At 68.8% G+C, this 57,671-nt stretch carries 50 protein-coding genes (2 of these 50 running past the window's edge); 25 read left to right on the top strand and 25 right to left on the bottom strand.

Annotated features, from left to right (window positions below; translation table 11 throughout):
* A protein-coding gene (locus AB0J95_RS30590; RefSeq protein WP_364765350.1) for an acyl-CoA synthetase crosses the window boundary here: on the bottom strand, positions 1-381 show its 5' end (the start). The gene continues 1,131 nt to the left of window position 1, outside the view; only the first 381 of its 1,512 coding nucleotides appear in the window; its start codon is at positions 379-381; its stop codon lies off the left edge, out of view.
* 64 nt (positions 382-445) lie between these two features.
* On the opposite strand from AB0J95_RS30590, the gene AB0J95_RS30585 reads away from it, so the two are divergent.
* Genes AB0J95_RS30585 through AB0J95_RS30575 form a run of 3 tightly spaced genes read left to right on the top strand, consistent with a single transcriptional unit; the run spans position 446 to position 3,640 of the window.
* Entirely contained in the window at positions 446-1,423 is a 978-nt protein-coding gene (locus AB0J95_RS30585; protein ID WP_364765347.1) for an OB-fold domain-containing protein, read from the top strand.
* Positions 1,424-1,433: 10 nt separating this feature from the next.
* The gene (locus AB0J95_RS30580; RefSeq protein WP_364765344.1) at positions 1,434-2,486 is read left to right on the top strand and encodes a thiolase domain-containing protein; all 1,053 of its coding nucleotides are present in this window, start codon (positions 1,434-1,436) and stop codon (positions 2,484-2,486) included.
* On the top strand, positions 2,486-3,640 hold the full coding sequence (locus tag AB0J95_RS30575; protein ID WP_364765341.1) for a thiolase domain-containing protein: 1,155 nt from the start codon (positions 2,486-2,488) through the stop codon (positions 3,638-3,640). Before AB0J95_RS30580 ends, AB0J95_RS30575 begins: the two co-directional genes overlap by 1 nt.
* Before the next feature lie 56 nt (positions 3,641-3,696).
* Here AB0J95_RS30575 and AB0J95_RS30570 read toward each other — a convergent pair whose 3' ends face one another.
* Positions 3,697-4,920 carry a cytochrome P450 gene (locus tag AB0J95_RS30570; protein WP_364765338.1) on the bottom strand — a complete coding sequence of 408 codons (1,224 nt, stop codon included), beginning with the start codon at positions 4,918-4,920 and terminating at the stop codon, positions 3,697-3,699.
* Positions 4,921-5,082: 162 nt separating this feature from the next.
* On the opposite strand from AB0J95_RS30570, the gene AB0J95_RS30565 reads away from it, so the two are divergent.
* Positions 5,083-6,201, top strand: a complete 1,119-nt coding sequence (locus AB0J95_RS30565) for a steroid 3-ketoacyl-CoA thiolase (protein ID WP_364765335.1) — start codon at positions 5,083-5,085, stop codon at positions 6,199-6,201.
* A 53-nt stretch (positions 6,202-6,254) separates the two neighbouring features.
* Here the strand turns inward: AB0J95_RS30565 and AB0J95_RS30560 are convergent, their stop codons facing one another.
* A complete protein-coding gene (locus tag AB0J95_RS30560) occupies positions 6,255-7,160 on the bottom strand; it encodes an SDR family oxidoreductase (RefSeq protein WP_364765332.1) in 906 nt (301 codons plus the stop codon).
* Positions 7,153-7,899: an SDR family oxidoreductase gene (locus AB0J95_RS30555; protein ID WP_364765329.1), complete on the bottom strand. Its 747-nt coding sequence runs from the start codon at positions 7,897-7,899 to the stop codon at positions 7,153-7,155. The genes AB0J95_RS30560 and AB0J95_RS30555 overlap by 8 nt, the downstream gene beginning before the upstream one ends.
* A gap of 71 nt (positions 7,900-7,970) precedes the next feature.
* Between AB0J95_RS30555 and AB0J95_RS30550 the strand changes: the two genes are divergently transcribed.
* From AB0J95_RS30550 to AB0J95_RS30535, 4 genes are read left to right on the top strand one after another with little or no spacing between them, the layout of a single operon-like run.
* Positions 7,971-8,723, top strand: coding sequence for an enoyl-CoA hydratase family protein (locus tag AB0J95_RS30550; RefSeq protein ID WP_364765326.1), 753 nt, complete (start codon positions 7,971-7,973; stop codon positions 8,721-8,723).
* Positions 8,716-9,543 (top strand): CoA-transferase, encoded by an 828-nt coding sequence (locus AB0J95_RS30545; protein WP_364765323.1) that lies wholly within the window; start codon positions 8,716-8,718, stop codon positions 9,541-9,543. The genes AB0J95_RS30550 and AB0J95_RS30545 overlap by 8 nt, the downstream gene beginning before the upstream one ends.
* Positions 9,540-10,250 carry a CoA-transferase gene (locus AB0J95_RS30540; RefSeq protein ID WP_364765320.1) on the top strand — a complete coding sequence of 237 codons (711 nt, stop codon included), beginning with the start codon at positions 9,540-9,542 and terminating at the stop codon, positions 10,248-10,250. Before AB0J95_RS30545 ends, AB0J95_RS30540 begins: the two co-directional genes overlap by 4 nt.
* Positions 10,247-11,317: a nitronate monooxygenase gene (locus tag AB0J95_RS30535; protein ID WP_364765317.1), complete on the top strand. Its 1,071-nt coding sequence runs from the start codon at positions 10,247-10,249 to the stop codon at positions 11,315-11,317. Before AB0J95_RS30540 ends, AB0J95_RS30535 begins: the two co-directional genes overlap by 4 nt.
* On the opposite strand, the gene AB0J95_RS30530 is transcribed toward AB0J95_RS30535, so the two are convergent.
* Positions 11,262-12,563, bottom strand: coding sequence for a M1 family metallopeptidase (locus AB0J95_RS30530; protein ID WP_364765314.1), 1,302 nt, complete (start codon positions 12,561-12,563; stop codon positions 11,262-11,264). The genes AB0J95_RS30535 and AB0J95_RS30530 overlap by 56 nt on opposite strands.
* A gap of 9 nt (positions 12,564-12,572) precedes the next feature.
* The gene (locus AB0J95_RS30525; protein ID WP_364765501.1) at positions 12,573-16,403 is read right to left on the bottom strand and encodes a Pls/PosA family non-ribosomal peptide synthetase; all 3,831 of its coding nucleotides are present in this window, start codon (positions 16,401-16,403) and stop codon (positions 12,573-12,575) included.
* A 281-nt stretch (positions 16,404-16,684) separates the two neighbouring features.
* Here AB0J95_RS30525 and AB0J95_RS30520 point away from each other — a divergent pair, with 281 nt between their 5' ends.
* The 5 genes from AB0J95_RS30520 (at position 16,685) to AB0J95_RS30500 (ending at position 23,021) form a co-directional block, all read left to right on the top strand.
* Entirely contained in the window at positions 16,685-18,679 is a 1,995-nt protein-coding gene (locus AB0J95_RS30520; RefSeq protein ID WP_364765311.1) for an NPCBM/NEW2 domain-containing protein, read from the top strand.
* Positions 18,680-18,802: 123 nt separating this feature from the next.
* The gene (locus tag AB0J95_RS30515) at positions 18,803-19,804 is read left to right on the top strand and encodes a glycosyltransferase family 2 protein (RefSeq protein ID WP_364765308.1); all 1,002 of its coding nucleotides are present in this window, start codon (positions 18,803-18,805) and stop codon (positions 19,802-19,804) included.
* A complete protein-coding gene (locus tag AB0J95_RS30510; RefSeq protein ID WP_364765305.1) occupies positions 19,801-20,235 on the top strand; it encodes a GtrA family protein in 435 nt (144 codons plus the stop codon). The genes AB0J95_RS30515 and AB0J95_RS30510 overlap by 4 nt, the downstream gene beginning before the upstream one ends.
* Positions 20,228-21,457, top strand: coding sequence for a mannosyltransferase family protein (locus AB0J95_RS30505; RefSeq protein WP_364765302.1), 1,230 nt, complete (start codon positions 20,228-20,230; stop codon positions 21,455-21,457). The genes AB0J95_RS30510 and AB0J95_RS30505 overlap by 8 nt, the downstream gene beginning before the upstream one ends.
* Positions 21,458-21,755: 298 nt before the next feature.
* Positions 21,756-23,021: a mannosyltransferase family protein gene (locus AB0J95_RS30500; protein ID WP_364765299.1), complete on the top strand. Its 1,266-nt coding sequence runs from the start codon at positions 21,756-21,758 to the stop codon at positions 23,019-23,021.
* A 46-nt stretch (positions 23,022-23,067) separates the two neighbouring features.
* Here the strand turns inward: AB0J95_RS30500 and AB0J95_RS30495 are convergent, their stop codons facing one another.
* Positions 23,068-25,563 (bottom strand): M14 family zinc carboxypeptidase, encoded by a 2,496-nt coding sequence (locus AB0J95_RS30495; RefSeq protein ID WP_364765296.1) that lies wholly within the window; start codon positions 25,561-25,563, stop codon positions 23,068-23,070.
* Positions 25,564-25,646: 83 nt separating this feature from the next.
* The gene (locus AB0J95_RS30490) at positions 25,647-26,657 is read right to left on the bottom strand and encodes a DUF5937 family protein (RefSeq protein WP_364765293.1); all 1,011 of its coding nucleotides are present in this window, start codon (positions 26,655-26,657) and stop codon (positions 25,647-25,649) included.
* Between the two features lie 76 nt (positions 26,658-26,733).
* On the opposite strand from AB0J95_RS30490, the gene AB0J95_RS30485 reads away from it, so the two are divergent.
* On the top strand, positions 26,734-27,780 hold the full coding sequence (locus AB0J95_RS30485; protein ID WP_364765290.1) for a questin oxidase family protein: 1,047 nt from the start codon (positions 26,734-26,736) through the stop codon (positions 27,778-27,780).
* On the opposite strand, the gene AB0J95_RS30480 is transcribed toward AB0J95_RS30485, so the two are convergent.
* From AB0J95_RS30480 to AB0J95_RS30465, 4 genes are read right to left on the bottom strand one after another with little or no spacing between them, the layout of a single operon-like run.
* Positions 27,777-28,931 (bottom strand): acetyl-CoA C-acetyltransferase, encoded by a 1,155-nt coding sequence (locus AB0J95_RS30480; protein WP_364765287.1) that lies wholly within the window; start codon positions 28,929-28,931, stop codon positions 27,777-27,779. The genes AB0J95_RS30485 and AB0J95_RS30480 overlap by 4 nt on opposite strands.
* Positions 28,932-28,946: 15 nt before the next feature.
* Positions 28,947-29,579 (bottom strand): TetR/AcrR family transcriptional regulator, encoded by a 633-nt coding sequence (locus tag AB0J95_RS30475; RefSeq protein ID WP_364765284.1) that lies wholly within the window; start codon positions 29,577-29,579, stop codon positions 28,947-28,949.
* Positions 29,576-30,352 carry an SDR family oxidoreductase gene (locus AB0J95_RS30470; protein ID WP_364765281.1) on the bottom strand — a complete coding sequence of 259 codons (777 nt, stop codon included), beginning with the start codon at positions 30,350-30,352 and terminating at the stop codon, positions 29,576-29,578. The genes AB0J95_RS30475 and AB0J95_RS30470 overlap by 4 nt, the downstream gene beginning before the upstream one ends.
* Positions 30,349-31,491 (bottom strand): acyl-CoA dehydrogenase family protein, encoded by a 1,143-nt coding sequence (locus tag AB0J95_RS30465; RefSeq protein WP_364765278.1) that lies wholly within the window; start codon positions 31,489-31,491, stop codon positions 30,349-30,351. Before AB0J95_RS30465 ends, AB0J95_RS30470 begins: the two co-directional genes overlap by 4 nt.
* Before the next feature lie 39 nt (positions 31,492-31,530).
* Here AB0J95_RS30465 and AB0J95_RS30460 point away from each other — a divergent pair, with 39 nt between their 5' ends.
* From AB0J95_RS30460 to AB0J95_RS30445, 4 genes are read left to right on the top strand one after another with little or no spacing between them, the layout of a single operon-like run.
* Positions 31,531-32,991 carry a FadD3 family acyl-CoA ligase gene (locus tag AB0J95_RS30460; protein ID WP_364765275.1) on the top strand — a complete coding sequence of 487 codons (1,461 nt, stop codon included), beginning with the start codon at positions 31,531-31,533 and terminating at the stop codon, positions 32,989-32,991.
* On the top strand, positions 32,988-33,836 hold the full coding sequence (locus AB0J95_RS30455; RefSeq protein WP_364765272.1) for an enoyl-CoA hydratase: 849 nt from the start codon (positions 32,988-32,990) through the stop codon (positions 33,834-33,836). The genes AB0J95_RS30460 and AB0J95_RS30455 overlap by 4 nt, the downstream gene beginning before the upstream one ends.
* Positions 33,833-34,945 (top strand): acyl-CoA dehydrogenase family protein, encoded by a 1,113-nt coding sequence (locus AB0J95_RS30450; protein WP_364765269.1) that lies wholly within the window; start codon positions 33,833-33,835, stop codon positions 34,943-34,945. The genes AB0J95_RS30455 and AB0J95_RS30450 overlap by 4 nt, the downstream gene beginning before the upstream one ends.
* Before the next feature lie 20 nt (positions 34,946-34,965).
* Positions 34,966-35,832 (top strand): acyl-CoA dehydrogenase family protein, encoded by an 867-nt coding sequence (locus AB0J95_RS30445; RefSeq protein WP_364765266.1) that lies wholly within the window; start codon positions 34,966-34,968, stop codon positions 35,830-35,832.
* Here the strand turns inward: AB0J95_RS30445 and AB0J95_RS30440 are convergent.
* From AB0J95_RS30440 to AB0J95_RS30425, 4 genes are all read right to left on the bottom strand, one after another.
* The gene (locus tag AB0J95_RS30440; RefSeq protein ID WP_364765263.1) at positions 35,825-36,763 is read right to left on the bottom strand and encodes an alpha/beta hydrolase family protein; all 939 of its coding nucleotides are present in this window, start codon (positions 36,761-36,763) and stop codon (positions 35,825-35,827) included. The genes AB0J95_RS30445 and AB0J95_RS30440 overlap by 8 nt on opposite strands.
* Positions 36,764-36,846: 83 nt before the next feature.
* On the bottom strand, positions 36,847-37,227 hold the full coding sequence (locus AB0J95_RS30435; protein ID WP_364765260.1) for a hypothetical protein: 381 nt from the start codon (positions 37,225-37,227) through the stop codon (positions 36,847-36,849).
* Positions 37,228-37,269: 42 nt separating this feature from the next.
* Entirely contained in the window at positions 37,270-37,728 is a 459-nt protein-coding gene (locus AB0J95_RS30430) for a hypothetical protein (RefSeq protein WP_364765498.1), read from the bottom strand.
* Positions 37,729-37,744: 16 nt separating this feature from the next.
* On the bottom strand, positions 37,745-39,331 hold the full coding sequence (locus AB0J95_RS30425) for a serine/threonine-protein kinase (protein ID WP_364765257.1): 1,587 nt from the start codon (positions 39,329-39,331) through the stop codon (positions 37,745-37,747).
* An 85-nt stretch (positions 39,332-39,416) separates the two neighbouring features.
* On the opposite strand from AB0J95_RS30425, the gene AB0J95_RS30420 reads away from it, so the two are divergent.
* Complete coding sequence (locus AB0J95_RS30420) at positions 39,417-40,358, top strand: acyl-CoA dehydrogenase family protein (protein WP_364765254.1); 942 nt, start codon at positions 39,417-39,419, stop codon at positions 40,356-40,358.
* Here the strand turns inward: AB0J95_RS30420 and hsaB are convergent.
* The 4 genes from hsaB to hsaA are packed head-to-tail and all read right to left on the bottom strand — an operon-like array spanning position 40,327 to position 43,779.
* Positions 40,327-40,872 carry a 3-hydroxy-9,10-secoandrosta-1,3,5(10)-triene-9,17-dione monooxygenase reductase subunit gene (gene hsaB, locus AB0J95_RS30415; protein ID WP_364765251.1) on the bottom strand — a complete coding sequence of 182 codons (546 nt, stop codon included), beginning with the start codon at positions 40,870-40,872 and terminating at the stop codon, positions 40,327-40,329. The genes AB0J95_RS30420 and hsaB overlap by 32 nt on opposite strands.
* Positions 40,869-41,771, bottom strand: a complete 903-nt coding sequence (gene hsaC / locus AB0J95_RS30410) for an iron-dependent extradiol dioxygenase HsaC (RefSeq protein WP_364765249.1) — start codon at positions 41,769-41,771, stop codon at positions 40,869-40,871. The genes hsaB and hsaC overlap by 4 nt, the downstream gene beginning before the upstream one ends.
* Before the next feature lie 11 nt (positions 41,772-41,782).
* Positions 41,783-42,631, bottom strand: coding sequence for a 4,5:9,10-diseco-3-hydroxy-5,9,17-trioxoandrosta-1(10),2-diene-4-oate hydrolase (gene hsaD / locus AB0J95_RS30405; RefSeq protein ID WP_364765246.1), 849 nt, complete (start codon positions 42,629-42,631; stop codon positions 41,783-41,785).
* Complete coding sequence (gene hsaA, locus AB0J95_RS30400; protein WP_364765243.1) at positions 42,622-43,779, bottom strand: 3-hydroxy-9,10-secoandrosta-1,3,5(10)-triene-9,17-dione monooxygenase oxygenase subunit; 1,158 nt, start codon at positions 43,777-43,779, stop codon at positions 42,622-42,624. The genes hsaD and hsaA overlap by 10 nt, the downstream gene beginning before the upstream one ends.
* 587 nt (positions 43,780-44,366) lie before the next feature.
* On the opposite strand from hsaA, the gene AB0J95_RS30395 reads away from it, so the two are divergent.
* A complete protein-coding gene (locus AB0J95_RS30395) occupies positions 44,367-46,559 on the top strand; it encodes a (Fe-S)-binding protein (protein ID WP_364765240.1) in 2,193 nt (730 codons plus the stop codon).
* 72 nt (positions 46,560-46,631) lie between these two features.
* The gene (locus tag AB0J95_RS30390) at positions 46,632-47,414 is read left to right on the top strand and encodes a GNAT family N-acetyltransferase (RefSeq protein WP_364765237.1); all 783 of its coding nucleotides are present in this window, start codon (positions 46,632-46,634) and stop codon (positions 47,412-47,414) included.
* On the opposite strand, the gene AB0J95_RS30385 is transcribed toward AB0J95_RS30390, so the two are convergent.
* Positions 47,371-48,066, bottom strand: a complete 696-nt coding sequence (locus tag AB0J95_RS30385) for a TetR/AcrR family transcriptional regulator (protein ID WP_364765234.1) — start codon at positions 48,064-48,066, stop codon at positions 47,371-47,373. The genes AB0J95_RS30390 and AB0J95_RS30385 overlap by 44 nt on opposite strands.
* Before the next feature lie 84 nt (positions 48,067-48,150).
* Between AB0J95_RS30385 and AB0J95_RS30380 the strand changes: the two genes are divergently transcribed.
* Complete coding sequence (locus AB0J95_RS30380; RefSeq protein ID WP_364765231.1) at positions 48,151-50,220, top strand: MMPL family transporter; 2,070 nt, start codon at positions 48,151-48,153, stop codon at positions 50,218-50,220.
* A 77-nt stretch (positions 50,221-50,297) separates the two neighbouring features.
* On the opposite strand, the gene dmpG is transcribed toward AB0J95_RS30380, so the two are convergent.
* From dmpG to AB0J95_RS30360, 4 genes are read right to left on the bottom strand one after another with little or no spacing between them, the layout of a single operon-like run.
* A complete protein-coding gene (gene dmpG, locus AB0J95_RS30375) occupies positions 50,298-51,302 on the bottom strand; it encodes a 4-hydroxy-2-oxovalerate aldolase (RefSeq protein WP_364765228.1) in 1,005 nt (334 codons plus the stop codon).
* Complete coding sequence (locus AB0J95_RS30370; protein WP_364765225.1) at positions 51,292-52,176, bottom strand: acetaldehyde dehydrogenase (acetylating); 885 nt, start codon at positions 52,174-52,176, stop codon at positions 51,292-51,294. Before AB0J95_RS30370 ends, dmpG begins: the two co-directional genes overlap by 11 nt.
* Entirely contained in the window at positions 52,173-52,961 is a 789-nt protein-coding gene (locus AB0J95_RS30365) for a 2-keto-4-pentenoate hydratase (protein ID WP_364765222.1), read from the bottom strand. The genes AB0J95_RS30370 and AB0J95_RS30365 overlap by 4 nt, the downstream gene beginning before the upstream one ends.
* Positions 52,948-54,501 (bottom strand): FAD-binding protein, encoded by a 1,554-nt coding sequence (locus AB0J95_RS30360; protein WP_364765219.1) that lies wholly within the window; start codon positions 54,499-54,501, stop codon positions 52,948-52,950. Before AB0J95_RS30360 ends, AB0J95_RS30365 begins: the two co-directional genes overlap by 14 nt.
* A 142-nt stretch (positions 54,502-54,643) precedes the next feature.
* Here AB0J95_RS30360 and kstD point away from each other — a divergent pair, with 142 nt between their 5' ends.
* The 3 genes in view from kstD to AB0J95_RS30345 are tightly spaced (each overlapping or abutting the next) and all read left to right on the top strand, a layout consistent with a single transcriptional unit that may run on beyond the window.
* Entirely contained in the window at positions 54,644-56,305 is a 1,662-nt protein-coding gene (gene kstD / locus AB0J95_RS30355) for a 3-oxosteroid 1-dehydrogenase (RefSeq protein WP_364765216.1), read from the top strand.
* Complete coding sequence (locus AB0J95_RS30350) at positions 56,302-57,435, top strand: Rieske 2Fe-2S domain-containing protein (protein WP_364765213.1); 1,134 nt, start codon at positions 56,302-56,304, stop codon at positions 57,433-57,435. The genes kstD and AB0J95_RS30350 overlap by 4 nt, the downstream gene beginning before the upstream one ends.
* Positions 57,435-57,671: the 5' portion of a hypothetical protein gene (locus AB0J95_RS30345; RefSeq protein WP_364765210.1), read on the top strand. The gene runs 63 nt beyond the window's last position; only the first 237 of its 300 coding nucleotides appear in the window; it begins with the start codon at positions 57,435-57,437; its stop codon lies beyond the right edge, outside the window. The genes AB0J95_RS30350 and AB0J95_RS30345 overlap by 1 nt, the downstream gene beginning before the upstream one ends.

The raw sequence follows: 57,671 nt of genomic DNA, 5'->3' as shown, positions 1-57,671 counted from the left end.
GTCACCGATCGCGAACCTGGCGGTGACGGATTTCCCAGCCTCGCCAGCCGCCGTCGCGAACCGTTCGTGCGCGATGAAGGCCTTGGCGCCGCTGTCCTCGATGATGTAGGCGATCTCGGGCCCGACCAGGTGCCAGTTCACCGGCACCACGTACAGCCCGGTCTGCAGCACGGCGAAGTAGAGCGCGACCAGGTCCGCCGAGTTGGGCAGCAGCATGACGACCGTGTCGCCCGTCTGGAGCCCCAGCTCCTGCAAGCCGCGGCCGTACCGGTTCGCCCGATCGGCCAGCTCCCGGTAGGTCACCACCCCGCCGTCCGGGTCGATCACTGCCGGATGGTCGGGCAGCTCGTCGGCGATGCCCCACAGCCCTATCGCGGTCATACCCTCAAACTAGAACGTGTTACCGGTCGAAGACAACACCTGAGCACGCCCAGTTGCCGGTCAGATGAGAACATGTTTCACTCACCTTGTGACGTCGCTCAGCGCACCCCTCAACCTCGCGTTCGACTACACCCGCTCGCTCGGCCCGGTCCTGGGCAGGTTCATGACCGGCCTGCGCGAGCGCCGGATCGAGGGCATCCGCGGCACGGACGGCCGCGTGCACGTCCCGCCGGTCGAGTTCGACCCGGTCACCGCGCGACGCCTGACCGAGTGGGTTCCGGTGTCCACCGCGGGCACGGTCACGACGTGGTCGTGGGTGTCCGAGCCGGACGAGGGCCAGCCGCTGAACCGGCCGTTCGCGTGGGCGTTGATCAAGCTCGACGGCGCCGACACCGCGCTGCTGCACGCCGTTGACGTGGCTTCGCCGGACGACATGTCGACCGGGATGCGCGTACGGGTCAGGTGGGCCGCGGAACCGGTCGGCAGCATCCACGACATCGCGTGCTTCGAGCCCGGTGAGGCCGGGGAAGACCCCGCGGCGCAAGGCGAACCAGTCGCTGAGCCGATCAGCATGGCCATCACGCCAGTGCGGCTGAACTACATGCACTCGGCGTCGCCGGAGGAGAGCAAGTACCTGCGCGGCCTGGCCGAGGGCCGGCTGCTCGGCCAGCGTTGCCCGGCCTGCCAGAAGGTCTACATCCCGCCGCGCGGCTCGTGCCCGACCGACGGTGTGCCCACAGTGGACGAGATCGAACTGCCGGACCGGGGCACGGTAACGACTTTCTGCATCGTGAACGTCCCGTTCTTCGGCCAGCGGCTCACTCCGCCCTACGTGGCCGCGTACATCCTGCTCGACGGCGCCGACATCGCGTTCCAGCACCTGGTCCTCGGCTGCGACGCCAGCGAGGTGCGGATGGGCATGCGGGTGAAGGCGCACTGGCGGCCGCGCGACCAGTGGACCACGTCCCTGGAGAACATCGACCATTTCGAGCCTTCCGGCGAGCCGGACGCGGCATTCGAGACCTACTCCCAGCACCTGTGAGGACACCCCGGTGAGAGACGTAGCGGTCGTAGGATTCGCCCAGGCCCCAGCGGTCCGGCAGACACACGGCACCACCAACGGTGTCGAGATGCTGGTGCCGGTGTTCCGCGAGGTGTTCGACAGCGTGGGACTGTCGAAGGGTGACATCGGGTTCTGGTGCTCGGGCTCGTCGGACTACGTTGCCGGGCGGGCGTTCTCGTTCATCGCGGCGGTCGACGCGATCGGCGCGTTCCCGCCGATCAACGAGTCACACGTGGAGTCGGACGCGGCCTGGGCGCTGTACGAGGCATGGGTCAAGATCCAGACCGGCGAGGTGGACACCGCGCTGGTGTACGGCTTCGGCAAGTCCTCGGCGGGCAAGCTGCGCCGGGTGATGACCATGCAGCTGGACCCGTACACCGTCGGTCCACTGTGGCCGGACTCGTTGGGCATCGCGGGTTTGCAGGCCCGCGCCGGGCTGGACCAGGGGGCCTGGACCGAGGAGGAGATGGCCGCGGTCGCCGTCCGGAGCCGGACCGATGCTCTGGACAACCCCCTGGCACAGCTCAAAGGCTCGGACTCGGCGGAGTCCTTGCTGCAACAGCCCTACATCGCCAACCCGTTGCGGAAACACGACTGTGCGCCGATCACCGATGGCGCCGCGGCGATCATCCTCGCGGCCGGAGATCGGGCGCGGGAGCTGCGGTCCCGGCCGGCGTGGATCACCGGGATCGCGCACCGGATCGACTCCGCCAACCTCGGCGGGCGCGACCTGACCAAGTCACCGTCCACAGTGGCCGCCGCGCGTGACGCGGGGTTCTCCCATGTGGATGTTGCCGAGCTGCACGCTCCCTTCACGCACCAGGAACTTCTGTTGCGCAAGGAGCTTTCGCTGAACGGAACCCGGATCAACCCGTCCGGCGGGCCGCTGTGCGGGAACCCGATGTTCGCGGCGGGACTGATCCGGATCGGTGAGGCCGCCCGGCAGGTCTGGGACGGCAACGCCGATAGCGCGCTGGCGCACGCTACGAGCGGGCCCGCGCTGCAACAGAACCTGGTGTGCGTGATGGAGGGACGCGACTGATGGCCGGACAGCTGGCCGCGGTGATCGGCACCGGGCAGACGGACCACACCGCCAAACGACTCGACGTGTCCATGGCCGGGCTCTGCCGCGAGGCGGTGGACCGGGCCCTGGCGGACGCCAATGTGGACTGGCCGGACATCGACGCGGTGGTGGTCGGCAAGGCGCCGGACATGTTCGAAGGCGTGATGATGCCCGAACTGTTCCTCGCCGACGCCTTGGGCGCCAACGGAAAGCCGCTGCTGCGCGTGCACACCGCCGGTTCCGTCGGTGGGTCAACCGCGAACGTCGCCGCCAGCCTGGTCCAGGGTGGCGTGCACAAACGCGTACTGGCCATAGCTTTCGAGAAGCAGTCCGAGTCGAACGCCATGTGGGCCCTGTCGATCCCCACCCCGTTCGTCATGCCTGTCCACGCGGGTGCGGGCGGCTACTTCGCGCCGCACGTCCGTTCCTACATCCGGCGCTCCGGCGCGCCCACGCACGTCGGCGCCATGGTGGCCGCGAAGGACCGCCGCAACGGCGCACTCAACCCCCACGCGCACCTGAAACAGCCTGATATCACGGTGGAATCGGTGCAGGCATCCAAGATGCTGTGGGACCCGATCCGCTACGACGAGACGTGTCCCTCCTCCGACGGCGCCTGCGCGGTCGTCATCGCGGACAGCTCGACCGCGGGCGAGGGCGCCGCCTGGATCACCGCTACCGCGATGCGGACGGAGCCAACGACCTTCGCCGGCCGCGACCAGGTGAACCCCCAGGCGGGCCGTGACGCGGCGGCGGCTTTGTGGCGCCGCGCAGGCATTTCCGACCCGCTCGCCGAGGTCGACGTGGCGGAGATCTACGTCCCCTTCAGCTGGTTCGAACCAATGTGGCTGGAGAACCTGGGCTTCATGCCGCTGGGCGAAGGCTGGAAGCTCACCGAGTCGGGCGAAACCGAGATCGGCGGCACCCTCCCGGTCAACCCCAGCGGCGGCGTGCTGTCCTCCAACCCCATCGGCGCCTCCGGCATGATCCGCTTCGCCGAGGCCGCCATGCAGGTCATGCACCGCGCCGGCGCCCACCAGGTCCCCGACGCCCGCACCGCGATGGGCCACGCCTACGGCGGCGGCAGCCAGTACTTCGCGATGTGGACGGTCAGCTCCATCAAACCCTCATAGCCCCAACGAAGAGAACCCCGGCAGCGCGGCGCTGCCGGGGTTCTCTTCTGGCCGGGCTACGAGTACGTGACCTGGTATGACTTGATCCCGTTCAGCCAGCCCGAGCGGAGTCGTTGCGGGCTCACGGCTTCGGCGATGTTGGGCATGTGGTCGGCGATGGCGTTGAAGATCAGGTCGATCTCCAGGCGGGCGAGGTTGGCGCCGATGCAGTAGTGCGCGCCGGTACCGCCGAAACCCAGGTGGGGGTTGGGATCCCGGCCGATGTCGAACTGCTCCGGCCGGTCGAAGACGGTCGGGTCGAAGTTCGCCGAGCTGTAGTACATCCCGACTCGTTGGCCCTGCTTGATCTCCACGCCCGCCAGTTCGGTGTCCTTGAGCGCGGTCCGCTGGAACACCATGACCGGTGTCGACCACCGGACGATCTCGTCGGCCGCGGTCTGCGGGCGTTCGGCCTTGAACCGTTCCCACTGCTCGGGGTGCTGCAGGAACGCGTGCATGCCATGGGTGATCGCGTTGCGCGTGGTCTCGTTGCCCGCCACCGCGAGCAGGAGCACGAAGAAGCCGAACTCCTCGGAGGTCAGGTCCTCGCCGTCGATGTTCGCGTTCACCAGCGTGGTCACGATGTCGTGCGCCGGGCAGCGTTTGCGGTCCTCGGCCATGTGCCAGGCGTAGCCGAGCAGCTCGGCGGACGCCAGCTCCGGTTGGGACGCCTCGGGATCGTCGTACGAGATCATCCGGTTCGACCAGTCGAACAGCTTGTGCCGGTCGTCCTGCGGCACGCCCAGCAGTTCGGCGATCGCCTGCAGGGGCAGTTCACAGGCGACATCCGTGACGAAGTCGCCGGTCCCCTCGGTCGCCGCGGTCTTCACGATCCGTTCGGCGCGGTCGGCCAGCGCGTCGCGGAGACTGTTGATGGCACGCGGGGTGAAGCCCCGCGCGATGATGGCGCGCACCTTGGTGTGCTGCGGCGGATCCATGTTGAGCATGATCAGCCGCTGTGCCTCGATCTTCTCCCGGGTGATGTCCGGGCCGAACCGGATGATCGCCGTGTTCTCCCGGCTGGAGAACACCTCCGAGTTCCGGGAGACCTCCTTGACGTCCTGGTGCCGCGTGACCACCCAGTAGCCGTCGTCGTCGAACCCACAGTCCCGTTTCGGCGTCGCGTTCCACCACACGGGCGCGGAACGGCGCAGTTCGGCGAACTCCTCGAGCGGCAGTCTGGTGGCGTACACGTCCGGGTCGGTGAAGTCGAAGCCTTCGGGGATCCTGGGCTGGGCCACAGTTGCCTCCTACGTTGCCCCCACGACCTTGTGGAACACGTTCTACAGGCGATTCAAGCATACAGTGTTAACTGAACGGAAGACCTGGCGCGACTTTAAGCTTGCCCGATACAAGAACATGTTCTATTTTTTGATCATCGTCTTGCGCGGGAGGAGCATCGTGTGCCCAGACCGGTGATTGTGGAAGCGGTACGGACCCCGATCGGCAAGCGTGGCGGCTGGCTGTCCGGTCTACATGCGGCGGAACTGCTCGGCGCGGCCCAGCGTGCCGTGGTGGAGCGGTCCGGCATAGACCCCCATCTGGTCGAACAGGTCGCCGGCGGCTGCGTCACCCAAGCGGGTGAGCAGTCGAACAACATCACCCGCACGGGTTGGTTGCACGCGGGGCTGCCAGAGAGCACCGGGTGCATGACGGTGGACTGCCAGTGCGGCTCGGCGCAACAGTCGATCCACCTCATCGCGGGACTGATCAGCGCCGGTGCGATCGACGTCGGGATCGGCTGCGGCGTCGAGGCGATGAGCCGCGTTCCCTTGGGCGCCAACAGAGGCACGGACGCGGGCAGCCCGCGACCCGCATCGTGGGACATCGACCTGCCGAACCAGTACATGGCCGCCGAACGCATCGCGACCCGCCGCGGCCTGACCCGCACGATGGTCGACGAGTTCGGCGTCCTGTCCCAGGCCAAAGCCAAACACGCCTGGGAAAACGGCCACTTCGACACCCAAGTGGTGTCGGTGGCGGGCGTCACCCGCGACCAGGGCCTCCGCGACACCACGCTGGAAGGCCTGTCCGCGCTCAAACCCGTTATGGAAGAAGGAGTTCACACCGCGGGTACGTCCTCGCAGATCTCCGACGGCGCCGCCGCGGTGATGTTGATGGACGAGGACCGCGCCCACGTACTGGGCTTGCGAGCACGTGCTCGCATAGTCGCCCAATGCCTGGTAGGCGCGGAGCCGTACTACCACCTCGACGGCCCGGTGCAGGCAACCCAACGCGTCCTCGACCGCAGCGGCATGAAGATCGGCGACCTCGACCTGTTCGAGGTCAACGAGGCGTTCGCCTCCGTCGTCCTGTCCTGGATCAGCGTGCACAACCCCGAAATCGACCGCGTCAACGTCAACGGCGGCGCCATCGCCCTCGGCCACCCCGTCGGCAGCACCGGCGCCCGCCTGATCACCACCGCCCTGCACGAACTCGAACGCCGCGACGCCACCTTCGCCCTCATCACCATGTGCGCAGGCGGAGCCCTAGCCACGGCCACAATCATCGAGCGCCTATAACACCGACTCGCGCTCAACTGACCCCGCGCAACCCACAGACTCGGACCGCTCAGTTAAGCGCCGTAGACGGGCATCGGCTCCGCCGCCTGCGACAGCAGGTCCTTCACGACGGGACCCAGCTCAGCCGGTTCCCACCGGGACCCCTTGTCCCGCACGGGCCCCGGCCGCCACCCGTCCGAAACGCAAACCCGCCCACCGTCCACTTCGAACATCCGCCCGGTGACCTCCCGCGACTCAACGCTCCCCAGCCACACCACAAGCGGCGAAACGTTCTCGGGCGCCATGGTGTCAAACCCGTCGGCCGGCGCCGCCATGGTCTCCGCGAACGCCCCTTCGGTCATGCGGGTTCGGGCCGCTGGTGCGATGGCGTTGACGGTCACGCCGTAGCGCGCGAACTCGGCGGCTGCCACGAGGGTCAGGCCGGCGATGCCTGCCTTCGCCGCGGAGTAGTTGCCCTGCCCCACACTTCCCTGCAGCCCGGCGCCCGAACTGGTGTTGATCACCCTCGCGTCCACCGTGCCGCCGGACTTCGTTACGCCCCGCCAGTACGCGGCGGCGTGGCGCATGGGGGCGAAGTGCCCCTTGAGGTGCACGCGGATCACGGCGTCCCACTCGTCCTCGCTGAGGTTCACCAACATCCGGTCGCGCAGGAACCCGGCGTTGTTGACCAACACGTCGAGGCGCCCAAATGCCTCCACCGCGGTGGACACCAAATCGGCGGCGCCCTCCCATGAAGCCACGTCGGAGAAGCAGGCCACGGCAGACCCGCCGAACGACTCGATCTCGGCGACAACCTCGGCGGCAGGCCCGGAAGAAGCACCCGTCCCGTCGAGCGAAACGCCGTAGTCGTTCACCACGACCGAAGCGCCCTCGCGGGCAAAAGCCAGCGCGTGCGCACGGCCGAGGCCACGCGCCGCGCCGGTGACGATGACGACGCGCCCGGCGCAGAGGTCACCCATCTTCCCTCCCTGCATTGAGGTAGGCGGGCACTTCACCCCCGCCGTGCACGATCAAGGTGGATCCGCTGACGTACGAGGCCATCGGCGAGGCCAGGAACACCGCGCACGAGCCGATCTCCTCCGGTTGCGCCAACCGTCCCAAGGGGACAGTCTTGGCCACCTCGTCGAGGTGGGGATTGTGGATTCCCACTCGGTCGGTCAGCACCATGCCCACGCCGAGCGAGTTCACCCGCACCTTCGGCGCCCACTCCACCGCCAGCGAACCGGCGAGGTTGTTCAGGCCCGCCTTGGCCGCCGCGTAGGCCGCTGTGGTGGGCGATGGGCGGGAGCCGCAGATGCTGCTGATCATGATGATCGAGCCGCCGCTCTCCTGCTTCTGCATCACCGCGTTCGCCCGTTGGGAGACAAGCAAAGGCGCCAGCAGGTTCAGCCCGACGATGCCCGCGTGAAACCTCGGCGACACCGTGGCGGCGTCGACCGGCGGCGAACCGCCCGCGTTGTTCACCACGACGTCCAGCCGGCCGTGCCGGGCGGCGATCTCGTCGATCAGCGCGTCCACCTGCTCGGTGTCCCGCACGTCACACTGGATGAACTCGGCGCCGATGTCCGTTTCCGGTTCGTGCCGCGCACAGATGACGACCTTCGCACCCTCGGCCTGAAACGCCTTGGTGATGCCCAGGCCGACGCCCCGCCCACCACCGGTGACCAGTACGACCGAGTCCCGCAGCCCCAGGTCCAACCTTTCCTCCTGGTGATGTCCACCGAGCCCTGATAACGTACCAAGCAATCGCTAGGTTAGGAAGAACGCCCATGGGGATCAGCACCGGCCGGGCGAGACCCGGCGTCACCCAGGTAACCCTGGACTTCCCGCCGGTCAACGCACCCCCGGTGCAAGGGTGGTTCGACCTGGCCTCGACGATAACGCAGGCGGGCGAGGACCCGGACACCCATGTGGTGATCCTTCGCGCCGAGGGCAGGGGTTTCTGCGCGGGCGTGGACATCAAGGAGATGCAGCGCACGACCGGGCACACCGCGCTGATCGGCGCGAACCGCGGCTGCGCGGCCGCGTTCGCCGCGGTGTACGACTGCGCGGTGCCGGTAATCGCAGCGGTACAAGGGTTCTGCCTCGGCGGTGGCGTGGGACTCGTCGGCAACAGCGATATCGTGATCGCGGCCGAGGATGCCTACTTTGGACTGCCCGAAGTGGACAGAGGCGCGCTCGGCGCGGCCACCCACCTCGCGCGGCTGGTCCCCCAGCACCTGATGCGCACCTTGTACTACACCGCCCGCAACATCGAGGCCCAGCAACTGCTGCAGCACGGCTCGGTCTACCAGGTGGTGCCCCGCGACGAGCTCGACGCCGCCGCGCTGGCGCTGGCCGAGGAGATCGCGGCCAAGGACACCCGGGTCATCCGCCGCGCCAAGGAGGCGATCAACGGCATCGACCCGCAGCACGTGCACCGCAGTTACCGGTACGAACAGGGCTTCACGTTCGAGCTCAACCTCACCGGGGCGTCCGACGAGGCCAGGGACGCGTTCGTCAACGGGAGCAGGAATGCGTGACAAGCGGATGACCGCCGACGAGGTGGTGGCCGAGCTGTCCGACGGGATGACCCTCGGCATCGGCGGCTGGGGCTCGCGGCGCAAACCGATGGCCCTGGTCCGGGCCATCCTCGACTCGCCGCTCACCGACTTGACGGTCGTGTCCTACGGCGGCCCCGATGTCGGGCTGCTGGCCGCGGCGGGCAAGATCCGCAGGCTGGTCTTCGGCTTCGTCTCGCTCGACACCGTCGCATACGACCCGCATTTCCAACGTATCCGACAGGTGTACAAGCTGGATACAACCGAGCTGGACGAGGGCATGCTGCAGACCGGCCTGCGGGCCGCGGGCCACCGGCTGCCGTTCCTGCCCACCCGCGCGGGCCTGGGCAGCGCCGTCCTCACGCTCAACCCGGAGATCAAGACCATCCGCGACCCCTACCAGGACGAGGAACTGGTCGCGATGCCCGCGATCCACCTCGACGCGGCGATCGTGCACATGAACCGCGCGGACAAACACGGCAACGCCCAGTACCTCGGCCCCGACCCGTACTTCGACGATTTGTTCTGTACGGCGGCACAACGGCGGTATGTCAGCACCGAGAAGATCGTCGACGACCTGGACGGGCCGGTCCAGACCCTGCTGCTCAACCGGATGATGGTCGACGGCGTCGTGGAGACCCCGAACGGCGCGCACTTCACCAGCTGCGTCCCGGACTACCCGCGCGACGAGAACTTCCAGCGCCTGTACGCCGCCACCGAGTGGGACGCCTTCCGGGACCGGTTCCTCAGCCGCGGCGAGCGGGGCTACCACCGGGCGGTCGACGAATGGAGGGCCGAATGAGCGCGACCCGCGCCGAGATCTGCGTCGCCGCGTGCGCCGACCTGTTCGCCGGCGACGGCGAGATCCTGGCCAGCCCGATGGGCCTGATCCCGCAGCTCGGCGCCCGTCTGGCCCGGCTCACCAGGGAACCCGACCTGCTGTTGTCCGACGGCGAGGCCTACCTGCAGGACCCGGACGGCAAGATCGAGGGCTGGCTGCCATACCGCAAGGTCTTCGACGTGGTGGCCAACGGGAAGCGCCACGTTGTGATGGGCGCCAACCAGATCGACCGTTACGGCAACCAGAACATCTCGGCCATCGGCGACCACGCCCAACCCACCCGCCAGCTCCTCGGCGTGCGCGGCGCCCCTGGCAACACCGCTAACCACAAGACGAGCTACTGGGTTCCCCGGCACAGCAAGCGGGTCTTCGTCGACGCGGTCGACGTGGTCTCCGGAGTGGGCTACAACAACGCGAAAGGCCCGTTCCACAACGTGCATCGCGTGGTGAGCAACCTCGGCGTGTTCGACTTCGGCGGCCCGGACCGTTGTATGCGCGTTGTATACATCCATCCGGATGTCGGTATACAAGATGTATACGAGCAGACCGGGTTCGAGCTGCACAGCGACGAGCCGGAGATCACCCGGGAACCGGACGAGCGCGAGCTGGAGCTGATCAGGACCGTCCTGGACCCGGGCGGCCGGCGCGATCGCGAGGTCAAGGCGTGAGGACCGCGCTCACCGAGCTGGTCGGCGTCGAACATCCGGTGGTGCAGACCGGAATGGGCTGGGTCGCCGGACCGAGGCTGGTCGCGGGCACCGCCGAAGCGGGCGGCCTGGGCATCCTCGCCTCCGCGACGATGACCTTCGAGCAGCTGGAAAAGGCCATCGCCGAGACGAAAAGCCGTACCAGCAAACCGTTCGGCGTCAACCTGCGGGCCGACGCGATGGATGCCGAACAGCGGATCGACCTGCTGATCGCCGAGCAGATCCGGGTGGCCTCGTTCGCGAGAGCCCCCAAGAGCGACCTGATCGCCAAGCTCAAGAACGCCGGAATCGTTGTCATGCCGTCGATCGGCGCGGTCCGGCACGCGGAGAAGGTCGCCGCGTGGGGCGCGGACGTGGTGATCGCCCAAGGCGCGGAAGCGGGCGGCCACACCGGATCCGTCGCCTCGACGCTGCTCATCCCGTCCGTTGTGGACGCTGTCGGCATCCCGGTCATCGCCGCGGGTGGGTTCTTCGACGGCCGAGGCCTCGCGGCCGCCCTGTCCTACGGCGCCGCGGGCATCGCGATGGGCACGAGGTTCTTGCTCACCAAGGAAAGCACCGTCCCGGACGAGGTCAAGAAGCTCTACCTGGACCGCGGCCTGGACGGCACGGTCGTCACCAAACGCGTGGATGGCGTGCCACACAGGGTGTTGCGCACCGAGCTGGTCGAGAAGCTCGAACGGTCCGGCATCAAGAGCCTGCTGGCGGCCGTCGCCAACGCGGCCCGGTTCAAGAAGCTCAGCGGCCTGTCCTGGACGACGATGCTGCGCGAAGGCCGGTCGATGGGCAAGGAGATGTCGCTGTCCCAGGTGGTCATGGCGGCCAACACGCCGATGTTGTTGCGCGCCGGGCTGGTCGAGGGCCGCACGGACGCCGGTGTGCTGGCGGCCGGTCAGGTGGTCGGGATGCTCGACGACCTGCCCACCTGCGCGGAGCTGATCCACGGGATCGTCGGCCAGGCCACCGAGATCCTCACGCGCCTGCCGAAGGAAGTTCAGGCAGACGCGTCTGGTACAGCCACGCCGTGAACAGGTCGGCCAGCGGCCGCGGGGAATGCTTCTGCGCCAACGTGGTGAACGCCTCGGTGGTCACCGTCGCGTACTTGTTGACCGAGGTCCACTCGCGCAGCATCGCGAAGAACTCGGCCTCGCCGATGTGCGACCGTAAGGCGTGCACGGCAAGCGCGCCCCGCTGGTACACGCGGTCGTCGAACATCCGTTGCACACCAGGGTCGGCGAGCACGAGGTCCTGCGGCAGCTTCGCCAGCTTGAGCCACGCTATCCGGGCCAGCGCGTCCGCCGTCCGGCCGCCGGAAGCCTGTGACCACAACCATTCCGAGTAGGTCGCCAGGCCTTCGTTGAGCCAGATGTGCCGCCAGTCGGCGACTGTCAGGCTGTTGCCGAACCATTGGTGCGCCAGCTCGTGCGCCACCAGGTTCTCCGAGCCGCGCCTGCCGTCGACGTGGTTGGCGCCGAAGATGGACAGGCTCTGCGCCTCGATCGGGATGTCCAGCTCGTCATCGGTGACCACGACGGTGTACGAGCCGAACGGGTACGGCCCGAACATCCGCTCGAACGCCACGATCATCTCGGTCTGCCGGCCGAAGTCGTAAGCGAACCGGTCAGCCAGCCGGGCAGGGCGCACGGCCCGCACCGGCACGACCTCGTCCGCCCGCTCCACGGACTCGTACCGTCCGATTTGGACGGTCGCGAGGTAGGGCGCCATCGGCTCGGGCTGCGAGTACACCCACGTCGTCGTGCTCGCGCCGACCCGGCCGTCGACCAGGTTGCCGTTCGCGACCACCTGGTACGGCGAGGCGGTGGTGACCGAGATCCGGTAGGTCGCCTTGTCGCTCGGGTGGTCGTTGCACGGGAACCAGGACGGCGCGCCGACCGGCTGGCTGGCCACCAGCACGCCGTCGGTCAGGTGGTCCCAGCCCAGCTCGCCCCAGTGCGGGCTGCGGATCGGCTCCGGGTTGCCGACGTACCGCACCTCCACGGTGAACCTGCGGCCCGCGGCGATCTTGACCGGCGGCTGCACGGTGAGCTTGTGCCCGCGGTGGGCGAACCGGGTGGCCTTGCCGTTCACCAGGACCCGGCCGACCCGGAAGGTGCCCAGGTCCAGGGTGAACCTGGCCAGCGTCTCGCGGGCCACCGCGGTGATCTTGGCGCGCCCGTCCAGCCGTCCCGCGCCGACCCGGTAGTCCAGCTCCAGGTCGTAGTGTTCGGCGTGGTAGCGGGGGTCACCGTGGTCCGGCAGGTACGGATCGATCACTGCCTCACGCTAGCGTCTCGTCCACGCGCTGATCGGGTTGCCCAGCCACCTGGTGTCAGCTGGGACACCTTCGCCGCGCATGACCAGCGACGCCGGGCCGATCGTGGTGCGCGCGCCGATCTTGGCGCCCGGCAGCACGATGCCGTGCGGGCCCAGGGTCGAGCCGTCGTCCATGATCACCTCGGACATGCTCATGATCCGGTCGTGGAACAGGTGCGTCTGCAGCACACAGCCCCGGTTCACGCTCACGCCGTCGCCCAGCGAGACCAGGTCGGCCTCGGGCAGCCAGTAGGTGTCGAGGTAGACGCCCTTGCCGATGCGCGCGCCCATCGTGCGCAGCCAGGTGGTCAGCACCGGCGTGCCGAGCGACGGGCTGACCAGCCACGGCCCGGCGAGCACCTCGACGAACGTGTCGGCCAGTTCGTTGCGCCAGACGAACGAGCTCCACAGGGGATGCTCCACCGCCTTGAACCTGCCTACCAGTACCCACTTCGCGACAGTAGTGACAGCAGACGCGATTAGTCCCGCGCCGAACAACACAGCGCCGGAGAGCAACGCGGCGACCGCGAACCCGAACCGGGACGCGAGCGCCTCGAACCCACCGAGCACCAGCACGGCCAGCGCGACCGACGCCATCACCGGGATGACCCGGCAGATCTCCACCAGCGCCCGCGCCCACACGAGGTGCTTCGGCGGTTCGAAGGTGCGGCTCGAGTCGGCGTCGTTGGCGGTCCGGCGCAGCTTCATCGGCGGCATGCCCAGGTAGGACGACCCGGCCTTGGCCCGCTTCGGCGCCTCGGACAGCACGCCGACCAGGCCACCGTTGGGCACCGCGCGGCCGGGCGCGGTCATCCCGGAGTTGCCCAGGAACGCACGCTTGCCGACCCGGGCCTCGCCGACCCGGACCCATCCGCCGGACAGCTCGTAAGTCGCCACCATCGTGTCATCGGCCAGGAAGGCGCCGTCACCGATGGTGGTCATCTTCGGGATCGCCAGCACAGTCGAAGCCTCGACGCGACGGCCGACCTTGGCACCCAGCAGCCGCAGCCACACCGCGGTGAACAGGCTGGAGTACATCGGGAACAGCAGGATCCGGGACAGATCCATCAGCCGCTCGGTCGCCCACGCCTGCCAGCCGATCCGGCTGTGCACGGGGTGGTGTCCGGCGCGTAGGCCGATCCCGAGCAACCGCACGGACAGCAGGATCAACAGCGCGAAGCCGGCCATAGCAGTCACCGTCGCCAACGGCACTGCCCACAGCACACTCGTGAACCCACGGGGCACGGCGTCGGCCAGGATCAACAGGCCGGGGACCGCGCCGAGGATTGGGAACAGGCCCATGACCAGCGAGGTCAGCCCGTAGGTGAGCGCCCAGCGCAGCTTGCGCGGCGCCTTGGCCGAGGGCCACGAGCGGTGCGGCTTGCCGGAGCGCACCGCGGGAGCACCGGCCCACCGCTGACCTGGGCGAACAGCGCCCATGACGGCCGAACCGGGAGCGACCTCGGCGCGCTTGCCGACGCGAGCGCCCGGCAACAGCGTGCTGCGCGCGCCGATGGTGGCGCTCGCGCCGATCCGGATCTTGCCGATGTGCAGCAGGTCGCCGTCCATCCAGTACCCGGTCAGGTCGACCTCTGGCTCGACCGCGGCGCCCTTGCCGAGTTTCAGCATGCCGGTGATCGGCGGCAGCGAGTGCAGGTCGGCGTCCTTGCCGATCTTCGCCCCGAGCGCCTTGGCGTAGTACGTGATCCACGGGGCGCCGGACAGGTTGGACACGCCCGTCATCGCCGCGACCCGCTCGGCCGTCCACAGTCGCAAGTGGACACCGCTGCCGCGCTTGTAGGTACCCGGCTTGAGACCCTTGAGCAGCAGGCGTGCGGTCCCGGCGGCCAGGCCGAGCCGCCCGGCGGGACTGACGAACAGCAGCCAGCCGAGGCCGACCAGCCACCACGAGATGGCCGGGCCGAACGCGAAGATGTTGTTGATCGCGGCCAGCGCGACCATCCAGCGCAGGCCGGCCAGGGTCAACAGCGGCACCATCAGCGCGGTCTGGGTCAGTGCCGCCAGCCGCGGCATGGGCTCGATCGTGCGGCTCGTTGTCTGTGCGTCCGCCAGCTCGTCGATGCGTTTGACCAGCTGGCCGAGCTTCGAGTTCTGGTAGACGTCGCTGACCGACAGCCCTGGGTACCGGCGGCGCACCAGCGACACCAGCTGGGCCGCGCCCAGGCTGCTGCCGCCACGGGCGAAGAAGTCCTCGTTGAGGTTGTCCACGCCGATGCCGAGGACCTCGGTCCACAGCTCGGCCAGCCAGCCCGCGGTCCCGCTGAGCTCGCTTGACACGGTCGTCAGCGGCCACGGCAGTGCGGCGCGGTCGACCTTGCCTGACGTGCGCGTCGGCAGCGTGTCGACAACGGCCAACAACGGCACCAACGCGGCTGGTAGGGCTGCGCGCAACTGCTCCAGCGCGGCAGCCTCGTCAAAGGCAGTGCCAATGCTCGATTCTGCAAGCAAATCTTCGGCTGCCACGACGTAGCCGACGAGGACCTGGTTACCGGCCTTCGACTTCTTCACCGCGGCGGCTGCGCCGGCGACCCCGGGGAGAGCCTGCAGCGCGGCGTCGACCTCGCCCAGCTCGATCCGCCGGCCACCGAGTTTGACCTGCTCATCGCCGCGGCCGACGAACAGCAGGCCCTCCGGCTCGGCCTTGACGATGTCACCGCTGCGGTACGCACGCTCCCAGCCGAGCGACTCCAGCGGCGCGAACTTCTGGGCGTCCTTCTCGGCGTCGAGGTAGCGGGCCAGGCCCACGCCGCCGATGACCAGCTCACCGGTCTCGCCCATCGGCACCGGGTTGCCCTGCGGGTCGACCACCGCGAGGTCCCAGCCATCGAGCGGCAGGCCGATCCGGACCGGACCCTCACCGGTCATCTGCGCGGCACACGCGACGACCGTGGCCTCGGTCGGGCCGTAGGTGTTCCACACCTCGCGGCCCTCGACCGCGAGCCGTTCGGCCAGCTCGGGCGGGCAGGCCTCGCCGCCGAAGATCAGCAGCCGGACCTCGTCCAGCGCCTCGACCGGCCACAACGCGGCCAGCGTCGGGACGGTGGACACGATGGTGATCTCCTTCTGCAGCAGCCACGGGCCGAGGTCCATGCCGGTGCGCACGAGGGCGCGGGGTGCGGGCACCAGGCAGGCGCCGTGCCGCCAGGCCAGCCACATCTCCTCGCAGGACGCGTCGAACGCGACCGACAGGCCGGCGAGCACGCGGTCACCCGGTCCCATCGGCTCTTCCTGCAGGAACAGGCGCGCTTCGGCGTCGACGAAGGCGGCGGCGCTGCGGTGGCTGACCGCTACCCCCTTCGGCGTGCCGGTCGACCCGGAGGTGAAGATGATCCACGCGTCCCCGTCGGCACTGGGACCAACACCACAGCGCATCGGCGGACCCAGCGGTCGCAGTTCACCCTGCGAGCCGATGACCATGCAGACACCGGCCTCGGCCCAGACCAGCTCAGCGCGCTCGTCAGGGTCGTCGGCGTCAACAGGGACGTACGCGGCGCCGACGGCGAGCACGGCGAGGATCGACAGGTACAGCTCGGCGGTGCCGGACTCGACCCGGATGCCCACGCGGTCGCCGATGCCGACGCCCTCACCAGCGAGGATGTCGCGGCGAGCCTCCACCTCGGCCATCAGCTGACGGTAGGTCAGCACAGCAGTGCCGTCGTCCAGGGCGGGCGCGTTGGGGTGCTGTCTCGCGGTCGCGGACAGGATGTCCACGAGCGTGCGTTCCGGTGGCGTGCTGCCGCCAGAGAACAGCACCGAAGACCTGCTGGCAGGGTCGAGCATTGGCGCGGCGGGGGCCTCAACCGTTCCCGAATCGATCAACAAAGGACCTTCGTCCAGGACGGTCAACCGTGCTCCCTACCTCGCGTTTTCTGGCCAGCCGAAAACGATAACGAGTAGGTGAACAAACCGCCAACTTATGTGGCCAGTCTCCCAGGCGTGTCGCACAGACCTCCGATGATCATGTAGCGGGGTCTTGACACAGCGTGGGCGTAATCGATTACATCATGGTGTTCCCTGCTGATTTCTGTTCGATTCTGTTGGACATACGACGATGAGGTCCGATGTTTAACCGTCTCCGCGCAGTGACTGCCGCGTTATGCCTGGTCACGGCGGGTCTGGCGAGCGCGCCGCCCGCATCCGCCTCGGTCTCCCCCGGCGACGGGCTGGCCCTGACCCCGCCGATGGGCTTCAACAACTGGAACTCCACCCACTGCGGCGCCGAGTTCAACGAGGCGATGGTCAAGGGCATCGCGGACATCTTCGTGGCCCGCGGCCTCAAGGACGCCGGCTACCAGTACGTCAACCTGGACGACTGCTGGGCGCTGCCCCAGCGCAACGCCGCCGGTGACCTCGTCCCCGACCCCGTCCGGTTTCCCAACGGCATCAAGGCCGTTGCCGACTACGTCCACTCGAAGGGCCTCAAGTTCGGCATCTACACCAGCGCGGGCACGAAAACCTGCAACACAGCGGGCTTCCCGGGCGGTCTGGGCCACGAACAGCAGGACGCCAACCTGTTCGCGTCCTTCGGTGTCGACTACCTGAAGTACGACAACTGCAACAACCAGAACGTCGACGCGAAACTGCGGTACACGACCATGCGGGACGCCCTGCGCAACACCGGGCGGCCGATCGTGTTCTCGCTGTGCGAGTGGGGTCAGAACAAGCCGTGGGAATGGGCCTCGGACGTCGGCCACCTGTGGCGCACGACCGGTGACATCGGCGACAACTACACGAGCATGCTCAACATCGCCAAGAAGAACTGGGTGCTGTCCGACTTCGCCGGTCCCGGCCACTGGAACGACCCGGACATGCTCGAGGTCGGCAACGGCGGCATGACGGACACCGAGTACCGTTCGCACTTCGGGCTCTGGGCGATCATGGCAGCGCCCCTGCTCATCGGCACGGACCTCCGCAAAGCCACCCCGGCCACCTTCGACATCCTGGAAAACCGCGAGGTCATCGCCGTCGACCAGGACCCGCTCGGTGTGCAGGGCAAGCTTGTCAAGTCTTCTGGCGGCCTGAACGTGCTGGTCAAGCCGCTGAAGAACGGCGACAAAGCGGTACTGCTGTTCAACGAGGGTGAGACCACCGGACGGGCCGTGACCTCGGCCGCCGAACTGGGCCTGTCGCGGTCACCCGGGTACCGCATGCGTGACCTGTGGACACACCAGGACTGGCAGACCGCGAACACCATCGCGGCCACCCTGCCGCCCCACGGCAGTGCCATGTTCCGCGTCAGCGCCGACCGCAACTGGGCCACGTACCCGCCTGCCATCGACGCGGGTGCGATCATCCAGACGTCGTACCCAGGCGCTCTCCCGATCGTCACTCCGGGAACCACCACGTCGGTGACCACTTCGGTCACCAACAACGGCAGGCTGCCCGCCTTGTCGGTGGAGTCCACGTTGACCGGTCCCGGGTGGACGGTCCAGCCCGAGTCGCCGACCTCCGCCGTGCTGCTGCGGACCGACCAGTCGTTGAGTACGAAGTGGACAGTTCAGGTGCCGCCCGGCCTGAGCCCCGGCAAGTACGTCCTCACCGGCAAAGCCACCTATCAGCCAGGCAATGTCGTGCTGCCGTACAACCTTGAGGTCGTCGTTCCCGGCGCACCACCGGCAGCGCCCGCGTTCCTGAGCGACGTGAAGTGGTTGCGCGCGGCCAACGGCTACGGGCCTGTAGAACTCGACCGCAGCAACGGTGAGTCCAAAGCGGGCGACGGGCACGTCATCACCATCAATGGCGTCACCTACGCCAAGGGACTCGGCGCCCACGCCCCTGGCGTCATCGAGTACTACACGGCAGGCCGCTGCACCTCCGTCACCGCCGACGTGGGCGTCGACGACGAGAAGGGCAACAACGGCACCGTGACCTTCGAGGTCTGGGCCGACGGCACCAAGGTCGCCGACAGCGGCATCCTGACCAACCTGATGCCCGCCAAGCCCCTTCAGGCCGACGTCACCGGCGCCACCCTCGTGCGCCTGATCACCACCGACGCCGGCGACGGCAACAACAGCGACCACGCCGACTGGGCGAACGCGCACATCACTTGTAACTAATCGGACAACGGATCACGGCCCTCGTACGTCTTGAGATCGGAGGAGAGACACGCAACGGTGCCATGCCGTCCGGCGACTACCCGGTGTGCTGGGTAATGTGCCGGACGGCTGGGGCCGGAGATCTTGGGGGCCACGATCGACGCGACACCAGCCGGACCGCGCCGCACGGTCACGTACGTCTTCCCGGTGTACAACGAGGCGGAGAACCTGCGGCTGCTGCACGCGAGCGTGCTGGCGGTGACCGAGCCGCTGGCGTGCCGCTACGACTTCGGGTTCATCTACGTCGACGACGGCAGCACCGACGAGTCCGCCCAGGTCCTGGCGGACATCGCCGGGACCGACGAGCGCGTGACGGTGATCGAGCTGTCCCGCAACTTCGGCCACCAGGTGGCCGTCACCGCCGGGCTGGACCTGGCCGACGCGGACGCGGTCATCGTGATGGACAGCGACCTGCAGGACCCGCCGCCGGTGAGCGCGGAGCTGCTGGCTCAATGGGAACTGGGCTATGACGTCGTCTACGCCCAGCGCCGCTCCCGTCAGGACCCGGCGTTCAAGAAGCTCAGCGCCCGCGCCTTCTACTGGGTGCTGCAGAAGGTCGCGTCGGTGGACATCCCGCGCGACGCGGGCGACTTCCGGCTGCTGGACCGGAAAGTGGTCGACGAGCTGCGGAAGTTCCGGGAGCGGGACCGGTTCCTGCGCGGCCTGATCAGCTATGTCGGGTTCCGCCAGACCGCGGTTCAGTTCGACCGGCACGAACGGCACGCCGGCCGCACGAGCTACTCGATGAAGAAGATGATGCGGCTGGCCGCCGACGGGATCATGGGGTTCTCCGTCGCGCCGCTGAAGCTGATCAGCCGGATGGGGTACTTCATCTCGTTCCTGAGCTTCCTGGGGATCCTGTACACGCTCGGGGTGAAGGTGTTCGCGCCGGAGACGGCGGTGCCGGGCTGGGCGTTCATCACCATCGGCCTGTTCTTCCTCGGCGGCATCCAGATCACCATGCTGGGCGTGCTGGGCAGCTACATCGGCCGCACCTACGCGCAGTCGCAGGGACGACCGCTCTACACCGTCGCAGCCGTGCGCACGGGATCACCGGACCGGGACATGGAGAGTCGAACACGATGAAGGTCATCAGCGCCGAACAGCTCAGGTTCGGCATCGTCGGCGTCGCCAACACGGCGGTCGACCTGATCACCTACACCGTGCTGCGGCAGGCCGGGCTGAACATCATCCTGGCCAACCTGATCTCCACGTCGGCGGGCATGGCGCTGAGCTTCACGCTGAACCGCAACTTCACCTTCCGCGCCAAGGCGGGCAACGCCAAGACCCAGGCGGTGCTGTTCTTCCTGGTCACCGCGACCGGGCTGTGGCTGGTCCAGCCGCTGATGATCTCCCTGTTCAGCGGCATGTTCACCGGCCTGACCGGCACGCTGGCCATCGCCGCGCCCAAGCTCGCGGGTCTCGGCTTCAACCTGGTGTGGAACTACACGCTGTACAGCAAGGTCGTCTTCCGGCACCGCGCCCCGGATGAGGCCAAGGAAACCGCCGATGACTGAGACCATCGAGCGGCCCGAGGCCGGGTCGCGCTGGCAGCGAGTGGCGGCGTCGGAGTGGACCAGGACGTTCGCGATGGTGGCCGCGTTCCACTTCGTCCTGACCGTGGTAGCGGTGCTGTTCCAACGCTCCTACCCCACCGAGATCGGTTACCCCAAGGACATCATCGGCCCGGACCCGACCTGGCTGTCGCACACGTTCCGCTGGGACTCCGCGCACTACTACGGAATCCTCGAAGGCAGCTACGAAAACCCCGAGGAACCGGCGTTCTACCCGTTGTTCCCCGTCGTCGTCTGGCTGGTGCGGACGCTCAGTTTCAACAGCCTGCCGCTGATCACCGCCGGGTTCCTGGTCAACGTCGTGGCTTCGTGGTTCGCCGCGACCGCGCTGCTCAAGATCGCGCGGACGTTCCTGTCCAGCACGTGGGGCCCCTGGCTGGCGGTCACCGCGTTCCTCACCGCGCCGACCGCGTACTTCCTGCACGGCTTCTACAGCGAGTCCCTGTTCTGCGCCTTGGGGTTCTGGGCGTACCTGTTCGCGTTGCGCCGGCAGTGGCACCTGATGGGCGCGTGCCTCATCCCGCTCACCGCCATCCGGATCACGTCCGTGTTGTTCGTCGGCCTGTGCCTGCTGGAGTTCTTCCGAGCGCAGGACTGGCAGTGGCGGAAGCTGTTGTCCTGGAACATTTTGTGGTTCCCGGCCGCGTTCATCGGGCTGGAAGCCTATGCGCTGTACCTGAAACTGAAGCACGGCGACGCCCTCGCCATGTTCCACGCCTACGACCTGCACCAGTCGTGGCCGTACCACGTGTTCAACCTCGACTTCCCGGGCACGATCTGGCATGCGGTCACCGCGGCGGTCGAGGCGGTGTTCGCCACGAAACCGCCGGACAACTGGACTCTGGTCAGCACCATCATCCCGGTGCTGGCGCTGGTCGTCCTCGCGCTCGCCGCCGGCTACGTGCTGAGGGTCTATCGCGGTGCCGGGATCCCGTTGGCGGTCTTCGGGTTCGTGTCGATCGTGATGTTCACGTTGAACAGCAACGTGGTGTCGGTGCACCGCTACGTGCTGCCGTGCCTCGTCGTCTACATCGCGATGGCCCGGCTCGCCCAGGGTGGTATCCGGCTGAGCGGCAAACCCGCAGTTTACGGCTTGATCCTTTCGCACACGGTGCTGATGGCATTCTTGTATTCGCTCTTCATCGCCGGCAAGTGGTCGGGCTGAACGGACCCCGCACCCACGGGGGATACGACGGCGGAGTACGCTACGCCCTCGTTTCGATGAAATGTGTTGCCGGAGTTCGATCATTCTTGTAACCGCGAGCCAGGTCGTTCGCCAACGACCGCAAAATGATTACGTCGAATGGCCGAAGCCCATTGGCCACATTGGTGAATGGGCAACGCCGACGATTCACCATGGGCACCGATAGCGCTTATCCCACCGCCCGGCTTCGGCAGCTCTCCGTGCGGCGATCCCCCTTTGTTCGCAGAACGTGGGGGCAGGCCGGCAGAAGGGACCGGGAATGACCGATCAGATCGTCAGGCCCTCAGTCCGCCTCCAGGCGGACCCGGCGCCCGAGACGCGACCACCGCAGGGGCGCGGACGGCGCCTGCTGCACAGCGACTGGGCGAGGACGTTCGCGGTGGTCCTGCTTTTCCACGGGGCACTGACCGTGCTGGCCGTCCTCTTCCAGGGCACGCTGCCGGAGTTCCACCGTGACCCGAACGAGCTGAGCGGGCTGAGACCCCAGCTCCTCCTGCACACCTTCCGTTGGGACTCGGTCCACTACAACGGCATTCTGAACGGCCGGTACACCGATCCGGCCACCCCGTGGACGGCGGCCTTCTACCCGGTATTCCCCCTGGCCGTGGGCCTGGTGCAGACGATCACCTTCGGCAAGCTCGGGGTGCTCGCATCCGGCCTCATCGTCAACTTCACCGCGACCTGGCTGGCGGCCACTGCCCTGCTGAGAATCGCCCGGCACTTCGTGCGCGCTCCGTGGGCACCGTGGCTGGCCGTGTCCGCCTTCCTGACCGCGCCGACGGCGTACTTCCTGCACTCGTTCTACAGCGAGGCGACTTTCTGCGCGATCGCCTTCTGGGCGTATCTGTTCGCGCTGCGCCGCAAATGGGCCTGGATGGGGTTGTGCCTGATCGTCGCCACCACCACCCGGCTGCCCTCCGCGCTGTTCGTCCTGCTGTGCCTGCTCGAGTTCTGCCGCGCCCATGATTGGCAGCCACGCCGCCTGCTGTCGTGGAATCTGCTGTGGTTCCCAGCCGCGTACATCGGGTTCGGCTGCTACGCGCTGTACCTGAAGCTCGCGGTGGGCGACGGGTTGGCGATGTTCCACGCATACCAGTACGACGAGTGGCCTTATCAGGTCACGAACCCGAACATTCCGCAGACCATCGCCAGGGAATTGCGGACCTCGGCAACCGCGGTGATCAACGCGCCGGTCGGCAACTGGGCGCTGATCAGCCACGTCATCCCGATCGTCGGCCTCGGCATACTGCTGCTGGCGGCCTGGTGGATGTTGCGTGCGCACCGTGGGGCGGGTGTCCCGCTCGCGATCTTCGGCATCGCCGCGATGGTGATGTTCACCCTGAACAGCAACGTCGTCTCGGTCCACCGCTTCCTGTTGCCGTGCATCGTCATCTACCTCGCGATGGCGACGGCCGCCGAACGCGGCCCCCGGCTCAGGGCCGCCATGGGCGGCCTGATGGCGACGCACACACTGCTGATGGCCTTCCTCTACTGCCTGTTCATCATGGGGATCTGGTCCGGCTGAGGCGGAGGCCGCGGAAAACTCCGCGATCCTCCGCCTCAGTGACGGACTACCGGCGCCGGTCCTTGTTGGCCCGGGCCGAGTTGGTGCAGACCTCGCCCACGTCCACGGTCTGGCCGCGGTCGGCGTAGACGTCGGTCAGACCGACGAGCCTGCCGATCCGGTCGCTACAGGTCAACGTGTAGGCCTCCTTCGGGCCGTACACCGTCGGCAGCGGCGAGGAGAACTCGACGCGGCCGCCGAACCAGTCGTCCGGGTTCGCCGGGTCGACCTGGTCGTAGTTGACCATCACGGCGGTGTAGTTGCCGGGCGGCGGGTCGAACAGCGTGGCCCGCTCGGAGTTGGTCCCGCCCGACGCCGACTGGGTGACCAGCTCCCCGGCGGCGTTGAAGATGAACAGGTCCCAGTCGGTGTTGGTGGAGTTCCAGTGCACCGACACGTCCATCCGCCCGTTGTCCACGTCGGGCAGGCCCTTCACGGTGAACGGAATGGACTCGGACACGGGGTTGCCCGGGTAGTTGGTGTTCTCCGCGGGCACCCCGGGCGGGTTCGCCAGGTCCGCGCCGGCCTGCGGCGGCCCCTGCGGGTCACGCCCGTACCGGCCGGCCACGAACGGCCGCGTGGACGGGTTGATCGACCACGCGAACCGGCCACCGGTCGACGAGTACGTCGAGTCGAGCTTGTCGGTGACGTAGATCGGCGGCTTGGTGGTGCCGTCCGGCTGCAGCACCGGCGACGTCGGCGTCTGGAACGTCTTGTGCAGCTTCAGCTGGTACCCGCGCGGCGCGGACCCGATCAGCGTGGAGTGCGCCGACGGGTCGGCCGTGTTGGCCAGCATGTCCAGGAACGCCTGGCGGTTGCCGCCCTTGCCCGCACCCGCGGCCGGGGCGACGCCGGTGTACTCGGCGACGACGGCCTCGGCGTAGGTCGGGTGGAAGTTGTCGTTCCCGATCTCGAAGGTGAAGCCCCAGCCACCGGTGGCCCAGTACGACCAGTCCTCAGTCGTACCAGTGGTGTCGTACAGACCCCACGACGGCTCACTCGTGTAACCGTTGCGCGAGGCCATCTTGTCACCCAGGGCCTTGAACGCCGGCTCGTCCAGCGGCGGCCGCACGTCGGCCACGCCCGGCGGGCGCAGCACCAGGTTGGAGAAGGTGTGCAGGGTGATCAGGTTGGTGACCTGCCGGGTGGACACGATCGACCGGATGTTGCGCGTCTCCGGCTCGGAGAACGGCTGAGCACCGCGGAACGTCTCGCCTGCCCAGTTGAGGCTGGCGCCGTTGCCGCCCCAGAAGCCCGCGTAGTTGCGGTTCGGGTCGGTGCCGCGCTGCGCACCGGCCGGGTTGGCCTTGCAGACGCCGGTCCGGAAGTTCGCCGGGGAGTCGGCCGCCTGGCAGTTCTTGCGCTTCATCTCGTAGTCGAACCGGGAGAAGTCGCCCTTGGGCTCGGCCTCCCGCGAGATGGAGAACCCGTCCGGGTTGACGATCGGCACGACGATGTTGCGGGTCCTGCCGACCAGCGACCGGATCGCGGAGTCGTTCTTGTACCCCTTGACCAGTTCGTACGCCCACTCGATGGCGTGCTCACCGGCCGGCCACTCGCGAGCGTGGTGCACGCCCATCACGAAGTCGATCGGCTTGCCGTCGGAGAGGTTGTCCACGTCCGTGGCGATCTCGATGCCGACGACGTCCCGGCCCTCGACCGTCGGCTCGGGCGCGGTGAAGGTCCTGACCAGCTTGGGGTTGTTGCGCGCCAGTTCCTTGAGCTCGTACTCGTACTCGTAGAGGTGGCGGTAGCTGGTCCGGCCGGACGGCAGCGCAGAGGCCTGCGTCCTGGCCGCGTACGCCCGGTCCTGGGCAGCGTCCTCGCGGGACGTCCTGGACAGGTCGGCGTCCACCGTGGTGAACTTCAACCCGCTGTCGCGCAACACCTTCCGGTCGGCGTCGTTGGCCAGCACGACCTGGACGCCGGTCGCGTCACCCTTCTCGGTGACATCCAGGCCGAGGCCCAGCAGGTGCTGCTTGTCCTTGCGTTCGGGCGTCTCCACCCGCACCATCTCGGCCCGCTGCGCCGGGGCGGCCACCCCGGTCGGCGTGCCCTGCGGGGTCAGCGCGAGGAAGTCGATGCCCAGCGTGACGGTCCTGGCCTGCCCGCCGTACCGGCACGCCTGCACGACCAGCTGCTGGCCCTTCTTGACGAAGCTCTCCGCCAGCTCGTGGCTGCGGAACGCCGACGACGCGGCCACCACACCGCCGGTCGCCTTGTCGAACACGGCCACGTCCCAGTCGCCCTCGCCGCCGCCTCGCGGCGACAGCCGGGCCTGGACCAGACCGTCCACAGTGGACGTCACCTCACGGGCATCCACGCCCTGCGCCCGTCGTGGTTGCACGGACGAGTAGCACGCGCGGGCCACCGACTGGTCCGCGCGCATCACGTTGTCCTCGGCCGTCGCGGACGGACTGGTCAGACCGAAGACCACCAGGCCGGCCGCCCCCAGCGCGATGCCCGACCGGACCGTGACGGCCGATCTGAGCCTTGTTGCCATCTGCCGCACCCCTCTTCTTTCGACGACTAACTGGCCGAACTTAAACCAGCTGTCGAGTCCGTGGATAACTCCGAAAGTAGGCACTACCCACCGTCGTCGGCAGCAGCCCAGTTGTCGCGGCCGACCTGCAGGAGTTCGCCCAGGTGGGTGCGCTGGTAGAGCACCGTGCGGCCATCCCGCCAGCTGGCCACCACCCCGGCCCGCTCGAGGATCTTGAGGTGCACGTTCACCGTGGGCGCGGCCAGGTCGAGCTGGCCGGCCAGGTGCGTGGTGGACATCGGCACATCGAGCTGGCCGAGGATCGCCGCCCGGCTGACCCCGAGCAGATCGGCCAACGGCGTGCCCTCTGGGCTGGTCTGCGTCTCCCAGAGACGGCCGAGCCCGCGCGGCCAGTAGGTCACGGCGGGTTGCGGGTCGGCGGTGCGAACGAGCACGTCCGGCCAGGCGAACACGCACGGGACCAGCAGCAGGCCGCGGCCGCGCAGGTCCGCGGTGCCCTCGTAGTACTTCACGATGCTCAAGGTGTCGTGGTCGAACGTGACCGACGGATGCAGCGTGCGCAGCAGCCGCCGTACGCCACCAGCGCCAAGTTCCCGGAGACGGTAGGCCAGATCCGCGCTCAGCAACGCGCGCATCCGTGGCCAGTGCGGGGCGATCGATGCCCGCCAATGCCGGTCGAGGGCGGCGATGATCTGCGCCAGGCCATCCTCCGGCCGCTTCACGAACCCGGTGAGCGTGGCGTACCGCCGGTCGCGATCCGGCCCCTGCATGGCTCGCGGGTGGTGGGCGAGGTGGTCGAGTTCGCTGGCGGCCAGGTCAGGATCGGTGGCCGCGACCATGGCCAGCCCGGCATCGAACCCAGGCGCCTGCCGCTGCGGCAACGGGTGCAGGAAGTCCGGCAGATACCCGGTCGGGCGAATCACCGTGGTCAGCAGCTCCAGATCCGTCGCATCGGTCCGGACTCCCGCGCGCCACGGCGCGTGCAGTCCGCTCGAACCCGCCAAGGCGCGGATGCTCGTCACGGCCTCCCACACGGGTGAGAACGCGAACCGGACCTGACCGAGGTCGTCGACACCGAACCGGAGACGGATCATTAGGGCTGAGCCTAATCGTCGACGGGATGCGGTGCGGCCGCGCATGATCACGGCCAATCGAACCTGGGGGTACGACATGACTGTGCTCGACGAGGCCTACCAACGGCTGCACGGCATGGGGCCGGAGTTCGGCGGCGACGAGGAGGGCAACCATGGCCTGACCAACCACGGCCCGATGGCCGCCGAAGTGATCCTCCGCCGAGGCCTGGACCTCGACGTTCACCAGTGGCTGGACGGATACACGGGCAGGCTGGCCGAGTTGCCGGACGCCAGCAACCGGATCACCGCCGAGAACTGGCAGGAAGCGCTGGGTGGAGGTGCGCGCCGGATCGGTGACTGGACAACGTTCTTCACCCGCGAAATCGCCGCCGCCCCGTGGCAGACCGTGTTGAACGAGTGGTGGCCTCGCCTGCTGGCGGGGATCGCCGCCGGTTCCACCCACGGAGTCATCCGCGTCGGTCACGCCGTACGGGCGTTGCGGGTCGAGCCCGACGACGCCGTGGCCGCCAAGGAAATGGGCTACGGCCTGGCTTTCTGGGCGGCTCGATCTCGTCCTCTCCCGGGCGTAACCGCCCCCGCGGGCACATCAGCCGCCGCGGCTGCGCTGGCCGCTGTCCCCCGGTTGGCTGACCAGAGCGGCTTCATCGCGCACCGCCTTGACCGGCTCGCCGACCTGGATGGCTGGCCGGGCGCTCTCGCCGCGTTGACCCCGCCCGCGAGCGCTGCGGATGTCCCGGCCAAGCTCGCGGATCTGGTTCACGCGAGTGTGGTGCGCTACCTGACGCACGCTTACGGCAGTCCGGTGCTGCTCGTGCACTGCGCGACCGCGCCCAACGCGGTCCTGCACATCCTGCCGGTGCTCGCCGAGGACCAGTGGCTGCCGAGTTTCACCGCGGCCTGGGCGGCGAGCGCGGCCATCACCGCGACCTACGGCCCCGCGGCGGCCGCGCCCAGGGATACGTTGCCGCAGGCCACATCCGCGGCGGAGACCCTCGACCGCGCCGCACACCACGGGGACGAGCACGTCATCAAGTTCGCCGACACCGCGGTCGAAGCGTTCGACCGGACCGGGGACCCGGACACGCTCGCCGCGGCCGGGCAGGCCGCCCGGCTGATCGGTTAGCCGAGGCGCTCGATGATGGTCACGTTGGCCTGACCGCCGCCCTCGCACATGGTCTGCAGTCCATAACGGGCACCCGTGCGTTCCAGCTCGTGCAGAAGCGTTGTGAACAAACGTGTGCCGGTGGCGCCGATCGGGTGACCAAGGGCGATCGCGCCGCCGTTGACGTTCACCCGGTCGAGATCGACTTTCAGCTCCTTGGCCCAGGCCAGCACAACGCTGGCGAACGCCTCGTTGATCTCGACCAGGTCGATGTCCGAAATGGACATCCCGGCGCGGTCCAGCGCGTGCCGGGTGGCCCGGATCGGCGCGGTCAGCATGTACACCGGGTCGGCACCACGCGCGGACAGGTGACGAATCCGTGCACGCGGAGTGAGCTTGTGCCGCAACACCATCCGCTCCGACGCGACGAGCACGGCACTGGCGCCGTCGGAGATCTGGCTGGCCAGCGCGGCCGTGGTGGTCCCGTCCGGCCGCAACGGCTTGAGCTTGGCCATCTTGGCCAGATCGGTGTCCCGGCGCGGCCCCTCGTCCCGCTGCACGCCGTCGAACGGGACGATCTCGCGGTCGAACCGGCCCTCGTCGATCGCGGCGATCGCCTTGGTGTGACTGGAAAGCGCGAACTCCTCGAGCTCCTCGCGGGACAGTTCCCAGCGCACGGCGATCAGGTCCGCGGCCCGGAACTGGGAGATCTCCTCGGTGCCATACCGGTGATCCCAGCCGCGCGAACCGTGCATGGGCGTCGGGAACCCGTACTGCTCACCGGCGAGCATGGCGGCGGAGATCGGGATCTGGCTCATGTTCTGCACGCCGCCCGCGACGATCAGGTCGGCCGTCCCGCTCATCACCGCCTGCGCGGCGAAGTGCACGGCCTGCTGGCTCGAACCGCACTGGCGGTCCACGGTCACCCCGGGGACCTCCTCGGGGAAGCCCGCGGCCAGCCACGCCGTGCGGGCGATGTCCCCGGCCTGCGGCCCGATCGTGTCCACACAGCCGAGGATGACGTCGTCCACCTCGATCGGGTCGACGGCGGTCCGGTCGAACAACGCCTTGAAGACGTGCGCGGCCAGGTCCGCGGGGTGCGCACCGGCCAGGGCGCCCCCGCGCCGGCCGACGGGGGTGCGCACAGCGTCGATGATGTACGCCTCAGGCACGACAGGACTCCTTGTTCAGGGACGGCGGACCGGACGGCGGCGGGTGGAGATGCCGTCCAACAGGATGCCCAGGTACTGCTCGGCCACGTCGTGCGCGGACAGCGAGCCACCGGGCCGGTACCAGTGCACGGCCACCCAGACGGTGTCGCGGATGAACCGGTAGACCAGCTCGACGTCCAGGTCCGGGCGGAACGCCCCGGCCCGCACGCCCTCTTCGAGCACACCGACCCAGATCTTGCGGAACTCGACGCCCCGCTCGGCGATGTAGCCGAACCGGTCGAACTGGGCCAGGTACTTGGCGTCGTTCTGGTAGATGGCGACCTCGGCGTGGTGCCGGTCGATGCTCTCCAGCGACGCGGTCACCACCGCCTCCAGCGCCGCCTTGGGCGGCAGGCCGGACTCGACGATCTCGCGGTAGCGGCCGAACAGCTCGTCGAGGAACCCGGTGAGGATCTCGTCCACCATGGACTCCTTGGAGTCGAAATGGTGGTACAGGCTGCCGGACAGGATGCCCGCGGCGTCGGCGATGTCGCGGACCGTGGTCGCGCGGAACCCTCGCTCCGCGAACATCTCCGCGGCCAGCCGGAGCAGCTCCGCGCGCCGCTCCGACCCGCCCGCCTCGTTCTTCACGCTTCGTCTCCCTCTCATGGGTGCTGGCTCGACACCGACACGACCTCGCCGGTCAGGTACGAGGCATAGTCGCTGGCGAGGAACACCATCACATTCGCGACCTCCCACGGTTGCGCGGCCCGCCCGAACGCCTCCCGCCCGGCCAGCTCGGTGAGCAGCTCCTCGCTGGTCACCTTGGCCAGGAACGGGTGCGCGGCCAGGCTCGGCGCCACCGCGTTCACCCTGATCCCGTGCTCGGCCGCGTCCAGCGCCGCGCACCTGGTCAGCGCCATCACACCAGCCTTGGCCGCCGCGTAGTGCGCCTGCCCCCGCTGCGCGCGCCAGCCGATGACCGAGGCGTTGTTGACGATCGCGCCCCCGCCACCCTGGTCCACCATTTTCCGCAAGGCGGCGCGGGTGCAGCGGAACGTGCCGTTGAGCGTCACGTCCAGCACCTTGGCCCACTCGTCGTCGGTCATGTCCAGGATCGACTTCGTCCCGCCAAGACCGGCGTTGTTGATCATCACGTCGATCCGGCCGAACGTGGTCGCGGCACTGTCGATCAGCGCGTCGACCTGGTCCTGGCGGGTGACGTCGCACGGCAGCGCCGCGACCCGGCCGTCGTGGTCGGCCTTGAGCGCGTCCAGGGTCTCCCCGAGCCGGCGTTCGTGCTGGTCGCTGATGACCACGCTGGCGCCTTCCGCCAAGCACCTCCGGGCCGCGGCGGACCCGATCCCGGTGCCCGCGGCCGCGGTCACCACGACGACTTTCCCGGCCAGCAGGTCGCGGCCCTCTGGGCAGGCAGGGATCACGGGCGCGGCTCCTTGGGCAGGCCGAGCACGCGCTCGGCGATGATGTTGCGCTGGATCTCGTCCGACCCGCCGTAGATGGTGTCCGCGCGGCTGAACAGGAACAGCCGCTGCCACTCGTCCAGGTCGCCGTGGTCGCCAGGGTCGTCGAACATGCCCGCCGGGCCGGCGATGTCCATGGCCAGCTCGCCGAGATCGCGGTGCCACCGCGCCCAGACCAGCTTGGACACCGACGCCTCGTAGCCGGGATCCTCACGCGAGAGCGTCCGGATCGCGTGCGCGCGCATCACGTCCAGGCCGATCCGGGCGCGGGTCAGCCGGTCGGCGATGACCGGGTCGTCGATCGCGCCGGTGCGCTGCGCCAGGCCGGCCAGGGCGTCCAGCTCACGCCGGAAGCCGACCTGCTGGCCGAACGTGGCCACCCCGCGCTCGAACGCGAGCGTGCCCATGGCCACCCGCCACCCGTCCTGGCCGACGACCATGTCCGCGGCCGTGCGCGCCCGGTCGAAGAAGACCTCGTTGAACTCGCTCGTGCCGGTCAGCTGGCGGATCGGCCGGACCGTGACGCCCGGCTGGTCCATCGGGACGAGCAGGTACGACAGGCCCTGCTGCCGCCGCGAGCCGGGCACCGTGCGGGCCAGCACGAAGCACCAGTCGGCCACGTGCGCCAGCGACGTCCACACCTTCTGCCCGGTGACCACCCACTCGTCACCGTCCATTGTGGCCGTGGTGGACACCGCCGCCAGGTCCGAACCCGCGCCGGGCTCGGAGTAGCCCTGGCACCAGAGCTCCTCGACCGCGGCGATCCTGGGCAGGAACCGCGCCTGCTGGTCCTTGGTGCCGAACGCGATCAGCGTGGGGCCCAGCAGCTCCTCGCCGATGTGGCTCACTCGCGCGGGGGCACGCGCGGCCGCGTACTCCTCGTGGAAGATCACCTGCTCCTCGACGCTCGCCTGCCGTCCGCCGTGCTCGGCCGGCCAGCCCAGGCAGGTCCAGCCCGCCTTGGCCAGCCTGCGGTCCCACTCCAGGCGCAGCTCGAAGTGCTCATGCTCCCGTCCGGGGCCGCCTGCCCCGCGCAGCTGTGCGAACTCGCCCCGGAGGTTGTCCTCGAGCCAGCTCCGAAGCTGTTGACGGAAGCTCACATCGGCTAGCCTACCAAGCACTTGCTTGAGGAGGTGAGTGTGCGCCGAGAAACCGTCCCAGCCGCGCTCATCGAGGCCGCCCGCGTCCACGGGGACGCCGAAGCGGTGATCGACGGTGAGGTCAGGCTGGGCTTCCAGGCATTGCACGACCGCGTCACGGCAGTGGCGTACGGCTTGTCCGCGATGGGCGTCACCCGCGGTGACCGCGTCGCGATCTACGCACCGAACTCACATCATTGGGTGACATCCGCGCTCGGCGTGCTGTACGCGGGCGCCACCCTGGTGCCGATCAACACCCGGTTCACCGCGGCCGAGGCCCTCGACGTGATCAACCGCAGCGGGGCGCGCGCACTGTTCGTCGCGGGCGAGTTCCTCGGCGTGGACCGGCGGGCGGCCCTGCTCGAGGCCGATTCCCTGCTGGCGTCCCGGGTTCACGTCGTACCGGTGGACACCGAGTGGCCCGAGGCGTCCTTCGAGTCACCGGCGGAACCGGACGATGTGGCCGACATCCTGTACACCTCCGGCACCACCGGACGCAGCAAAGGCGCGATGAGCGCCCACCGGCAGTCGCTGGGGGTGGCCGAGGCATGGGCCGCCCGCACCGGGCTCAGCGCGGCCGACCGTTACCTCGCCGTCAACCCGTTCTTCCACAGCTTCGGTTACAAGGCAGGGATCCTGGCCTGCCTGCTCACCGGCGCGACCATGGTCCCGCAGGCCGTGTTCGACGTGGCTACCACTATTGAGTTGTTGCAGAGCGAGAAGATCACCGTCCTTCCTGGGGCACCGACCATTTTCCAGTCCATCCTGGACAGTCCAGCGGCCGCGGGGCTGTCCAGGCTGAGGCTGGCGGTCACCGGTGCCGCCGTCGTTCCCGTGGCGCTTGTTGAACGGATGCAACGGGAACTGTTCGACACCGTGCTGACCGGATACGGTCTGACTGAGGCGGTCGTGGTGACGTTGTGCCATCCGACCGACGATGCGACCACTGTAGCGACGACCGCCGGGACCGCCGCGGCTGGGTGCACGGTCCGGATCGCCGGCAACGGGGAAATCCTTGTACGGGGCCGAAATGTCATGCTCGGCTACCTCGGCGACCCGGAGGCCACAGCCGCGGCGATCGACGCCGACGGCTGGCTGCACACCGGCGACATCGGACAGTTGGACGAGCGCGGCTACCTCACCATCACGGATCGCTTGAAGGACATGTACATCTGCGGCGGGTTCAACGTCTACCCGGCGGAGGTCGAACAGGTACTGGCGCGTTTGGACGGTGTCGTGGAGGCGGCCGTCGTCGGCGTGCCGGACGCCCGGCTCGGTGAGGTCGGCAAGGCGTTCGTGGTTCGCCGCGAGGGCTCTGACCTGGCCGAAGACGACGTCATCCGGTTTTGTCGTACCCGCGTGGCAAACTTCAAGGAACCTCGGATGGTGGAGTTCGTGGCGAGCCTGCCGCGCAATCCGTCCGGCAAGGTCCTGAAACGTGTCCTAAGGGGAGAGTCATGAGCGTCGTCCGATACGAGCGCGAGGGTGCGGCCGGCATCGTCACGATGAACCGGCCGGAGTACCGCAACGCGCAGAACTCCGCGATGACGTACGCGCTCGACGAGGCGTTCGCCGCCGCCGTCGACGACGATGACGTGCGGGTCATCATCCTCGCGGGGGAAGGCAAGCACTTCTCCGCGGGGCACGACATCGGCACGCCCGGGCGCGATGTGGACGTCTCCTTCGACCGCAAGGCCGTCATGTGGTGGGACCACGTCGGCAGACCGGGCGGCGACCAGCGGTATGCCCGTGAGATGGAGGTGTACCTGGGAATGTGCCGCCGGTGGCGGGAGATTCCCAAGCCCACCATCGCGATGGTGCAGGGCGCGTGCATCGCCGGCGGGCTGATGCTGGCCTGGGTGTGCGATCTGATCATCGCCTCGGAGGACGCGTTCTTCGCGGATCCCGTGGTGCGCATGGGGATTCCGGGGGTCGAGTACTTCGCGCACCCCTGGGTGCTCGGGCCGCGCGCGGCCAAGGAGGTGCTGTTCACCGGCGACCGGTTCACCGCCCAGCAGGCACACGACTGGGGGATGGTGAACCGGGTGGTACCCCGGGAGTCGTTGCGGGACGAGACGTTACGGCTGGCCGGCCGGATCGCCGAGATGCCCCGGTTCGGGCTCGCGCTGGCCAAGCGCGCCGTGAACCAGGCCGAGGACCTGATGGGCATGCGTGCTGGGATGGACTCGGTGTTCGGGCTGCACCACTTCGCGCACGCGCACAACGCGGAGGTCTCTCCCGACGCGCTCGCCGGCATGGACGCCCGCGCCATGAGAGACAGTGCGGCGAAGGAACAGCGGCAATGAACCTGGAGCTGGACGAGCACACCCTGGCCTTCCGCGACGAGGTCCGCTCGTGGCTGGCCGCGAACGCCCCGGCCGCTCTGCCCTCGCTGGACACCCCGGAGGGCTTCGAGGCACACCGCGCCTGGGAACGAAAGCTGTGTGACGCAAGGCTTTCCGTCGTGTCGTGGCCTGCCGCGTACGGTGGCCGGGACGCGTCGCTGTTGCAGTGGCTCGTTTTCGAGGAGGAGTACTACGCGGCCGGCGCGCCCGCGCGGGTGAGCCAGAACGGCATCTTCCTGCTGGCGCCGACTTTGTTCACGCACGGCACCGAGGAGCAGCTGGGCCGGATCCTGCCCAAAATGGCCTGTGCGGAGGAGATCTGGGCGCAGGCCTGGTCGGAACCCGAGGCGGGCAGCGATCTCGCGGCGATCCGGGCGTCCGCGGCTCGCACGTCGGGCGGCTGGTTACTGCGTGGCCAGAAGACGTGGAGTTCGCGGGCGGCTTATGCCGATCGCGGGTTCGGGCTGTTCCGCACCTCCGGTGAACGCCATCGCGGGCTGACGTACTTCATGTTCTCGTTGCGCGCGCCTGGCGTGACGGTCCGGCCGATCGCCCAGCTCGACGGGGAGCCCGGGTTCGCCGAGATCTTCCTCGACGACGTGTTCGTCCCGGACGAGGACGTCATCGGCGAGGTGGACAACGGCTGGAAGGTCGCGATGAGCACGGCCAGCAACGAACGCGGGCTGTCGTTGCGCAGCCCCGGCCGGTTCCTGGCCACCGCGCGGCGGCTGCTGGAGCTGTGGCGCGAACGGCCCGATCCGGCGTTGCGTGACCGCGTGGTCGACGCGTGGCTGGGCGCCCAGGCGTACCGGCTGTACACGTTCGGCACGGTGACCCGGCTCGCCGAGGGCGGGTCGCTCGGCGCCGAGTCGAGCGTGAACAAGGTGTTCTGGTCCGAGCTGGACATCGCCATGCACGAGACCGCGCTCGACCTGCTCGGTGCCGAGGGCGAGCTGGCCGGCCGGTGGATGGACGGCTACCTGTTCTCCCTCGCCGGCCCGATCTACGCCGGTACCAACGAGATCCAGCGCAACGTCATCGCCGAGCGGATCCTCGGCCTGCCCCGCTGACTTTCCTCCCGGAGTCGCCCATGAGATTCGCCCTCAGTGCCGAACAGGTCCAGTTCGCGGACACTGTGGACGCGCTGCTCGCCAAGTCCGACGTCGCCCGCGCCTGGGCGGCCGGTGAGCACGCGCCGGGCTTGGCGGTGTGGCGCCGGCTGGCCGACCTCGGGGTCACCACCATCGCGGTGGACGGCGAACCCATCGACCTCGTCGTCGCCATGGAGGCCATCGGCTATCACGCGTTGCCCGGTCCGGCGATCGAAACCCTCGCCGTGCTGCCGAGCCTGCTTGACGGCGCCTTACTCGGAACGGCCGCCGTCGTGCCGCACGTGCCGTACGCGGTGGACGCGGATGTCGCCGATCGGGTGTTCTTCCTGGACGGGGACACGGTGTTCTCGGCCTCGGTCGGCGATCCCGTCGAGTCGGTCGACCCATGCCGTCATCTGTTCACCGTCCGGCCCGACGCGGAAGTCGGCTCCGTCCCCGGCGCGTTCGAGCGTGGCGTGCTGGCCTGCGCGGCCCAGCTTCTCGGCGCCGGCCGGGCCTTACTCGCGCGGACCGTCGACTACGCCAAGCAACGCGCCCAGTTCGGCCACCCCATCGGCTCGTTCCAGGCCGTGAAGCACCATCTCGCCTCGGTGCACATCGCCCTGGAACTGGCCCGCCCCTTGGTCTACGGCGCCGCCATCGGCGAGGTCGACGTCTCCGCCGCCAAGATCGCCGCGGGCGACGCCGCCTACCGAGCCATGCGCACGTCCCTCCAAGTCCACGGAGCCATCGCCTACACCCTCGAACACGACATCAGCCGCTGGCTCACCAAGATCCGCGCCCTCCACACCACCTGGGGCACCCCGTCGACCCACCGCGCCCACCTCCTGGCAACCCTCACCTAACAGCCCACATCAGCAACGGGAATGCGTTGTGCAGGGCGCGCTGCCAGTAGGGCCAGGTGTGCCGGCCGGGTCCGTAGAAGTCCGTGGTGACGCGGACGTTGTGGGCTTGGAGGGTGGTGGCCAGGGCGGTGGACTGCTCGCCGAGGAGTTGTTCCAGGCCGTCCGGCGGGGAGCCGGGTGGGTCGAGGGGGCCGGGCTGGCCGTTGCCCGCCGAGAGGTAGACGGGGATGCCGCGCAGGCGTGCGGCCAGGTCGTATGGGTTGTGCGCGGCCCAGGTCCCGGCGTTGGTGATGGGGTCGCCCCACAGCGCGTTGGGGTCGGCGCCTGCGTTGCGGACGATGTCCTGGACCAGCGCCGTGCTGCGAGTGCCTTGGTAGGTGGTGTGCACGACGCCGCTGAAGGAGGCGGCGGCGCGGAAGAAACCGGGGTGGCGGGCGGCGTAGGACAGGGCGCCGAAGCCGCCCATGGACAGGCCGGCGACGACCCGTTGCTGGCCCGATCGGTACTGCCGTTCGAGGAGGCGCCGCAGCTCGGTCAGGTGGAACGTCTCCCACCCGGGCCCGGACAACCAGTCCGAGTAGAACCCGCCCGGACCGCCTTCGGGCATCACGATCAGCATGTTCGCCTGCGCGGTGAACTGCTCGACGTCGGTGTTGTTCGTCCACGACCGGAACCCGGTGTCGCCGTCGCAGCAGCCGTGCAACAGATACAAAGTCGGCCAAGTCCTGTGCGGCGTACGGTTCCACGCCGAAGGCAGCAGCAGCCGGACGCCCACGTCATGGCCGACCGCATCGGAGTGAACGGTGAGCTCGACAAGCCGATCGCTCAACTGGGTGGACCGGACCACCCAAGCGCCGAGACCCCGCGCCGCCGCCGGCACAGTCAGCGCGAAGAACACCACGAAAACAGCCAGCAGTCCCCGGATCCGCATGCCCGACCTCCCTCCAGCCGCCACCCGTCAACAAACCTGGCGCACACCCAGTTGCCTGTCAACATCGCCGCGGAGTAACGGGACTATCTGGGACGACCAGTCCTCAGCAGACGGCGGTACTCGAAGATCGCGCCGAGCCCACCGACGGCCAGGCCCGCGCAAGCGACGCACGCCAGCTGCAACCACACGGTCGGGTACTGGCCAATGGAGTTGAGTTCGGCGCGGACATAGTCGGCCGCGGCGAAAAGCCCACCGACCCCGCCCGCGAACATCACCGCACAGCTCAACACCGGCCGGCGGAACACCATCGCGCAGATCGCCAGGGCCGCGGCCACCACCGCGACCATCAGCCCGCCCCACGGCGAGCCTTGGTACAGCAACGCATCGGTGACCTGGAAGTCCGACATCACGCCCTGGATCTGGATCCACGGGAACGACGAGGCCAGCACAAGCAGCCCGGACAATGCGACAAAGGTGATGTTAAGCGGCAACCATCTGGGCACGGGTCACGATAACCCGAAGATCCAGTCGCGTTGGGCCGTCGTTTCCGGAACGGTACGTCCGCGCGCCGCGGAGATCCGCTGCCAGGCGTCGTCCGGCGCCATTCCGTTCAGCACCAGCAACGACGCCGCCAACAAGGACGACCGGCCGATGCCCGCCCAGCAGTGCGTCACGATGTGCGCGCCCCCGCACAGGTCCGCGGCCAGCTCCCGGAGAGTCGGCAGCACCACCGACTGGTCCGGCAGGCCCATGTCCGGGATCGGCACCGAGACGAACCGAAGACCGGCCGCCCGAGCCAGTTGGCCCTCCTCGGCCAGCCCCACCTCAGAAACCTCCGAAGAGGTCAGCGCGGAAACAAGCACATCCACGCCCGCCGAGCGAAGTGCGGTCATCTCACCGGCGAGCAGATCCCCGCCGAGCGGCTTGGCCATCGTGCTCAACGCACCGGGACCGTCCAGAGCCACCCGATACAAGGGAGACCTACTTGGCGTCGGAGGCGATCTTGAGCTGACCGCCGATCTTGACCACCCGGATCTCCTTGTGCACCTGGTTCCCGCTCGCGTAGGTGACGTCGACCGGCACGGTGACCGACTGGTCGGGGTTCACCCGCACGTTGCGGGCGTTGCGGGAGCTGAGCTGCGGGTAGGCCGCCCAGTACTGCTGGAAGGCGTCCATGCTGCCGAACGACTGCTGCACGTCGGGGGTGAGCATCCCCCAGCGCGCTGCCGGCGCGGCGGAACCGAAGTAGTCGATGACCAGCTGACCCGCCGAGCCCCAGTCGATCGGGCCCTCGGACCCGCCCTGCGGCGAGGGCGGCGCGCTGGACGACGTTCCGCCGCTCGACACCGTCGGGGGCGGCGGGGAGATCGTCACCGTCGCGGTCGGCGGAGGGGTCTGACCACCCGCGTTGTTGTCCGTGTTGCCCTTGGAGCTGAGCAGGGTCGCCACGAGACCGCCGAGCAGGGCCGCGGCCACGACCGCGCCCACGACGACCAGGGCACGCTTGCTGCGACCAGGACCGGACCCAGCAGGCTGCGGTGCGGGCTGCCCCGAAGGCGGCGTCTGCGGTGGCGGCGGCGGGGGCACCGGCTTGGGTGGCGGAGGAGCGGCCACCGGACGCGGCTTGACCGGCACCGGCTGCGGCGCGACGAGGGTCGGCTGCACGGGCGCGGACACCGGGATCGGCGCGGGCAGGGTCACCGTGGCCTTGCCGGCCAGCTCGGCGAGGGTGGCGACCACCTCGGGCATGGTCGGCCGCTCGCCCGCGTCGGGGTTGAGCAGCTTCATCAACGCGTCGGTCAGCGGCCCGGCGCGCTTGGGCTCGGGCACCTTGCCCATGGCCACCGCGTACAGCTGGGCCAGCGGGTTGTCCTTGAACCCGTACGGCGGCTCGCCCTCCACGGCGTGGAACAGGGTCGCGCCCAGCGAGAACACGTCGGACGCTCGGGTCGGGTCCTGGCCGCGGGCCACCTCGGGCGCCAGGTAGGCCGGGGTGCCGGCGAGCATGCCCGCCGAGGACTGGGTGATCGTGCCGTCGTCGACCGCCCGGGAGATGCCGAAGTCGGTGATCTTCACCTGGCCGGTGTCGTCGATCAGGATGTTGCCCGGCTTGACGTCCCGGTGCACGATCCCGGCCGCGTGCGCGGCGGTCAGCGCGGTGGCGACCTGCTCGCCGATCTGAGCCGCCTCCTGCGGGGTGAGCGTGCCGCGGTCGGCCAGCAGCCCGGACAGGCTGCGGGAGGGCAGGTACTCCATGATCAGGCAGGGGTCGCCCTCGTGCTCGGCGACGTCGAACAGCGCGATCGCGTTGCGGTGCTGCAACCTGGCGGCCAGCCGCCCCTCGCGCATCGCCCGGCGGCGAGCGTCTTCGGCCTGGGCGTCGGACAGCCCAGCGCGCATCAACAGCTGCTTGATCGCAACCGTACGGTCCAGCCGCTCGTCGCGCGCCTGCCAGACGATTCCCATCGCGCCACTGCCGATGGTGTCCAGCAGCCGGTAGCGACCGGCGACCAGCTGCCCTTTTTCGATGACGGACTCTTCCTCGCGTGCGTGTACCGGACGCCGCAACCTTATCGAACGGCACCCACGTTCGAGTGACGTGCCCGGTGCGCGTGGCGTAGCAAACCAAGCGATTGTTTGGTTAGATCGGTTCATGGTCAACGCGGAGCACGAGGCTTTGCGCGATACCGTCCGCACACTGCTGGACCGAACGGCCGATAGTGCGCTGGTCCGGACCGCGGACGGGTACTCGGAGCCGCTCTGGCGGGCGCTGGCCGATCAGGTCGGTGTCGCCGGGCTGACCGTGCCGGAGCAGTACGACGGCGCCGGAGCCACCCTGCTCGAGGCGCATATCGCGCTGGAGGAGACCGGCCGGACGCTGGCTCCGGTTCCGGTGCTCAGCTCGCTGCTGGCCGCGCAGGCGCTGATCCGTTGCGGCAACGAGGAAGCCCGTGCGCGGCTGCTTCCGGAGATCGCCGCCGGTCGCGTGGCGACCGTTGGCTGGCAGGATGACGGCTACGTGCTGGACGGCGATATCGCCGAAACAACGCTGATGGTCAGTGGCGACAACTTGTACGAGATTGTTCCCACACACCGCGAACGTAAACCGACGATGGACTTCACGCGTCGGCTGGCGAAGGTCGAGTTCGACCTCACCCAAGCCTCACATCTGGGCGCGGCTGCTCCGGAACTGCGCGACATCGCACGCGCCGCATTGAGCGCGGAACAGGTCGGCACCGCCCAGCGCTGCCTGGACATGACGGTGGACTACACCAAGACCCGAGTCCAGTTCGGCCGTCCGATCGGTGGTTTCCAGGCGTTGAAGCACCGGATGGCCGACATGTACGTGCTGGTCGAGACCGCGCGCTCGATCGCCACGGCCGCGGCAAGTGATCTCAGCCTCGCGTCCACCGCGAAGGTGCACTGCTCCGAAGCACTGTCCACTGTGGCCGGTGAGATGGTCCAGCTGCACGGCGGCATCGCGATCACCTGGGAGCACGACGCCCACCTGTACTTCAAGCGCGCACACGGCAGCCGCCAGCTGTTCGGCGGCCCGGACGAGCTCAGATCCAGTCTGCGTGCCGCGGCCAGGTGAAAAGGTTGTCCAGCAAGGCGTTGGGCTGCGTCTCGGCCGCCGAGTCGGTCGCGGTGTAGCGGCCCCGGTAGAACAGCAGCGGCTGCGCGTCCCGCACCGGTCCCAGCTCCAGCACCCGCCCGATCACCACGTAGTGATCGCCGCCGTCGCGGACTTCCTCGACAGCACAGTCGATCCAGGTCAGCACGCCGTCGAGGACCGGCGCGCCGCTGGCCGCCGCGCGCCACGAGCAGGTGGCGAACTTGTCCGCCCCGGACCGGCCGAACACAGTGGACAGTTCGCGCTGGTCCTCGGCCAGCACGTTCACGCAGAAATGCCCGGTGCCGGCGATCGACGCCCAGCTCCGGGAGGACTTCCCGGGACAGAACAACACCAGCGGCGGGTCGAGCGACAACGCCGCGAAGGCCTGGCAGGCGAACCCGACCGGGCCCGCGCCGCTGATCACCGTGACCCCGGTGCAGAAGTGCCCGAGGACTTTGCGGAACTGGTCCGCCACCGGCAGCGTCGAGGTCATTTCCGCGCGCCGATGCTGAAGTCGTGGCCCCACAGGCTGACCGCGGTGCTCTCCCGCGCGATCCAGGTCTCGTCGTCCACCTGCCGGCCCTCGCAGCCGAACTCGACGTCGAACCCGCCCGGCGTCTTCATGTAGAACGACAGCATCAGGTCGTTGACGTGCCGCCCGAGCGTCGCCGACATCGGCACCTTGCGGCGCAGCGCGCGATCCAGCGTCAGGCCGACGTCGTCGCTGTTCTCCACCTCGACCATGAGGTGCACGATCCCAGACGGCGTGGGCATCGGCAGGAACGCCAGGCTGTGGTGCCGCGGGTTGCAGCCGAAGAACCGCAGCCACGCCGGTGGCCCGTCGGCCGGGCGCCCCACGAGCTGAGGAGGCAGCCGCATGGAGTCACGGAGCTTGAACCCCAGCACGTCACGGTAGAAGTGCAGCGCGGCCTCGTCATCGTGGGTGGACAGCACGACATGGCCCAGTCCCTGCTCCTCGGTCACGAACTTGTGCCCGTACGGGCTGACCACGCGGCGGTGCTGCAGGGCCGCCCCGTGGAAGACCTCCAGCGTGTTGCCGGACGGGTCCTCGAAGCTGATCAGCTCGGCCACCCGGCGGTCGGCGAGCTCGGCCGCGCTGCCCTCCTTGTACGGCACGCCCGCGTCCTCCAGGCGGCGCCGGATCTCCGCCAGGCCGGCCGCGTTCGCGGTCTCCCAGCCGGACTGGGCCAGCCGGTCGGCCTCGCCGGGCACGATCACCAGCCGGGCCGGGAAGTCGTCCATCCGGAGGTAGAGGGCGTCCGGGTCGCTGCCCTGGCCCTCGACCATGCCCAGCACTTTCAGCCCGTACTCGCGCCACGCGGCCATGTCGGTCGCCTCGATGCGCAGGTACCCGAGCTGCCGGATGCTCATCTCAAGCTCCTCTAGGAGAGAAAGTCCATGGTCAGCCGGTTGAACTCGTCGAACTTCTCCAGCTGCGCCCAGTGCCCGCACCGGCCGAACACGTGCAGCTGCGCCCGCTGGATGGTCTTCAACGCCACCAGGGCCCCGTCCACCGGGTTCACCCGGTCCTCACGGCCCCAGATCAGCAGCACGCGCTGACGCAGTTTGTACGCCTCACGCCAGAGCATGCCCTCCTCGAACGTCTCCGGGCTGGTGAACGACTTGCCCATGGACGCCATGGCCCGCAACGACTCCGGGTCGGCCGCGGTGGCGTACCGCTCCTCCACCAGTTCGTCGGTGACCAGGGACTGGTCGAACACCAGGGTCCGCAGGAAGTGCGCGAGCTTGGCCTTGCTCGGCCCGGGCGGCGCGGCGAACCCGTAGAGCGCCTTGATGCCCTCGGTCGGGTCGGGCGCGAACACGTTGAGCCCCAACCCACCCGGCGCCATCAGCACGAGCCGGCCCGCGCGGTCCGGGTGCCGCAGGGCGAACCGCACCGCGGTCCCGCCGCCCAGCGAGTTACCGACAAGGTGCACGCGTTCGATGCCCAGCGTGTCCAGCAGGCCCGCCAGGGCGTCCGCGCTGAACGTGAAGAACTGCCCGGTGATCTCGGGCTTGTCCGACCGCCCGAACCCCGGCTGGTCCACCAGCAGGGTCCGGTACTTCGTGGCGAACACCGGCAGGTTGCGGCCGAAGTTGCTCCACCCCGAGGCGCCCGGCCCGCCGCCGTGCAGCAGCACGACCGGCTCGCCGTCACCCGCCTCGTGGTAGTGCAGCTTGAAGTCGCCGGCCTGGCCGTAGCGCGACGTCGACTCGTACGTCACAGCCATGCGTCCTGCACCTTCAGCCCGAGCGCGCTCTTGCCGAACAACGCCAGCGCGCGTTCCGGGTCGTTGATCGCGTGCACCCGCCCGGCGTGCGCGTCCCGCCAGAACCGCTGGATCGGCGTGCCGACGTTCAACGCCTTGCCGCCGGAGTTCTCGAACAGCTTGTCCACCGCGCCGATCGACCGGGTCGTCGCCCGCACCTGGTCGCGGCGGACCTTGAGCCGCAACGACACCGGGATCTTCTCGCCCGCGAGCGCCAGCCGGTACTCCTCGCCGATGTTGTGCTCCAGCTGCAGCCAGGCCGCGTCGATGTCGCTGGCCGCCTCGGCCACGCGCACCTGCGAGTACGGGTCCTCGGCGGCCTTGCTGCCGTAGGACGCGCGAACCCGTTCGGCCATATAGGAAACGTGCGACTCGTAGGCGCCGGTGGCCATGCCGATGACCGGGGCCGCGATCGAGTAGGAGAACACGGAGGCGAACGGCAGCTTGTACAGCGCGCCGGGGTTGACCTCCTGGCCCGGGCACACGCACTTGCCGGTGTCCACAAAGCTCAGCGTCCGGTAGTCCGGCACGAACACGTCGTCGACCAGGATGTCGTTGCTGCCGGTGCCGCGCAGGCCGACGGTGTCCCAGACGTCCTCGATCTTGTAGTCCTCCAGCGGCAGCAGGAACGTCCGGAAGTCCACCGGGTTGCCGTCCTCGCCCAGCACCAGGCCGCCGAGGAAGACCCAGCTGGCGTGGTCGCAGCCGGAGGAGAAGCTCCACCGCCCGGTGAACCGGAACCCGCCCTCGACCGGGGTCGCGCGGCCCATCGGCGCGTACGACGAGGAGATCCGTGCGTCCGGGTCGGCCCACACCTCGTCCTGGGCCCGCACGTCGAACAGCGACAGCTGCCACGGGTGGCAGCCCAGCACCGAGGACACCCATCCGGTCGACCCGCAGGCGCTCGAGATCAGCCGCACCGACGTGTAGAAGTCGATCGGGTCGGCCTCGAACCCGCCCACCCGCGCTGGCTGCAGCAACCGGAAGAACCCGGCCTGCCGCAACGCCTCGATCGACTCGGCCGGGACCCGCCGCGCGTCCTCCGTGGCCTGGGCCCGTTCGGCCAGTGCCGGCAGCAGCTCCCGCACCGCCTCGACAACCTCGCTCATGAGCAGCTCCCGAACTGGAACTTGTTCTCGTTTAGGGGTCCAGACTAGAACACGTTCTCATTTCTGTCGACGCCACGCGCCCAGCCGCCGGTTGACCGATCCATGCGTAGACCGAATGGCGCTACCCGTGAGTAGCGCCACATTATTAAGGTCGGGAACGCGAAGTGGCGCCGGTCACAGGGAGGCTTGCTTGATGCTGCGGCACAGCTCGGCGAGGTGCCTGCCCTGCGGCTCGGTGTGTGTCTATTGCGGGCTGCCGGTCCGGCTCTCCGGACACCCCGAACACCCTGGTTACGGCGTTGTGGACCAGGTGAACGGGCGTGAACACCCGGCGCTGCCCGATCTCGGGCTGGTGCACTCCTTCTGCCGGGCGTCGGCCGGCAAACGCGCCGCGGGGCGCCGCGGGCTGGTCGCGCGCCGGGCGTATCTCGGACGGGCCACCGAACGTTATGAAGCGCGACTGCCACTACGGCCTTACGATCGCCTCGGCGTATGCCCGGGTGATGGCAAGCGCTGGCGGATCGCGAAGATGCGGTACGCGTGCAAGGCGTGCCGTTACTACACAAGTGCACACTGACGGGGTTTACGTGGTCGTTCGTCTCGTACTGGGCCTGCTGTTCACCGTTGTCGGGCTGGCTTTCGCCGCACAGCGCATCCGGTGGCTGAACAAGCTGATCAAATCCGGCCAGCCGGACCATGACCGGGCCGACCGGCTCGGCGCGCGGGTGGCCGCGCACCTGGCCGAGGTCTTCGGCCAGCGCAAGCTGCTCAAGTGGTCGGTGCCCGGGCTGGCGCACCTGTTCACCTTCTGGGGCTTCGTGATCCTCGCGTCGGTCTACCTGGAGGCCTACGGCGCGCTGTTCGACGAGAAGTTCGCGATCCCGTGGATCGGGCACTGGCCGGTGCTCGGGTTCCTGCAGGACTTCATCGCGGTGATGGTGTTCGTGTCGCTGGTCGTGTTCGCGATCCTGCGCATCCGCCAGTCACCCGAGCGCAGCCAGCGCAAGTCCCGGTTCTACGGCTCGCACACCGGCGGCGCGTGGCTGATCCTGTTCATGATCTTCAACGTCGTGTGGACCATGTTCCTGTTCCGCGGCGCCTCCGCGGCCTCGGGCAACTTCCCGTACGACAGCGGCGCGTTCGTCTCGCTCGGCGTCGGCGACCTGCTGCGGCCGCTCGGGCACGACGCGACCGAGGTGATCGAGACCGTCGGCCTGCTGCTGCACATCGGCGTGATGCTCAGCTTCCTGATCATCGTGCTGCACTCCAAGCACCTGCACATCTTCCTGGCGCCCATCAACGTCACCGCCAAGCGCCTGCCGGACGGCCTCGGCCCGCTGCTGCCGATGCAGTCGCACGGCAAGCCGATCGACTTCGAGGACCCCGGCGAGGACGACGTGTTCGGCCGCGGCAAGATCGAGGACTTCACCTGGAAGGGCATGCTGGACTTCGCGACCTGCACCGAGTGCGGCCGCTGCCAGTCCCAGTGCCCGGCGTGGAACACCGGCAAGCCGTTGTCGCCCAAGCTGGTGATCATGGACCTGCGCGACCACCTGTTCGCCAAGGCGCCCTACCTGATCGGTGGCAAGGAAGCGCCCGAGGGCGGCCTGGTCGAGAAGGTGGCCGACGAGGGCGAGCACCGGCACGGCGTGCCCGAGGCCGGGTTCCCCCGGATCCCCGGCGACCAGGGCGGGCGGCCGCTGGTCGGCGACCTGGCGTCCGGCGGCGTGATCGACCCGGACGTGCTGTGGTCGTGCACCACCTGCGGCGCCTGCGTCGAGCAGTGCCCGGTGGACATCGAGCACGTGGACCACATCGTCGACATGCGCCGCTACCAGGTGATGATCGAGTCGGAGTTCCCCACCGAGCTGGGCACCCTGTTCCGCAACCTGGAGACCAAGGGCAACCCGTGGGGCCAGAACAACTCCGAGCGGATGGACTGGGCCAAGGGCCTGGACTTCGAGGTGCCGGTGTTCGACGGCGAGCTCGCGTCCGATGTGGAGTACGTGTACTGGATCGGTTGCGCGGGCTCGTTCGACGACAACGCACGCAAGACCGTCCGGGCCACGGCGGAGCTGCTGCACCTGGCCGGCGTGAAGTACGTGGTGCTGGGCAACGAGGAGAGCTGCACCGGTGACCCCGCCCGGCGGTCGGGCAACGAGTTCCTGTTCCAGATGATGGCCCAGCAGACCGTGGAGATGCTCAACGCGGTGTTCGAGGGCCGCGAACCGGTGCAGCGCAAGATCGTCACCACCTGCCCGCACTGCATGAACACGCTCGGCCGCGAATACCCGCAGCTGGACGGGCACTACGAGGTCGTGCACCACACGCAGCTGCTGAACCGCTTGGTGCGCGAGCAGAAGCTCACCCCGGTCGCGCCGTCCGAGCCGTCCGGCCCGGGTGTCACCTACCACGACCCGTGCTACCTGGGCCGGCACAACAAGGTCTACACGCCGCCGCGTGAGCTGATCGGTGCCGCGGGCGCCCAGCTGACCGAGATGCCCCGGCACGCCGACCGGTCGCTGTGCTGCGGCGCGGGCGGTGCGCGGATGTGGATGGAGGAGCGGATCGGCAAGCGCATCAACGAGGAGCGCGTCGACGAGGCCATCGACACCGGCGCGGGCACCGTCGTCACCGGCTGTCCGTTCTGCCGCGTGATGGTCAACGACGGCCTGACCGCGAGGCAGGCCGAGAACAAGGGCGAGGGCGTGACCGTCAAGGACGTCTCGCAGCTGCTGCTCGAGTCGGTCAAACGCGGGGACGCGGTTCCCGCGGACTAGGCACAGGCGTGAACCTGCCAGTCCCCAGCGGACTGGCAGGTTCACGGCGGCATTTCGGTGACACTGTCTCGTATGGACGATCGTGTGGCGGTGACCGCTGAGCTCGAGGTGTGGGACCGGACCGTGTCCGCGATGCGGCCGCAGGACCGCGACGACCTGGGCATGGCCACCGCCCGGATCGGCACCGGCCTCGCGCTGTCGGTTCTGCGCGACCCGACCGGGTACTGGAGCAAGGCGCTCGGGTTCACCGAGCCGATGACCGCCGGTCTGGTCGAGGAGATCATCGAGTTCTACCGCGCGGCGGGCAGCAAGCGCGCCAGCCTGCTGCTCGCGCCGTGGGTGCTGCCGCCGGACTGGGCGGACATCTGCGCTGCCTATGGCCTCACCCCCGGCGGCAGGGCCACCAAACTGGTCGCTCCCGTCGACGCCGTCCATCTCACGGGGCACACCGACCTGCCGATCAGCAAGGTCGAGCCTGGCCGTCTCGCGGACTGGGGCAGGGTCGCGCTGAGCGGGTTCGACATGCCCGACATGCTGGCGCCGATCATCGACGGGCTGGTCAACGCCAAGGACTTCCAGCACTACGCGGCCTGGGACGGCGACCGGATCGCCGGGGGCGCGGTGCTGGCGTTCGTGGCCGGAGTCGGACACCTCAACACCGACGCCACCTTGCCGGGCTACCGCAACCGCGGCGTGCAGTCGGCGTTGATCACCACCCGGATCCGGGATGCCGCCGAAGCGGGCTGCGCCTGGGTGGTCGCCGAGACCAGCGACAGCGGGTCGTCGATGGAGAACATGCTGCGCGCCGGGCTCAAGCCGTTGTACTACTCCCAGAACTGGGTATGGCAGGCGTGACGAAGTCGTAGTGGGCCAACGCGTCGCCGACGAAGCCGCGGCCGAGGATGTCCAGCATCCGCGCCAGTGCCTGCTCGAGCATGTGCTCGGGCCAGTCCCGCAGTGGCCCGTCGATGCTCAGGTTGGAGAACCCGTGCACCGCCGACCAGGCGGTGATCTCCGCCATCGGCCGGTACTCCCTGGTCAGCATGCCGGTCGCGACGAGGTCGTCCAACGCCTGGGCCAGCAGCACGAACGGGATGTCGGACTTGACGATCGTCTCGCCGTCCAAAATGGACCCGCCCTGCTGGAACGCGGTCCGGAACAGGCCGGGCTCGCTGCGAGCGAACTGGATGTAGCCGCGCGCGATCGCGGCCAGCGTGCTCAGCGACCGCTGGACCGGGTCGTCGGTCTCGGGTAGCGCGCGCACGTAGACCTGCATGGCCGCGCCCATCCGCTCCATCGCGCGTTCCTTGGCCGCGTCCAGCAGCTGCTCGTGCCCCTCGAAGTGCCGGTAGGCGGCGGTCGGCGTGACGCCCGCGATCCGTGCGGCCGCGCGGACGGTGATGGCCGCCGGGCCACCCTCCTCGGCCAGCTGGGCAGCAGCGTCCACCAACGCGTTGCGCAGGTCCCCGTGGTGATAACTCCGTTTCGACCCGCCTGAGGGTGTCATGAGAACGATGTTGACATCCGTAAACATTTGAGGCAAGTTAACACCCGACAAGTTTACGGCTGTACACATCGTGAGGGGTTCACCATGTTCGTCCGTATCGGGCTCTTCGCCACCCGCCACGCCAGGGCGATCCTCGTCGCCACGCTGATCGTGCTGGTCGGCGCCGGTGCGCTGGGGTTCACCGCGTTCGGCAAGCTGAAAAGCCAGGGCTTCGACGACCCGGCATCGGAGTCCTCGCAGGTCACGGCCGATATCGCGGCCAAGTTCGGCGGTGGCGACGGCCTGGTCTTCCTGATCAGGGGGCCGGTGGCCGACCCGGCGGTGCAGACCGCGGGCAAGGACCTGACCCAGCAGCTGAGCGCCGACCCTCAGCTGAGGAACGTCGCCTCCTACTTCAGTACCGGGGCACCGCCGATGAAGTCCGACGACGGCCAGTACGCGATCGCCGTGGCCAAGCCCGCGGACAACGTTGAGATCTCTGATCTGCGGGAACGTTACGACGGCCAGCACGGGCCGATCGATGTCACGCTCGGCGGTGGGGCAACCGTCAGCGACGACATCGGCGGGCAGGTCGGCAAGGACCTCGCGGTGGCCGAGGCGATCGCGGTGCCGCTGATCACGATCCTGCTGATCATCGCGTTCGGCAGCCTGGTCGCCTCGCTGCTGCCGCTGGCCATCGGCGGGATCGCCATCCTGGGCACGTTCGCCGAGCTGGCGATTCTGGGCTCGATCACCGACGTGTCGGTCTTCGCCATCAACCTGACCACCGCGCTCGGTCTGGGTCTCGCCATCGACTACGCGTTGCTGATGGTCAGCCGGTACCGCGAGGAACTCGCGAACGGCCTCGACACCAAGGCCGCTGTGGTGCGGACGGTGTCGACTGCGGGCCGGACGATCATGTTCAGCGCGCTGGCCGTGACCGCCGCTTTGGCTGTGCTGCTGGTGTTCCCGATGTACTTCCTGCGGTCGTTCGCCTACGCGGGTGTCGGCGTCGTGCTCATCTCGATGACCGCCGCGCTGCTCGTGCTGCCCGCCCTGCTGACCGTGCTCGGGCCGCGCGTCAACGCCGGCAAGATCCGCAAGCGCGTGCCGTCGACGGTCTCGCCGTTCTGGGCGCGGTTCTCCGGGTCGACCATGCGCCGCCCGCTGCGGGCCGCCCTGCCGGTGCTGATCGTGCTCATCGCGGCCGCGATCCCGTTGCTGCACGTGCAGTTCGGCACTCCCGACGACCGCGTGCTGCCGAAGACCACTGACACCCGGATCGTCGGCGACGAGCTGCGCGACCACTTCCCCACCGACGATTCCCGTGCCATCCGGGTGATCGCGAACGACACCGGCGACATCACCGGTCAGCTCAAGGCATTCCCGGGCGTCACCGCGGTGACCCGCACGCCGGGCCAGGATGCCACGCTGTACTCGGTCATCCCCACCGGTGAAGCCCGCTCCGACCAAGCGCAGCAACTGGTCCGGGACATCCGCGACTCGGATCTGCGGGTCCAGGTCGGCGGTTCGGCGGCGGTGCTGATGGACACCAAGGACGCCATCTCGTCACGGCTCCCGTTGGCCGCCTTGCTGATCGCGCTCACCACGTTCGTGCTGCTGTTCCTGTTCACCGGGAGCGTGCTGCAGCCGCTGCGGGCGTTGCTGTTCAACGTGATCGGCCTGTCCGCCACGCTCGGCCTGATGGTGCTGGTGTTCCAGGACGGCTGGCTGTCCGGGTTCCTCGGCTTCACCCCGCTGCCGCTGGACACGAGCATGCTGGTGTTGTTGTTCTGCATCACCTTCGGGCTGTCCATGGACTACGAGGTGTTCGTGCTCAGCCGGATCAAGGAGAAGCACGACCAGGGCGCCACGCTGCGGGACGCGGTGGTCGACGGCCTCTCGCACACCGGCCGGCTGGTCTCCACCGCCGCCGTCCTGCTCGCGGTGAGCCTGCTTGCCTTCGGTACCAGCGGGGTCAGCTTCATCCAGCTGTTCGGCATCGGCAGCGGCCTGGCGATCCTGATCGACGCCACGCTGATCCGCGGCATCCTGGTTCCGGCGGGCATGCGGGCCCTGGGCCGCGCCGCCTGGTGGGCGCCGGGACCGTTGCGCCGCCTGCACAACAAGGTCGGCATCAGCGAGGCCGAGACCCGCGAACCGGTCGCCGTCTGAATCAACGCCGTCCGAGAGTAAGACCTGGCCGCCACCACACCGCCGTTGTGGTGGCGGCCAGCGCCATGAGCAGCCCCTTACGACTCCTTGGCCAGCTCCAGGGCGATGTCGACCAGCTGGTCCTCCTGCCCGCCGACCAGTTTCCGTTGCCCCGCACGGACAAGGATCTCCGCACCGGACACGCCGTAACGTTCCGCTTGCCGGTAGGCGTGTTTGAGGAAACTCGAGTAGACGCCCGCATAGCCCATCAGCAGGGCCATCCGGTCCAGGCGGCACTCCTCCGGCATCGCGGGCAGGACGACGTCCTCGGCCGCGTCGACGATCTTGAAGAAGTCGATCCCGGTCTCGATGCCGAGCTTGTCGCAGACCCCGACGAACGCCTCGGTCGGCGTGTTCCCGGCGCCCGCACCGAACCGCCGCGCGCTGCCGTCGATCTGCCTGGCACCAGCCCGGTACGCGGCAACGGAGTTCGCCACAGCGAGGCCCAGGTTCTCGTGACCGTGGAAGCCGACCTGAGCGTCATCCCCGAGTTCGGCGACCAGGGCCGACACCCGGTCGCCGACTTGCTCCAGCACCAACGCACCGGCACTGTCCACGACGTACACGCACTGGCAGCCCGCGTCCGCCATGATCCTGGCCTGCTTGGCCAGCATCTCCGGCGGCTGGGAGTGGGCCATCATCAGGAACCCCACGGTCTCCAGGCCGCGTTCGCGAGCCAGGCCGAAGTGCTGCACGGCGATGTCGGCCTCGGTGCAGTGCGTCGCGATGCGGCAGATCGAGGCGCCATTGTCCTGGGCGATCAGGATATCGTCCTTCACGCCGACGCCCGGCAGCATCAGGAACGCGATCTTGGCCTGGGTCGCCGTGGCCACCGCGGTCGAGATCAGGTCCTGCTCCGGAGTTTTGCTGAAGCCGTAGGTGAAGGAAGACCCGCCAAGGCCGTCGCCGTGGGTCACCTCGATGACCGGGACACCGGCGCCGTCGAGAGCGGCCACAATGGACCGGACCTCGTCCGCGGTGAACTGGTGGCGCTTGTGGTGCGACCCATCCCGCAGGGAGGTGTCCGTGATCCTAACGTCCATTGCCCAGCCCCAATGCGATCTGCTCGCCGACCCGCGCCGCGGCGGCCGTCATGATGTCCAGGTTCCCGGCGTACGGCGGCAGGAAGTCGCCGGCGCCCTCGACCGAGATGAACACGCTCACCCGCGCCGGCCCGGCCGCGTCCGCCGCGTCGAACTGCGGCTCGTTCAGCAACCGGTACCCGGGAACGTAAGCCGCCACGTCCGCCACCATCTTGGTCACCGAGGCCGAGATCGCCTCGGTGTCGGCGTCGTCCGGGATCTGGCAGATGATGGTGTCGCGCATGATCATCGGCGGGTCGGCCGGGTTGAGCACGATGATGGCCTTGCCCTTCACCGCACCGCCGATCACCTCGATGCCCCGGCTCGTGGTCCGGGTGAACTCGTCGATGTTGGCCCGCGTGCCCGGCCCGGCGGAAACGGACGCCACCGAGGCCACGATCTCCGCGTACTCCACTGGCACGACACGGGAAACGGCGTGCACGATGGGGATCGTCGCCTGACCGCCGCACGTGATCAGGTTGACGTTCGGCGCGTCCAGGTGTTCTTCCAGGTTCACCGGCGGCACCACGTACGGCCCGATCGCCGCCGGGGTCAGGTCGACCGCGCGGATCCCGGCCTCGGCGTACTTGGGCGCGTTCTCCTTGTGCACGTAGGCGGACGTCGCCTCGAACACGATCGCGGGCGGGTCGGCGAACATCGGCTCCACACCGTCCGATGTGGTCTTCAGGCCGAGCTCCGCCGCCCGTTTCAGGCCTTCGCTGGCCGGGTCGATGCCGACCATCCAGACCGGTTCGAGCACGTCGCTGCGCATCAGCTTGGCGAGCAGGTCCGTGCCGATGTTGCCGGACCCGACGATCGCCGCTGGCACCTTCACGTCTGGCTCCCCTCGAATGTCAGTGCGACCTCGCCGAGCCCGGTGAACTCGGCCCGGAACGAGTCACCCGGGCGTGCGTCGATCGCACGCGTACACGACCCTGGCAACACGATGTGCCCGGCTTTCAACCGAACCCCGAAACCGGCGACCTTTCCGGCCAGCCACGCCACGGCGGTCACCGGGTTGCCCAGCACCGCGTCCGACCGGCCCTTGGCGAGGAGTTCCTCGTTGCGCCACAAGGTCGCGTCGATCGCGCGAATGTCTATGTCGGACGGCCGCACCCGTCCCGTCCCGAGCACGAACCCGGCCGAGGAGGCGTTGTCGGCGATGGTGTCCGGCAGGCTGATCTTCCAGTCCTCGATCCGGCTGTCGATCAGCTCGATCGAGGGCGCCACGAATTCGGTGGCGTTCAGGACATCCTCTTCGGTACAGCCCTCGCCGGGCAGGTCCGCGCCGAGGACGAACGCGACCTCGACTTCCACGCGTGGATAGCAATACCGCGTCGCGTCGACCGGAGTGTTCTGCGTCAAGGCCATGTCGTCGAGCAGGTGCCCGTAGTCCGGTTCGTCCACGCCCATCATCTGCTGCATGGCCAAAGAGGACAGTCCGACCTTGTGGCCGAGCACCGGCCGGTTGCGCCGGCGGATGTTGTACAGCTGGATCTCGTAGGAGTCGACCACGTCGATCTCCGGGAAGTCCTGGACGAGCGGCGGGATGGGCCGCCGGGTCCGTTCGGCCGCGTACAGCCGGTCGGCCGCGTCGACCCGTTGGTCAACTGTGAGCACGTGTCCTCCTCACACTGGCGTGGACGCCCGCTCTCCGCCCGGAGAACACGCAGTCGGCCAGCGAAAGTCCGCTGACATAGGAGTTCGAGCAGATCCCAACGGCCGTGCGGCCGGCGGCGTAGAGCCCGTCGATGGCCGAGCCGTCCTCGCGCAGCACCGCGCCGGTCTCCTCGTCCACGACGAGCCCGCCGAGGGTGAGCATCGGGCACGGGAAGGCGATGCTGGGCTTGATCGAGATGTCCACCAGCGAGTACGGCGGCTGGTCCAGCACCCGCACGAACTCGCGCGGTTTGCCTGCCGGGTCGGGCTTTCCCTCGCGCGCCGCCGTGTTGTGCGCCTCGACGGTCGCGACCAGCCCGTCCATCCCCGCCTTCGCGGCCAGTTCCGCCACTGTGGACGCGGTGACCCGCTCCCGGCGGAGCAGGAACCGGGTCTGCAGCTGCTGGAACCACACGGTCTGGCTGCGCAGGTTCTTGCGGGCGTCCTTGACCAAGGCGCTGTCCACGAACAACCAGCCGCGAGACCCGTGGGACGTCACGAGATCGTGCCCCAGCGCGGCGCCGTACCGGGACTCGTCCCCCACGCGTTCACCGGACGGGCCGACCGCGACGCTGCCGAGGAACGCGCTGGGCGGCGTGATGAACCGCCACGCCGACACCCGGGACATGTGCCCGGTCGTGCCACCCGCGGCGATGCCCATCTTGATCCCGGCGCCGTCGTCGGACATGGTCCCGAGGGCCAGGCCACGGCGGTAGCCGGGCGCGTGTTCCTTCATCATCTCCCGGTTGGCCACGAACCCGCCCGCGGCCAGCACAACGCCCCGGCGCGCCTGGATCCGGACCGGCTTTCCCTTGCGCTCCAGGGCTTTGGCCCGCCGGGTGAGGAACTTCCGCAGCACCGGCAGGTACAGCCCGGGCTTGGCCGCATACTTCCCGCATACACGATGTATACGAGCTGCATACCCGCTGAGTACCGACGCTTCGACCCCGACGACCTGGTCGTTCTCGACCACCAGACCCCGCACGAAGGTCTGCGTGCGCACCCGCGCCCCGGCCCGGGCGGCCTCGGCGAGCGCTGTGAACAGCGCCTTGCCCGAGATGCCCTTGCCCTTGGCGCGATGGCCGCGCGGCGCGGGCGGTGCGGCATCCCGGAACCCACCGGCCGCCTCGCTGCCCGAGTAGTACAGGTAGTGCTTGTTGCTGGGGTACGAGGTCTTATAGGGACACAGGCTGGCCTCGAACGGCACGCCCTGCTTCTCCAGCCAGGAGATCATGTCCACGCTGGAGTCACAGAACTTACGCAGCGTGTCGGCGGAGACCGCGTCGCCCACCTCCAGCTCCAGGTAGCGGCGCATGGCGTCGGCACTGTCGGTGACCCCGGCCGCCTGCTGCTGCGGGGTGCCGCCGCCCGCGTAGACGACCCCGCCGGACATGGCGGTCGCGCCGCCCCCGGCGAACCGGTCCAGCACCAGCACCTCGGCCCCGGCGGCGGCCGCCTCGATGGCCGCGCAGGCCCCCGCGGCACCGAACCCGACTACCACTACGTCAGCTGTATCTGACCAGGTATCTGTAACACGTTTCGACACCGCTGGACCTACCTCACAGTGACCGAATTCTCGTCACACCATAGCGCGTCCGGGACCAAGACTATAACCTGTTCTAGTATTGACCCGGAGGTGACGGATGACCGGACCAGCCGAGTTCGACCTCGTTGTCGTGGGCAGTGGGGCGGCCGGGATGACCGCCGCGCTGGCCGCCGCGCACAACGGGCTGAGCACGCTGGTGATCGAGAAGGCCCCGGCCTACGGCGGGTCCACCGCCCGCTCCGGCGGCGGCGTGTGGGTGCCCAACAACGAGGTGATCCTGCGCGCGGGCGTGCCGGACACCCCGGAGAAGGCCGAGGCCTACCTCACCCACATTGTCGGCGATGTGGTGCCGCGAGAGCTACTGCTCACAGTGCTCGAGCGCGGCCCCGAGATGCTGAGCTTCCTGCTGCGGCACACCCCGCTGAAGTTCGCGTGGGTGCCCGGCTACTCCGACTACTACCCCGAGGCGCCCGGTGGTCTGCCCGGTGGCCGGTCGATCGAGCCCAAGCCGATGCCGGTGAGCATCGTCGGCGAGCACCTGGCCACGCTGAACCCGCCGTACCTGGCCTCGCCGTTGCAGGTCGCGGTCACGCAGGCCGACTACCGCTGGCTCAACCTGGTCAAACGCCATCCGCGCGGGATGCTGCGCGCGCTGCGCGTCGGTGCGCGGGGTTTCGCCGCGCGGATCACCGGCCGCCGGATCGCCATGGGTCAGGCCCTGTCCGCCGGGATGCGGGTCGGGCTGGCCAAGGCGGGCGTCCCGGTCTGGCTGGAGACGGCGATGCTCGACCTGGTGACCACGGAGGGCCGGGTTACCGGCGTCCGGGTTGCCAAGGACGGCAAGGAGTTCACCATCACCGCGCGGAAGGGCGTGCTGCTGGCCTCCGGCGGCTTCGAGCGCAACGAGGAGCTGCGCAAGAAGTACCAGCGCGAGCCGATCGGGACACAGTGGACGGTGGGCGCGGCCGAGAACACCGGTGACGGCATCGAAGCCGGGCTGCGCCTCGGCGCGGCCGTCGACCTGATGGACGACGCCTGGTGGGGCCCGTCCATCCCGCTCACCGGCGGCCCGTACTTCTGCCTCGCCGAGCGGACCCTGCCCGGCTGCATCATGGTCAACGCCGAGGGCAAGCGGTTCGCCAACGAGGCAGCGCCCTATGTGGACGCCGTGCACGCGATGTACGGCCCGGGCGACGGTCCCGGCCGCAACATCCCGACCTGGCTGATCGCCGACCAGCGCTACCGCAACCGGTACGTGTTCGCCGGCCTCTACCCGGGACAGTCGTTCCCTGGCCGCTGGTACAAGGCGGGCGCGGTGTTCAAGGCCTCGTCACTGGCCGAACTGGCCGGGTTGATCGACGTTCCCGCGGAGTCGCTTGTGGACACCGTCGAGCGGTTCAACGGGTTCGCCAAGGCCGGGGACGACAAGGACTTCGGCCGCGGCAAGTCGGCCTACGACAAGTACTACGGTGATCCACGCAACCGCCCCAACGAATCCCTGGCGCCGCTGGAGACCGGGCCGTTCTACGCGGTCCGGATCGTCCCGGGCGACCTGGGCACCAAGGGCGGGCTGCGCACGGACACGGCGGCGCGTGTGCTGCGCGAGGACGGGTCGGTCATCGACGGTCTGTACGCCGCCGGAAACGCCAGTGCGGCCGTGATGGGCCGGACGTACGCCGGCCCGGGTGCGACAATCGGACCGGCCATGACGTTCGGCTACCTGGCCGCACTGGACATCGCTGCGAAGGGGAACGCATGACTGAGGTCCGGACCATCGACGTCGGCGCGATGCCGACCCGCTACGCCCGCGGCTGGCACTGCATCGGCCTGGCGAGCGAGTTCACCGATGGCAAGCCCCACGCGATCCAGGCGTTCGGCACCAAGCTCGTCGTCTTCCAGGGCGAGGACGGCAAGCTGAACGTGCTCGACGCGTACTGCCGGCACATGGGCGGCGACCTCAGCCAGGGCTCCATCAAGGGCAACGCGGTCGCCTGCCCGTTCCACGACTGGCGCTGGGCTGGCAACGGCCGGTGCGTCGAGATCCCTTACGCCAAGCGGGTTCCGCTGCGTGCCCGGACGCGCGCCTGGACCACGCTGGAGCTCAACGGCCAGCTGCTGGTGTGGCACGACCCGCAGGGCAACCCGCCGCCTGCCGAGGTCACCCCGCCGCGGGTGGAGGGCGCCTACTCCGAGGAGTGGAGCAACTGGAGCTGGGACAAGATCCTGATCGAGGGCTCCAACTGCCGCGAGATCATCGACAACATGGTCGACATGGCCCACTTCTACTACATCCACTTCGCCTTCCCCACGTACTTCAAGAACATCTTCGAGGGCCACATCGCCACGCAGTACCTCAACTCGCGCGGCCGCCCGGACGTCGACCCCCGCGGCCGCGGCAACTATTCGGGTGAGGACAACGTGTTGCGGTCCGAGGCTTCGTACTACGGTCCGTCGTATATGATCAACAAGCTGTGGAACGACTACAAGGGCATCGAGGTCGAGACGGTCCTGGTCAACTGCCACTACCCGATCACGCAGAACTCGTTCATGCTGCAGTACGGCGTGATCGTCAAGAAGCTGCCCGGCCTGGACGCCGCGCAGGCCGACGTGGTGGCGGGCAAGTTCTCCAAGAGCTTCAAGCTCGGTTTCCTGCAGGACGTGGAGATCTGGAAGAACAAGACCAAGATCGACAACCCGTTGCTGTGCGAGGAGGACGGCCCGGTCTACCAGCTGCGCCGGTGGTACGACCAGTTCTATGTGGACGTCGAGGAGGTGACCGACGACATGACCAGGCGGTTCGAGTTCGAAGTGGACACCACCAAGGCGAACGAGGCCTGGGAGAAGGAAGTCGCCGAGAACCTGGCCCGCCGCAAGGAAGCCGGCGTCTGATGTGGGCCAAGGCTCCCTTGGTCGACACTGCCGACCTACGGGAGAGGACCAGCGCGGACCGGCGGGAGTTCCTGTCCGGCGGGTTGCGTCCGGTCGAGTGCACGGCCTGCGGGACCTGTGTGCTGGTCAAGAAGAACAGCCAGCACCACACGAGCATCCAGTGGCAGACCCCGACCTCCGAGTGTCCCGAGTTCGCCGCGCAGCAGCGGCCGGGCGGCCTGCTGGACACCTGTTCC

Source organism: Actinocrispum sp. NPDC049592, assembly GCF_040675465.1.
Lineage (GTDB): Bacteria > Actinomycetota > Actinomycetes > Mycobacteriales > Pseudonocardiaceae > Kibdelosporangium.
The sequence above is the reverse complement of the archived record's forward strand: the minus strand, read 5'-3'. Positions and strand labels throughout refer to the sequence as shown.

Coding starts and splice junctions, on each gene's coding strand:
- AB0J95_RS30505 (WP_364765302.1), top strand. CDS start 20,228: ATGACTGAGACCATCGAGCGGCCCGAGGCCGGGTCGCGCTGGCAGCGA.
- hsaB (WP_364765251.1), bottom strand. CDS start 40,872: ATGACCTCGACGCTGCCGGTGGCGGACCAGTTCCGCAAAGTCCTCGGG.
- kstD (WP_364765216.1), top strand. CDS start 54,644: ATGACCGGACCAGCCGAGTTCGACCTCGTTGTCGTGGGCAGTGGGGCG.
- AB0J95_RS30350 (WP_364765213.1), top strand. CDS start 56,302: ATGACTGAGGTCCGGACCATCGACGTCGGCGCGATGCCGACCCGCTAC.
- AB0J95_RS30520 (WP_364765311.1), top strand. CDS start 16,685: ATGTTTAACCGTCTCCGCGCAGTGACTGCCGCGTTATGCCTGGTCACG.
- AB0J95_RS30445 (WP_364765266.1), top strand. CDS start 34,966: ATGAGATTCGCCCTCAGTGCCGAACAGGTCCAGTTCGCGGACACTGTG.
- AB0J95_RS30390 (WP_364765237.1), top strand. CDS start 46,632: ATGGACGATCGTGTGGCGGTGACCGCTGAGCTCGAGGTGTGGGACCGG.
- AB0J95_RS30385 (WP_364765234.1), bottom strand. CDS start 48,066: ATGACACCCTCAGGCGGGTCGAAACGGAGTTATCACCACGGGGACCTG.
- AB0J95_RS30485 (WP_364765290.1), top strand. CDS start 26,734: ATGACTGTGCTCGACGAGGCCTACCAACGGCTGCACGGCATGGGGCCG.
- AB0J95_RS30585 (WP_364765347.1), top strand. CDS start 446: ATGAGAACATGTTTCACTCACCTTGTGACGTCGCTCAGCGCACCCCTC.
- AB0J95_RS30510 (WP_364765305.1), top strand. CDS start 19,801: ATGAAGGTCATCAGCGCCGAACAGCTCAGGTTCGGCATCGTCGGCGTC.
- AB0J95_RS30550 (WP_364765326.1), top strand. CDS start 7,971: ATGGGGATCAGCACCGGCCGGGCGAGACCCGGCGTCACCCAGGTAACC.
- AB0J95_RS30490 (WP_364765293.1), bottom strand. CDS start 26,657: ATGATCCGTCTCCGGTTCGGTGTCGACGACCTCGGTCAGGTCCGGTTC.
- AB0J95_RS30380 (WP_364765231.1), top strand. CDS start 48,151: ATGTTCGTCCGTATCGGGCTCTTCGCCACCCGCCACGCCAGGGCGATC.
- AB0J95_RS30560 (WP_364765332.1), bottom strand. CDS start 7,160: ATGGGTGACCTCTGCGCCGGGCGCGTCGTCATCGTCACCGGCGCGGCG.
- AB0J95_RS30575 (WP_364765341.1), top strand. CDS start 2,486: ATGGCCGGACAGCTGGCCGCGGTGATCGGCACCGGGCAGACGGACCAC.
- AB0J95_RS30495 (WP_364765296.1), bottom strand. CDS start 25,563: ATGGCAACAAGGCTCAGATCGGCCGTCACGGTCCGGTCGGGCATCGCG.
- AB0J95_RS30475 (WP_364765284.1), bottom strand. CDS start 29,579: ATGAGAGGGAGACGAAGCGTGAAGAACGAGGCGGGCGGGTCGGAGCGG.
- AB0J95_RS30440 (WP_364765263.1), bottom strand. CDS start 36,763: ATGCGGATCCGGGGACTGCTGGCTGTTTTCGTGGTGTTCTTCGCGCTG.
- AB0J95_RS30500 (WP_364765299.1), top strand. CDS start 21,756: ATGACCGATCAGATCGTCAGGCCCTCAGTCCGCCTCCAGGCGGACCCG.
- AB0J95_RS30525 (WP_364765501.1), bottom strand. CDS start 16,403: ATGCTCGACCCTGCCAGCAGGTCTTCGGTGCTGTTCTCTGGCGGCAGC.
- AB0J95_RS30540 (WP_364765320.1), top strand. CDS start 9,540: ATGAGCGCGACCCGCGCCGAGATCTGCGTCGCCGCGTGCGCCGACCTG.
- dmpG (WP_364765228.1), bottom strand. CDS start 51,302: ATGGACGTTAGGATCACGGACACCTCCCTGCGGGATGGGTCGCACCAC.
- AB0J95_RS30545 (WP_364765323.1), top strand. CDS start 8,716: ATGCGTGACAAGCGGATGACCGCCGACGAGGTGGTGGCCGAGCTGTCC.
- hsaD (WP_364765246.1), bottom strand. CDS start 42,631: ATGGCTGTGACGTACGAGTCGACGTCGCGCTACGGCCAGGCCGGCGAC.
- AB0J95_RS30420 (WP_364765254.1), top strand. CDS start 39,417: ATGGTCAACGCGGAGCACGAGGCTTTGCGCGATACCGTCCGCACACTG.
- hsaA (WP_364765243.1), bottom strand. CDS start 43,779: ATGAGCGAGGTTGTCGAGGCGGTGCGGGAGCTGCTGCCGGCACTGGCC.
- AB0J95_RS30455 (WP_364765272.1), top strand. CDS start 32,988: ATGAGCGTCGTCCGATACGAGCGCGAGGGTGCGGCCGGCATCGTCACG.
- hsaC (WP_364765249.1), bottom strand. CDS start 41,771: ATGAGCATCCGGCAGCTCGGGTACCTGCGCATCGAGGCGACCGACATG.
- AB0J95_RS30450 (WP_364765269.1), top strand. CDS start 33,833: ATGAACCTGGAGCTGGACGAGCACACCCTGGCCTTCCGCGACGAGGTC.